This window comes from Microbacterium sp. PM5, from assembly GCF_003293595.1.
GTDB lineage: Bacteria > Actinomycetota > Actinomycetes > Actinomycetales > Microbacteriaceae > Microbacterium.
Map to the genome: position 1 here is coordinate 337,681 of NZ_CP022162.1, position 56,464 is coordinate 394,144.

The following is a 56,464-nucleotide window of genomic DNA, read 5'->3' on the forward strand; positions in this document are numbered from 1 at the left end:
ACGCGACAACACTCGGTTCTTCAATCCGCCGATCCGTCTCAGTCGGCGGCTCCGGTGTTCTCGCCGAAGTGCGATGGCTTCTGGCTCCCGGCCCCATCATGGCGTGTCGCGGTGCTGGAGATCATCACCGCCGGCACAGCGGCCGATTGTGCCAGCACCGTTGGCAGTCTCGCTCTGTCGTCTTACGACGTCCGGGGTGTCCAACACATCGAACAACAACGATGTGAGACATCGGACAACAACGATGTGAGCCTGGGCGGTAGCGACCACGCGTGACGGAGACCGCTTCCTCCGGCGGGGCGGACCGCGATGTCGGAAGCCGAGCATACGATCGATGTTATGACCAAGACCCTTCGCATGATCGACCTGTTCGCCGGTTGCGGAGGCATGACGGTCGGGTTCGCAGCAGAGGGATTCCGCTCTGTGCTCGCGGTCGAGTGGGATCGAGCGGCCGCGGCCACGTACGCGGCAAATTTCGGTGAGGAACATGTGATCGCGGGAGACATCGCGCGTGTGCCTGACGAGGCCATCCCCGAGGCCGACATCATCATCGGCGGTCCACCCTGCCAGGGATTCTCGAACCTCGGGCTCAAGGACATCAATGACCCGAGAAATCAGCTCTGGCGTGAGTACATGCGGTTCGTGAAGCGGTCGCGTCCCAAAATCTTCGTCATCGAGAACGTCGACAGGTTCGCGACGTCGCCGGAGTTCGCGATGCTGTTGGCGGAGACGGATCATGGCGCTCTGGCCGAGTACGAGCTCCAGCACGCGGTGCTCAACGCTGCTGACTACGGTGTGGCGCAACGACGTAAACGGACGATCGTCATCGGATCACGGATCGGTCGGATTGACCTGCCCGAACCCACGCACGCGAAGGAGCCTGTCGAAGGATCGGGACTGCTGCCTTGGCGGACCGTCCGTGATGTTATCTCTGCCATCCCGCCGCGCCCTGCAACGACGGAACTCCCGGACAGTAGATCTGTGGTTTTCGGCGAGTCCATGCCGGGCGTCTTCCGCGGACTCGACCTTCACATCGGACGGACGCCGACCAGCAAGAGTCTCGATCGATACAGCTTCGTCCCGCCGGGCGGAGGGCGATTCGACGTTCCGCGGGCCCTGCTGCCTAACTGCTGGGCGAACAAACCCACGGGAACGACAGACGTGATGGGCCGTCTCCGTTGGGACGCACCATCCGTGACGATCCGGACCGAGTTCTTCAAGCCGGAGAAAGGGCGATACCTTCACCCGCAATGGGAGCCCGGTGAGTGGGTGGAGGAGTACGGTCAGTACCGCAGCGACCCGGTCCGATCGGTAGACCGAGTGATCAGCCACTTCGAGGCCTCGCTGATCCAGGACTTCCCGCCCGACTACCGTTGGGTCGGCACGAAGATTCAGATCGCGCGCCAGATCGGAAATGCCGTGCCCTCCGGCCTGGCCCGAGCGATCGCCCAGCAGATCAAGCCGCACCTCCTAGCGCAGCGTGTTGCCGACGAGCAGGAGTTGGAGCTGGCGGTCGCTTAGCCCCGCCTGGGCGTCTGCAGGTCCCACTCGATTTCAAGCTGAGCCGGGGTTACGTCGACCCGGGGCTGAATTTTCGATGGACTCACCGCTACCCATCCATCATCACCCAGCTCGAATCCGAGTTCCCTCGCTCGTAGACGGTCGGCGACCCATGTGCCGACCAGTACCTCAAGCCCGGACGTCGCGCGCACTGCGTCCTTCGCCTGTCTCGCGCGGCGCATTGGGTCCTTGTTCCCGAAGCACACCGTCTCCATCGACGACCTGGGGATGACTGTGTCGGGTAGGAACCCGAAAAGTGCGGTCAGTCGTGCAGTTTGCCCTACCCTCGGCGCGAAAACTACGGCGAGTTGCTCGGGGGTGAGCTGGGCCAATGGTTCGGCGGGAAGCGGCGTCCAGTCGATCAGAGGGAGCGAGAACCGTCCGAGGGCGTCCGCAGCGATCCCACGTTTCCGGTCCTTGTTCGCTCCGTCATTCAGCCAGATCCGGTGAGCGCGCATCAGGAATGCGCGGTGACGTCGCCCGGCAGCATCAGCCTGGATGAGCACGCTGATCTCGCATTGGCCCTCAGTCGGGATCATCCAGTTCGAACGGACCGTGCCTTTTAGCTCGACCGGGATCCCAAGGATTCGCGTGTCGAGCGGTGGCTCCTTGTACAAACCCAGCTCGTTCAGAACGCGATACTGAAGTTTGGTGCCGACGGACGCTCGCTCGTCAGAGTCGACGTCGGGACTGAGTAAATCGAATCGTCCGGTCCTCGCGCCGTCGAGCACGTACTTCACCGCGTCGTCGACGGCGCGCGTGAGTAGTCCGGGCAAAGGACGCGCAACGAGCCATGACCACACCTTCCTGAGCTCAGCGTCGTCCTCCGGGCCATGCGCAATGTGCGGAACGGACGCGTGCCCGCGCCGCTCGTCCGGCACACAGACGCCGCCTGGCGGTGGGACAATCTTCTTCACGATCGTGACGCTATCGCACTCGTCGCGCAGCGTAGACACGTTAGTCGGGTAGTCCGAGTGATCTGCGCCTGCCACTGACAGCGGCCATGACGCGCGCGGCGGCGTCGGCAACCGATTCGTGTTCCCAGATGCGGACTACCGTCCAGCCGCTGGTTTCCAGGGCTTGCGTTGTCTCCATGTCGCGAAGCCGGTTCCGCTTCAGCTTCGGCACCCAGTAGTCGACGTTGGTCTTGGGCACGGTTCCATGGATCGGGCATGAGTGCCAGAAGCAACCGTCGACGAAGACCACGATGCGGAGACGTGTGAAGACGATGTCTGCGCGTCGTCGCCGATCCGGGCCTGGGGAATGGTCGACTCTGTACCTGTAACCCGCCGCATGCAGCATCCGACGCAGCGCAAGCTCGGGACTCGTGTCGCGACCGCGGTTGGATCGCATCGATTTTGAGACGCGCTCTGAGCTCGCCCACGACGCCCGCGACGACCCCTGCTCTTCCATTTCGAGACTCTAGCGCCAGCTCGTCACCGCCGTAGCAGGCTCATCGATCGTTCCTGGAGCAAGGAGGGTCTGGGCCTGCATTACTAGGTGGTGCTCGCAACTGGCGTCGGTGGGTCGACCAGCACTTCGGAAGCACCGCATTCGAGACGTGTCGGCGACGTGCGTGACAGCGCGTTACCCGACATGCTGGCTGCCGGGCGAGCACTGAAGCTCTCATGTCGCCTCGCCCGCGGTGTCAGGCGCGACTTCGAGGAGCCGCGAGATCATGCGCGCGGGACGGTTACGCGTTGAGAAGAGCCCGATCCCGGATGCGTCTGGCGTATCGAGGCTACGTGTCCATAAGGCGAATATATCTGAAAAGGAGCTTGCGGAGAAGATAGAGTTACTGTATAGTCATCCTATGACCACAAGAGACGCAGATAGTGAACGCATCGTCAAAGTGCCGTTCCCGATCTCTCTGATAAGACGGATGGACGAGACGATCGTCGCCGAGCGCGGCGGCTTTCGCACTCGTGCGGAGTTGATGCGTGAGGCAGTTGAGAACCTCCTCGACGAACTCGACTATCCGGAGGCTCCTCCTGAGCGCAATTCTCACGGGCCGCTGCTGCTCGCCGACTCGGAGGTTTCCAAGAACGAACCTGAGCAATCGGCTGGTTTCACCGAGGCGCGCACGCTTTTCGCGAACCTCCCCGCCTGGGAACGCGAGGAGCTGGCTCTGGACGACCTGACCGCGACTACCCTTACCGCGCCCGAAGCGCGCCCGTTCATTCTGGACAGGGGCGAGGCATCGGTGGCGAACGGGCCGCTCCTTGGATTACACAACCGCGACTATGTGTCTATGTGGGCGCTGCACCGGCTCGCACGGTACACGGCCGACGGTCCCATCCCCTTTGAGGACTACCTCGGCCGCATCACGAAGGCCGCCTGGTACTACGGCGCTCAACTCCATGCGCTCGAGCGAAGCAATCCCGGCCGGAAGCTCACGGTGCTGTTCCCGACAAACTCGACGAAGCAACCGTCTGCGGAGCGAGGCTTCCAGAACTTCGCAATCGGCACGCTCGCGCGTCGTGTGGGTGAGGGGATCCCAGCGTCCGGGCCGCTCTTCGCATGGCAGGCTTTGCAGGTCTCGTCCGATAACGGCCTGGGCACTGGGCTCACAACGGCGGGCTGGCGCCTGCTCAAGGAGCTGGACGGACTGTCGTTGGAGCTGCCCCACGATCCCGCGCTCATGGAGCGGTTCATGACCTACCTGGCCGAACACGCGCCCGGGGATCGCTGGGGGTTCGACCACTTGCTCGCCGCCGCCGCGGATGGACCCGACCGCCTGGCGCTCGTGAATCGTTTCCGGGAGACGCATCCCGAATGGAGTCCGGCGACGGCCAGCTCCGTAGCGCAGGGTTACGTGGCTCGCGCCCGAGAGTGGGGGCTCGTCGAGCCTCGCCTTATCGAGGGCCGCTACTGGCTAACGGATATCGGCCGGCAACTCCGGCGCGAATCCTCCCCAATCACCGCAACCAGCGAAGGAACACTCAAGTGACCAACACCAGCACCACCATCGCAAGCGTCGAGACCAAGATCATCGAGTCGGCGATCAATGCGACGACGTACGACGACGCAGTCGCGGTCGCGGCGCTCATTGAGAGTGCTGTGGGAGCGCGCTATGTGCGTCCCATCGGCGACCGATACAACAATTACGGGCTTATGGCCTCTAGCGGCTCATACGAGTACAAGGCCCTCGAGCCCGTCACCAACGAGCAGGACGGTGTGCTGGAGAGGCTCGCAGCTGCCAAGTGGGGTGATCTCAGCAAAGTCCCGTACCAGACGCCTGCCGAGGCTGCCGAGGACCTCCTTAGCGGCATGAATTACCAGCAGCGAGCCGACATGGTAACCGTCGCCTTCCGGGAGTCTGATAGCCCGACGCGCTCCTCCAAGCGGTTGACGATCGTCTACAGGGATCAAGGCTGTGGGATGGAGCCAGGGGCTATTCCTGGAACTATCTTCGCTCTCGGTTCGAGCCACAAGATCGACACTAGGTGGCACCAAGGCGCGTTCGGCATCGGTGGCGCAAGCACCTATCGGAATGCGAAGGCCGTCGTGCTGGTGACTCGACGCGCGCCCGAGATGGAGCCGGCCGACGACCGCATCGCGGTGGCGGTCGTGTTGTGGGACGCCCATGGAAAGGGCCAGACAGCCTCCTACCTCGTCACCACTGACTGGGAAACGAACTCGGCGGCGCAGCCGTGGTCGGCGCCGGCCAGCGCCTACCCTCAGTTCGAGCCCGGCACCCATCTGGCGCTGGTGTCCTACGGTGTCGAGGGTTTCCACCGTGCCCGGTCCGGTGACGAGCGCTCGTTCGACATGGTGCTCAACACGCGCCTGTTGTCGCCCATCATGCCCGTTCGTTTCACTAACGAGATTACGCGGGGGAAGAACGAGTACCTCCGCGGCCTCAGCAGACGGCTCGCCGACAACCCTAGCCCCGAGCGACTCGAGGACGACGAGGAGATGCTCTACACCTTCGGCGGCGTCAGCTACAAGCTGCCGGTGAGGTACTGCGTTTTTCCGACTGGGGACAAGGGGACTCGCCGCCGGTTCGTCGCCAAGGGCCATGCGCTCGTCTTCACGTCCAACGGTCAGGTCCACCACCATTGGACTCCGGCGGATTTCCGCCTGCGTACCTCGCTGAACAAGCTCTACGAGCGGATCTTCGTAGTCGTCGAGACCGACGACCTGCCCATCGAGCACAGGACGGCGTTGTTCACGCCGGACCGGTCACAGTTGCTGTCGAATGAGGCGGCGCTTCAACTCGAGGACCAGGTGGCGGACTTCCTGGATAACTGGCACAAGCTGCGCGAGCTCAACAACCAATTGGTCCGGGAGGCGATCTCGTCCGCGAGCGGGGGACGCTCCGCGCTCGACGTCGGCCGACGCATTGCCACGGCGCTGAAGGTCAAGGGTTTCAATCTCGGGGGATCCGGTGGATCCGCGGGAGGCGGGGCGACGGGCACCGGCGGCCCGCGGGTCCGGAAGAAGGTTGAGACCTACCCCGACCCGACCACCCTCGAGGGCCCAGACAAGCTCATCGTGGAGGACGGCAAGGTGCGCTATCTCGAGTACATGCTGAACGCCGTCGACGACTTTCTCGACAGTGGGCGCGGCGCGCTGTCGTTCACGACCGACCATCCGGACATTAAGCCCTTGAAGCACATCGTGGTCGGTCGGCTTCGCGACGGCTACGTCCGTGTGCAGTTGCAAGTGCCCGAGGGAGCCACCGAGGGCGAGTTCACCCTGACGGCTTCGCTTGACGGCTGGCACCGGGCGTCCGGCGGCATCGGATCGACGATGTCCTACACGACCGCTCTCGTAGTCGTCGACGAGATGCCTGGGAGGTCTGGCGGCGGCAACGGCCATGGCAGTGGCGGCGCCGGCGAGGGTGGTCAAGTGGCGGTGCTCTGGCAGACACCCGAGGAATACGGCAACGGCTGGAATAACTCTGTTCCCGGAGGCGTGGACGAGATCGAGGCCGCAACACTCGCGTCGGAACGGGAGGAGTACAAGGAGCTGGCTAAGCTCGGCCAGCAGCGCATCCCGACGATCGTGCTCAACAGCACTTATTCACCGTACAAGGGCTACATCCAGATGCGCGCCAAGGAGCTCACCGATACCGGCGCCCAGGAGGCGTCAGACCGCTACGCTGTCGGCACCGGTCTGGGTCTGTTGCTGCTGCATGAGGACCTCAAGGCGCGGCAGCAGAAGAGCAAGAAGCCCGTAGACCCCGAACAGGCGGCGGCTGCAAGGCAGGCGGTCGCGCGATCGGTCCTGCTCATGATGCCCGCCTTCGACACCCTCGCTCGCGCGGCGGGTATCGAGGATTAGGTGTAGATCGCGACTGAGCAGTGAGCCGCGATGAGGGGGCCCGGGCTCAAGTCCGGGCGCCCTCTCCCTGCCGCCTCGCGCAGACGAACGGGCAGCGGCGTCGCCGAACACTCAGTGCCGCCACCCGACTTACCAGGTGAATCGAGTGGCGTTTCCCGCGGCGTCACCCGTGTGGATGCTAGGCGGCGAGGCGTTGAATCGGCCCACGAGAGATTCCGCCCAGGCCGCTTCCACCATGCGATGGCGGAACGGCCACAGTACAGACCGACCGACCTAGTCGAGCCGCCCAGCAATAGAACAACCGAGGCGACTCGGTGGAAAACTGCTGGCCCACGAACAATCAAGTACAAAAGCAATGCACGCAGGCATCCATGATGGTCGGCGGCATCTAAAGCTATCCGGCTCCACTTACCTGCATCCAAGAAAAATACCTGGATAGGGGACAAATCACGGCTCGTTCGACCAGGTCACCTCGGCGCGAACGGCCGCCACCACTACCGCCAGCTGAGTGGGCTCGAGAATCGGCTTCTGCTTCTTCAACCACCGCACGAGCTGGGGCGCCGTCAGCACCGCGATGTCGTCCGGCTGCTCGCGAATGGTGATCTCTTTGGCGCCGACGATCACGATCGCGCCGCGCACAGGGACGCTCGAGCCGATCACGGCTTCGAGCAGTTTTTGGGTTCTCGCGACATCGTAGCGCGTGTTCCGCAAGTGGTCTGTCTTCTGACCACTGACGAGCAGCCGGCGACTTCCGACCCAGATGCGCGCGCCTTCGTGGAACTTCGAGTTGATGGTGAACACACCGGCCGCGCCGACGACCACGTGGTCGATGTCGCTCCCGCGCGTGCCGGCCGGCACCGGATGAAGCACCGTCTAGCCGCCGTCGAGCGACTCAAGACGCGCTGCCACGTCCAACTCACCAAGCGCGCCGAGATACCACGGACGCGAATCCTCGGAGAGCGGCGATCGGCCGAGGAACCGCGCGAATCCTGAACGCGGGAGGACGTCTGCTTGAACGCGGAGGCACTCGGCCATGACGGACGCCGCGGCGACCGACCCGAAGGCGTGCGTAGCGTCGGTGGGCAGATGAGGGGGGATTTCAGTTGTCATCGCGCTGATTCTATGGACACGCGCTTCGCATGCTCAGCTCGTATGGCGCCCGCGCGTCGGGCATCTGTGCCGGGTATGCGACACGGAGACCGGTGCGACGGGGCATCGCGCAGCCAGGTGCGGATGGTGTCGCAGAGGCCGACCGCTCACTGACGATCTCGGTAGTCGCGAAGCAAGCGATGGACGTAGCTGCGGAGACTTTGCTCGCCCGCTAAGGCTGGCAATACACCGTCGTCGTACTCAACCCCCGGCGACCCAGCGAGAAGTGCAATCGCCGAGGACTTGGCGACGGTGCAGACGAACGCTTGCGCTTTCGCGGACGAGTCTCGTCTTAGACCGAGAAACTCCCGTCCGGTGCCGAGCTTCACCGCTTTCGTCCAATACTTGGCTTCAATGACCAGGAAGGCCGCCTTGCTTTGGGGGTCGACACCGACCGTGCGACACCGGTTCGCGTCCTTCTCCGGAATGACTAATACGTCTGCTTCGTGGAGCACTCTAGACCTCCCCACGAAACGTACACCCGTGTGCACCTCTAGTGGAGGGCGGTTTCCGACTGTTAGGCGTGCGTGGGTGAAGTGGGCGCCGGGCGCACCCGTACTGAAGATCCGTCCAGGACTGCGTCGGAGGTGCAGTTGGCTGGCGGCCCCGCTGCCATCTCGTAGCTCGACGAGGTAGCCAGCTATCTTCGCTGCCTCGAGCACTAGTCCGAATAGGTAGGCCTCGTAGAGGTCGTTCCCAGGGGTAGCGGTCGCGGACATGGTTGTGGGGAATGCTTGGGGCAGTTGAGCGCGTAGCTGAGCCAGAAGTTGGCTCGGGGTGGAGGCCGTAGGGATCGCGGAGGCCATCACGAGTTTCTCCAGTTTGGTCGGGTCGAGTTGAGCCTTTCCTCTTGTGGTTCCAGCCAGTCTGCGCGCGACACCCCAGTTACCTCGCGCAGCTGTCGCAACGTGTCGAGAATTCCCTTGGCCGCGTCCATCCTGCCTGCGCTGGGCGCAGTCACGGCTCTCGGCTCGTTCTCGAATGGATGCGACCGACGAGGACTGGCTTCTTCAGCGAGGTTCGCAGGGTCGCTGCTGAACAGAATCTTCAGGGCCGCGTTCTCCGGCAGAAACTCGCGAGCCATCTCTACGGTGCGTTCTTCGACGTCGATTGTTCCGGCGACGGCCACTTCGATTAGGTCAATCAGGCCGGATAGTTGTTCCGTCACGGTGAGATGCCGGTGACGGACATCGCTCGGCAGAAGCTTTCGCGAGTCTGCCCTGCCTGACTTCTTCGGAGTGTTCTCCCCAACGTTCTCGACGACGCGACCGTTAGCTACGGCGTCGAGATGCTGTTCGACGAGCTCGTTCAACCCAATCTCTGGGGAGCGAAGGAGTTGCACGATGTCGTCGACAACCTGGCGGGCGTCTTCGTCGCGCACCGCTAACCCCCTAAAATGGCGGACCTAGAAGGTCACCTTTGCTTCTGGCACGCGAACTATTCGCTGGATTGCGATCGTCGCACAATGTCGACCGTAACGCGCGATGACACGACGGACCGGCTTGACCTATCCGCCTGCAGGTCGCGCGAGGGGACCGGCTTGCGGGCCGCTGCAAGCACCATTGACATCTCTACGCCGGAGTCAGTTCGACCAATCAAGGAGCGGGTTCGTCCCCAAGAACATGCTGGCCTTTGTGAATGGAGGATCCTGCCCGAGCAGCGGGCGGTTGGCGCGACTAGCCCGGGGGTGGGCGTTCTCGAATCGCCGGTGTCTGGTATTCGAGACTTGAACGCTGTCTGCGAGATCAACAGCGAACTCACCCCAAAGGAGCCATGCCACGCGGTCGCTCTTCGCCGCGACCAACTCCAGGACCGCGCGCGTGAAGTCCTCCCACATCGACGTGTCAGGAGTCTTCGCCCCAATGCGATGGGTCAATGCGGCATTCAGGAGGAGAACTCCACGGTCAGCCCAGGGAGACAGATCGTTGCTTAGAGGGCTCAGATTCAGATCACGACGGAGCGATCCGAAGATCTTCCCAAGAGACTGCGGTCGGCCAACGCGACCAACGGACGGCATCGAGAACGCAAGCCCGTGCGCGTGGGCCGGATCTGGATAGGGGTCCTGACCAAGGATCACGACACGCACTGAAGCGAGGGGCGTGAGATGGAATGCACGGAACACGTCCGTGCGTCGCAGTGGAGAGACTGCTCCCGGCCTGGCCGAATAGAGAGCGTCGACCACTGCATAGAGGCTATCTAGGTCGAGCGTCCGGGGCAGTGCGTCCGCCCATGACGCCGGCAATCTTGAGTAGTCCGCGACCTGCACGGCAACGCTCATCGCCTCGCGCTCCTCACCGCCTCAACCTATCTCGACGCCGACACCACGTAGCAACTCAAGGACCGACCTATGCGCCCAGATGGGGCCGGCCCGATCGTTCATGTCGGAAACCTGCACTCCCATCTAGTGCCCCGCCGGGACGGACGGTTGCGCCAGCGGCCGGAGCATCAAGGAGGATTGAGCGGAAAAGCCGTGAGAGATTCTACGGGGTGAGGCTTACCAACGATATCGACGTCCCAAACGACCCGTTGGCAGCCGCACGTAACGTCCGACTGGTCTTGTTCGTCGGTGCGGGCGTATCTATCAACGCACCGTCTAGCCTGCCGCTCTACGACGGCCTGGCTCGCACAATCGCTCAAACTCTCGGCGAGGAGTACGACGCTACTCTCACCCCGGACCGGTTCCTGGGTCAGCTAATGCAGGCGCATCCGCTCGTCAAGGATCAGGTGCGCGCGATCACCGGGAGTGCTCAGTCGCTTCTCAACGCCAATCACCGAGCACTCGCTCGCCTCGCGACCGCAGCCGGTGCGCCGATCGTTACGACGAACTACGACCTACACATTGAAGCCGCAGCCTCCGAGACAGCCCTGAGTCTCGGCGAAGAGTACTCCGGGCCTGCTCTGCCACTGGGGAGAGAGGTTCGGGGGCTCGTCCACCTACATGGCTCCGCGTCTCGTCCAGCGTCGGAGCTCGTGGTCACCGACGACGACTTCGGGCGGGGCTATCTCACCGACGGGTGGGCTCGACGATTCGTGCAGGATCTCTTCGAGCACTGGACAGTGCTCTTCGTCGGCTACAGCCACAGCGATGTAGCCATGACGTACTTGGCCCGTGGGCTTCCGCCGAGCGCGCAGCCTCGGTTCGTGCTCACCGACGAGCCGAGCAGCCCCCGGTGGGAGAACCTCCGGATCACACCGGTGGCATATCCAAGCGACGACGAACACGCGGCCCTTCCCCTGGCGTTGGACGCATGGGCGTCGTTGATGAACATGGGTGTCTTGGACCACCACGCGCGCGCGAAGGAACTCGCGGCCGGGGCTCCTCCGTCAGTGCCGGAGGAAGCGGACTACCTCGCCGATGTGCTGAACACACCGTCGGGGGCACGGGGCTTTGTAGCCGCGGCGACGGGCTACGAGTGGCTCCGGTGGGCTGAGGAACAACCGGCATTCGCGGTGCTTTTCAGTATGGGACGAGTCGAGAACGAGGCGTCTCGGGTTCTGGCAGGGTGGTTCGTCGATGAGTACGTCTCGGTTCCCGAGCGTTCGGCGCTCGCGCTTGGCATTGCCGCTCGGCTCGGACCGGTCATATCGACCGAACTCCAGTGGGAGATATCCCGCGCCGCGCGCGCGTTGCGAGCCACGGCGCCCGAAGATGCGCGTCGCTGGATGACCATTCTGATCGCCGCGTTGCGAACAGACCCCGCAGAGTCAGGCCTGACCTGGTTCGTTGGCTAGGGCAACCCGCTATCGGGAGTCGATGCGCTCCCGTTGCTTCGCCGCGCGCTTGTACCCCGCCTCGTGCTGAAGGAAGACCACCCATGGTTCCCAACCGACGAAGACGAGACGCAGCCGCGTCGCGTATCGGCAGCGATCGAGTGGGCGACCTCAGACAAAATCCTGAAGAAGTTGTGGGAGCAGATCGCCGAGGAAGCGGATGAGAGCGCTGACCGGGTGCTTCAGATCGCGGAACAGGCACTGACGGACGCCTATGAACTGTTGCGTGCGTTCGATCCGGAGCGCACTTTCGATCCTTGGTCCTTTCGCCGCTCCGCAATCGAACCGCATGAACAGGACCGGTTCGGCGATGAGGAGAGCACCGTCATTGACATGCTCCGCGACAGCGCCGCGCTCACCACGTCGAACAGCGCTGACCTATCGGCCAGATGGCTCACGAGTCCCCACGCTCTCTTCCGAAGGCTCGGACTGCACCTGGCCATCGAGTCTCCACACCTGAGCGGCGACGAGAAGTGCGTGACCGTGCTCGGCGGTCTACTTTACGACCCTGAAGCGAAGCACGAACTCTTCCGTCTACTTCAGGTCGTCGCACCTGACCTGAGCCCTGACTCCCGGCAACAGTTACTCGCAGCCGTTCTCGCTGGCCCCCCGCGTGATGACCCGGTGGAGGGGGTCGAATCACGATTCCGCCGCAGAGCGATCTTCGACCGAGCCGAGTGGCTCAGCAGGTACGCCACGCCCTGGCCGGAACTGGACGCCGCCATCTCTGAGATCCGCGAAGAAGAGCCAGAGATGGGGATTCGTCCTCACCCGGACCTCGATCACTACATGACATCGGGCACGTGGGGCGGAAAGATGCCGCACACCGTCGATGACTTTCTTGCGCGCGTATGTGAGAACGGGGCACGCTTCAGCGTCCAGTCGCTGCTCGACCTCGACTATTCGGAACGAAACTTCGACGAACCAACGTGGGATGACACCTGCAAACTCATACTAGAGGCCGCGGCGGCGCAGCCCGCAATCGGTCTTGAGCTGCTGCCGGAAGTCGCGCTCGGGCCCGTCGCGCAGCACCATGATCTCCTCGGGGCGATTCTGCACGGATGGAGCCAAAGCGCGCTCCTCGTGGAGCGGATCGACGACCTCGTCGGCGCGTTAGGAATGCTGAGCGCCAGACCCGAGCTCACTCGAGCCGTGAGTGAGGTGCTGAAGTCAGTCTCGAAACCATCGGAGGGTGCAGTAGATCCTCCAGTGCTGGAACGGCTCGACACGATTGCGTCCGAGCTGTGGGTGAAGAACGCGCCTGGGTTCGATCCCGGGAAATGGAGCGATTCCCTCATGCGCGGCTTGAACGCGTGGCCTGGCATCGTGGCGCAGTATTGGCTGAATCGCATCGCGTCAAGGTGGCAGGCGGCACCTGAACGATGGGCGGGACTTGATGCGGCCGAAGCCACCGCGCTGAAATCTATGCTGTACTCGCCAACGCCCGCACAGTCCGCTGCCGCCAGCCTGCTGACCGGGAAGCTCCATTTCCTGTTCGCCGCTGCCTCGGTGTTCACCGCAGCGCACGTGTTCCCGCTGTTCGACCCGGACCCGTCTGAGTTTGCACCTGACGCTTGGTTCAGCTTCCTCCACGAGCCGAGAACTCCACCAGATCTCCTCGACGCGGGCTTCTGGCAGCTCCTTCTTCGTTCCGCGGATGCCGGCACGAGCCGTGAAGGCCATATGTCCAACCGATACTGGAGGACAATGGCGTCCGTCGCGACGTTCTCCGCCGCGACATCCGTGGATCGCCCCGCCTTGATCGATCTTCTGGCGGCGCCGGAGCGCGCGGGCCAACTCACGGAGTTCATCCGAGCGCTAAGCGAAACCGTGGGTGAGCTCGACGACGCTGGCCGTGAGGCGCTTTGGTCATCCTGGCTGAAGAAGGCGATCGAGACGCGCCAAGCCGCTGCTCCAGGCGTCCAACCCTCGACGGAGAAGACGGCCTGGGGGGGACCTCGCCCTCGAACTCGGAACCGCCGACGCACTGACGCTCACGGCGGCGTGCCCCGGTGCCATGGGCGACCGCACGAGATTCCATCACCTTGAGGCACCGGTCGCGCAGCCGATCGGGGACTTGCTGGTCAGGATCGCCACCACTCGATTGCGCTTGACGGAAAGTATCGACTGGCACTTGAGATACGAGTTGGAGGAGCTCGCTGAGCGCGTGAAGCCTGCCGCTAACTCCGCGTCACTTCGTGCGCTCGCCGAACTCGCCGTCGCACGCGGCGTTCACGAAGCTCTCTCCTGGATCAGTTCCTCGGTCCGGCGGCGATCAGACCCGCACCGACCACTAGGCGTAACCATCGTCAACCCGCTCGAAAGTGCGATTGGGCGGTGACCCCGAACTGTACGCCCACTCTCACTGAGCCAGCGCTGCGCGAAGAGAACGCCGATGAGTGAGGCGACACCCACCGCCGCAATCGCAAGAACCAGGCCTCGCCTTCGGTAACCGCGCCATCCGAAGATCAATAGCACGCCGAGACCGATGAGGTGAGCTAGGACAAGCGGAAGCCCTCCGACGACTTCGGCGAACCCCGCCATAGAGGTCTCCGCCGCGACCGCCTTGCCCTGCTCGCTCTGCGCTTCCTCCTGCGCCAGGCCGTACCAGGCCCATGCGATCGCTGAGGCGACCACGCCGAAACCAGCGATCACCCAGAAGGCGATGCGGGCGCCCTCGGGTTCGGACAGTGGCTGTGGTTCCACTCATTGAGCCTACGAGCATGTGGCTCGCGGGGCGGGTGATCACAGACTTCGACAACCGCACTCGAATCACATCTCCGCGACGACGTGGGTGGCCCAGATCGCACCACCCTGCACCGGCCGTCCGACGCTAGGTTCGGTCTCGTGAGTGATAACCGCCGTGTGCCCATTTCGCCGCAGAGTGTCGATGCTCCGCTGACGACGTCGGCGGTCTTCCTGGTCATGACGGTGGGCGACGACGCCGACGAGATCGCCACCGCGCGCTCGGTGTTGGGGGACCTCTCGGGACTGCTCAAGACCGTCGGCATCCGAGACCTCGATGCCGCGCTCGCCTGCACGGTCGGCATCGGCGCGCGTGTCTGGTCGGCGCTCACCGGACGCTCGATGCCGGCAGAGCTCCACCCCTTCCGGCCTATCGACGGCGCGGTGCATCGCGCCCCGAGCACGCCGGGAGATCTGCTCTTCCACATCCGCGCGAACCGCCGCGACCTGTGTTTCGAGTTCGAGAGGCTGTTGCTCGAAGCGCTGGGCTCGAGCGCTGTCGTCGTCGACGAGACCGAGGGCTTCCGCTATTTCGACATCCGCGACCTGCTCGGTTTCATCGACGGCACGGCCAACCCGGTGGGCGCCGACCTGCCCGAGTCCACCCTCGTCGGCGACGAGGACCCCGCCGGACGCGGCGGAAGCTACGTCGTCGTGCAGAAGTACGTGCACCCGCTCGACCGGTGGAACGCGCTCTCCGCAGAGCAGCAGGAAGCAGTCATCGGGCGACGCAAGTTCGACGGCGTCGAACTGGACGATGCGGAGTCGGGCCAGAAGGCGCACAAGACCCTCGCGACCATCGTCGACGACGATGGCGTCGAGCACGACATCCTCCGCGACAACATGCCGTTCGGCAGCCCGGCGACCCAGTTCGGCACTTACTTCATCGGCTACTCGCGTCGACTCTGGGTGATCGAGAAGATGCTGGAGCGGATGTTCATCGGTGACCCTCCGGGACTCCACGACCGACTGCTCGACTTCTCCACTCCGCTCACCGGCTCCACCTTCTTCGTACCGTCGGCCGACGTCCTCGATGGCCTGGGCGACTCCGCCTAGGCCCGCTCGGAACTCCGCGGCTCAGCGATCAGTGTCTCGATCGTGGCGAGGCGCTCTGCGGGCGATCCCGTGACCTCCGTCACCGTCAGCTTCGCCGGGATGACGTCAGAGTCGTCCAGAAGGTCCAGCAGCACGTCGTTCATGGCCTCGCGCAGCGCGGCATCCTCGTCGTCGCCGACGTTGATCGGATGAGCAGCCGTCAGCGGGAGCACCACGAGGTGATCGACTGTCTCCAGCGCCGCGCGCGTGCGGACAATCGCACTCGAGAGCGTCGAGCGGTCGAGCGCCGTGCGCCCGAGCTCATCCAGTGCCAGCAGATAGGCCAAGAAGTCGAGCGGGCCGCGCTCGGCGATGAGGTTCTCACCCGATTCTCGCTCGATCAGCCGGCCCGCTGCGAGTCGCAGCTGCGAGGCGAACATCGCCGCGGCCGGTCGATCGTCCGACTCGTCGATGAGCTCGAACGGGTCGGCGAACACGGCGTACTCCGGATGCCGCCGCGCAAAGTCGGCGATGAGCGTGCTCTTGCCACTGGCATGAGTTCCCGAGACGACGATGCGCACGAGCTGACACTACGCGACGAGCTGAAACCGCCGGGCCGGCACCTCAGCCGCCGAACTCCGCCTTGAGGAAGTACGGCGTCTGGTTCGCATTGCACGCGGCGCCGATCTGCGCCACATCATCCGCAATGCCCGCCTGTGCGGTGCCGGGCTCGGTGGCCGTCGACACCGTGTGCGACATCGATGTGAGCGGCCCCTTCAGGCTCGACGTGGAGGCGGCTGCGAGGGCAGCGAGCTGGGATGATGCCGCGGTGACCCGCGCCGTCCAGGTCGCGGCATCGAACGCCTTGTACTGGGAGTACCCCTGATCGGCGTTGATGAGGGCGCTGTAGATGTCGACGAAGGCGGCGCAGTCCGCGGTCACCGCGGCATCCCGAACGAACTCCGCGGTGGAGAACAGCGGCGTTGCCGTCCACGCGACGTCGTCGTCCACCGTCACCGCGATGGAGGGTTGGGTCTTCGCATCCACCGGCCACGCGAGCGTCGCCGGCGCGCCGCACGTTCCGCTGATCGGGGACGTGTTCTCCGCCATCGCATCTCCGAACTCGACGACGTAGTGCCCGATGCCCTCGCAGGTGAAGTCGATCGACACCGAGCGGGCGCCCGCGGGAACGGGGGAGTTCAGCCCCGGCCATCCCGTCGCACCGGTTCCCGTCACGGTGGCACCCGCCGTCGATGTGGCTGTGGCCTCGTCGCTGGCGGAAGAGCTCGGTGACGGTGCTGCGCCGATCGTTGTCGCGCAGCCCGACAGGACGATGGTCGCAGCGACGAGAGCGGCGAGGAACGTAGTCGTGTGGGTCGTCGTTCGCGAGGGCGTCATCTCTGATGTCTATCAGCGGCGGTCGCGGAACGCACGGGAGACGCCGCGCCACCGCATTCGCGAAGCGCAGTAAGTCCGAGAAGAAATTCTGAACACTGGCACCTCGTTCACGAATATGAACTAGAGTCGCGGTATGAGTGACGCCGTGGTCAAGTCAGCCGATCGGGCGCTCGTTGTCCTCGAGTTCGTCGCCGAGCGCAGTGCCGCGACCTTCAGCGAGATCGCCGGCGGTCTCGCCCTTCCGCGCTCCAGTGCACACGGGCTGCTCAACACCCTCGCCTCGAGCGGCTGGCTCGTGTTCGACCCCGCGACCAAGCTCTACTCGCTCGGGCTCCGCGCATGGCAGGTGGGTCAGCGTTACGAGGGTCACCGCGACATCGTCGCGGCCGCGCAGCCGCGCATGGATGCCCTCGCGGCTCAGCTGGGGGAGACCGTCCAGCTCGCGCGACTCGACGGCCTCGAGAACGTCTACATCGCCATCAGCGATTCGCCGAATCCCATGCGGCTGGCCTCGTCGGTCGGCATGCGCCTGCCTTCCTATGCCACGGGAATCGGGAAGGCCCTGCTGTCCATGCTCGATCCGGCCGACGCGGGCCATCGCCTGCGCGCCATCGAACGGCGCGCGTATACGGCGCACACGGTGACCGGCGCCGACGAGCTGCTCGCGGTACTGGGTGCGGCGCGAGCGCAGCGCTTCGCCGTCGACGATGAGGAATTCACCGAAGGATGCCGCTGCGTCGCCGTGCCGCTGACGCGGATGGACGCCGCCGGCCTCTACACCGCGATGTCGGTCACCATGCCCACCTTCCGCACCACCGAGGCGTGGCCCCGCGACGTTCTCGGGCCTCTTCGCGACACCGCCGCGGCCATCCAGGACAGCCTCGGGATCGCTGCGCCCTGAGGGTCAACTCTTGCTTGACAAGCGGGTTATTCACGCCCACTATGTTCATATACGTACATCAAGGTTCACGTATATGAACACAAAGGAGTGATCGTGAGCTGGAAGAAGAGGCTGGTCGCGCTGGGGGCGACCGCTGTGATTGCGAGCCTGGCGTTGTCCGGGTGCAGCAAGGCAGGAGACTCCGCGGGCGCCGCAACGGCGAGCGCGGGGCAGAAGATCACCATCGGCGTGGTGATCACGGGTATCTCGATGTACCCCTACTACCAGGCCCAGGCCGCCGGCATCGAAGCCGCCGCGAAGGCCGAAGGCAGCGACGTCGACGTCGTCGTGCTCGACAGCCAGGCGAGTGACCAGACCGAGCAGTCGAACGTCGAGCAGATGATCAACCGCAAGGTCAACGCGCTGATCTTCACGCCCGGCTCCGCCGAGGCCGGCGCGGCCCTCGCCACCCAGGCCAAGAACGCCGGCATCCCCGTCGTCGCCGTCGACCGCAAGGCAGGCGACGACACGGCCGCCTACGTCGGCTACGACAACGTCAAGCTCGGCGAGGCCATGGCCACCTATGCCGTGAAGCAGCTGGGTGGCAAGGGCAACATCGGCGGAGAGATCGGTGTCGCCGGTGTCGTCAACGTCATCAACCGGGCCAAGGGCTGGCAGAACGTGATCTCCCAGAACCCCGGCATCACGTATGTCGGCGAGGTCGAGACCGGGTTCGACCCCGCACAGGCCTACACCGTGACGCAGAACCTGCTCACCGGTCACCCCGAGACGCAGTACCTGCTCGTCATGGACGACAACACCGCACTCGGCACCATCCGCGCCGTCAAGGAGTCCGGCAAGGACGTGAAGGTCGTAGGCCTCGGCGCGCAGACTGCGGGCCTGAAGGCCGTGCAGGACGGTGACATGGCCGCAACGGTGCTCATGAAGCCCTACGAGCTCGGCTACGTCGGCCTGCAGACCGCCGTGAAGATCGCGCGCGGCGAGAAATACGACCCGGCACCCACCTTCGACAACCCCGTCATCACGAAGGACAACGTCGCCGACTTCATCGGCAAGGAGGGCGTGGGCTGGTGAACACCCCCACGGCAGCCGCCGCCTCCGGCACTCCGGTGCTGGAGGCGCGCGGCCTCACCAAGAGCTTCGGCACCGCTCGCGTGGTCGACGGCATCCACCTGAGCCTGCTGCCCGGACGCGTGCACGCGCTCGTCGGCGAGAACGGCGCCGGCAAGTCGACGATCATCAAGATGCTGTGCGGGGTGGAGCAGCCTGACGAGGGCGAGTTGCTGCTCGACGGCGAGGCCATCACTCTGCACGCACCGGCGGATGCCGCGTCGGCGCGCATCGCGACCGTCTACCAGGAGCTCGACGTCATCGACGAGCTGACCGTCGCCCAGAACGTCATGCTGGGGCGCGAAGTGCGCCGGGGTCCGTTCCTCGACGACCGCGCCTCGGCGCGCCTCGCCGCCGCCGCGCTGGCCCGAGCCGGCTCGACCGTCGACACGCAGGCCTACCCGCGCGACCTGTCGCTCGCGCAGCAGCAGCGCATCGTCATCGCCCGCTGCCTGCTCGCCGAAGCGCGCGTGCTGATCCTCGATGAGCCCACGGCTGCCCTCGGCCCCCACGAGGTCGACGACCTCGCCGTGCTCGTGCGGGAGCTCACCGCCTCCGGCGTGAGCGTGCTGTTCGTCTCCCACCGTCTCGAGGAGGTCATGGAGATAGCCGACGAGGTCACCGTGCTCCGCGACGGTCGCGTCGTGTCGCACCGGCCGGTGGCCGAGACCGACCCCGCCCGGATCATCCAGGAGATGACCGGCCGTGAACTCGACCTCACGGCCGTGCGCTCGCCGGCCGCCGCGGCCGCATCGGCCGAACGGCCCGTCGTGCTCGAACTGCGGGGCCTGCCGATGCGTGAGAGCACGCTCGACCTTGCGGTGCACGCCGGGGAGATCGTCGGCATCGCCGGGCTCGCCGGCTCTGGACGCACGCGTCTCATCTCGCACATCATCGGCGATCCCTGGCACGGGGGACAGGTGATCATCGACGGCACCGACGTCGGACGACTCGATCCCGCCCGAGCGCTCGCCGCCGGCATCGCGTTCCTGCCCGAAGACCGCAAGCGCGACGGCCTCGTGCTCGAACAGTCCGCGCCCTTCAACGTGTCGCTGTCGGGGCTCATCCGCGCCGGCCGGCGATGGACGAGCCGCCGCGACGACACCCGCCGTTTCGACGACGCGATGCAGCGGATGTCGCTGCGCGGCAACCCGCGCGGACCCGTCGGGCGCCTCTCCGGCGGCAACCAGCAGAAGGTGCTCCTCGCACGCCTGCTGGCGACCGATCCGCGAGTGATCATCCTCGACGAGCCCACGCGCGGCGTCGACATCGGCGCCAAGAAGGAGATCTGGGAGCTGCTGGAGGCGCTGGCCGACAGCGGACTGGCCATCGTCATGGTCTCGTCCGAGCTTCCCGAGATCCTCCGCCTCAGCGACCGCATCCTCGTCGTCGCCGAGGGTCAGGTGACGGGCGAGTTCCCGGCATCCACACCTCAGCACGTGCTGCTGCGCGCCGCCCTGCCGGCGCGCGAGCGCGTGGCCTGATCCGTCTTCCACAGAAAGGTCCACGTCGTCGTGACCACCACTCTGCCCGCCACCGCCGCGGAACCGCGCCCGACCGGCTCGCGCCGCCGTCTCACGCTCTCGACGCTGCGGGGAAGCACCCTCCTGCTCGTGCTCGCCGCCCTCGTCGTCGTCTTCTCGCTGCAGTCGCCGCTGTTCTTCACCTACGGCAACTTCGTCTCGATCCTGCAGGCCTGTGTCGTCGTCGGCCTGCTCGCGCTCGGGCTGACCGTCGTCGTGCTCACCGGAGGCATCGATCTCTCGTTCGCCTCGGTGATGGCACTGACGAGCGTGACCGCGGGAGCCATCAACGTCTCGCTCGGCATGCCCGCGGTCGTTGCCGTCATCGTCGCCCTCGTCGTCGGGGCCGCCTTCGGCGCGCTCAACGGGCTGCTCGTTGCCATCACACGGCTGCAGCCGTTCGTCGTGACCCTCGGGACGTACTCGATCGCGCTGTCGCTCTCGCTCGCCGTCTCCGGTGGCGGCCCCATCCAGGGCCTGAGCGAGGACTTCACCGACCTCACCGCGTTCCGTGTCGCCGGCATCCCGACCGCCGTGTTCGTCTTGGCGCTCATCGTCGCGGTGCTGTGGGTCGCGACCCGCAAGACCCGGTGGGGACGCTTCGTGTACGCGACGGGCGGCAACGAGAGCGCTGCGCGCCTGGCCGGCGTGCGCATCAAGCGCATCAAGTTCAGCGCCTACGTCCTCTGCGGACTGACCGCCGCCGTCGCCGGCGTGCTCAACACCAGCACCCTTCAGGTCGCCCAGCCCCAGCCCGGGTTCAACCTGCTGCTGACCGGCGTCGCCGCCGTCGTCGTCGGGGGCGCCTCGCTGACCGGCGGTGTCGGCAGCATCGGCGGCACGGTCGTCGGCGTCGTCCTGCTCGCCGTGCTGTCCAACGGGCTCAACGTGCTGACCGTGGCACCCTTCTGGCAGAACCTGGTGCTCGGCGTCGTCATCATCGGCGCGGTGCTCCTGAACGAGACGGTGCGCGCCCGCTCGGCGGAGTCGGGCTCGTGATCGACGTCGTCGACGCGCACCACCACCTCTGGGTGCTCGGCACGCCCGGCCAGCGCTACGCGTGGCTCGAAGACGCGCCGGTCGAGCGCTTCCACGGGCCCGACGCGCCGCTGCGCACCGACTACGAGCTCGACGACTTCCGCGCCGACGCAGAGGGGCTCCGCGAGATCGGCATGCGTCTGGTCGGCTCGGTGCACGTCGATGCGGGCGCGTCCGACGGCGTCGCCGAGGCGCGCTGGATCTCGCAGCTGCGCGAGTCGGAGGGGATGCCGCAGGCCATCGTCGCCGGCGCCGATCTCCTCGCCGCCGACGCCGAGGAGCGTCTCCGCGCGCTCACCGGCATCCCGGGTGTCGTCGGCGTGCGCCACATCCTCAACTGGCACCCCGATCCGCGCTTCACCTACACCGCACGCGCCGACATCATCAGCGACCCCGTGTGGCTCGCGAACTTCGCCGCGCTCGTACAGGCGGACCTGTCGTTCGACGCGCAGGTCTACCCGGATCAGTACGCCGACCTCGCGCGGCTCGCACGGCAGCATCCCGAGGCGCAGATCATCCTCAACCACACCGGCATGCCGATCGGACGCAGCGACGACGACATCGCGCACTGGCGGGTGCAGCTGCGCGCTCTCGCCGCCGAACCGAACGTGTCGATCAAGATCTCCGGCCTCGGCATGGTCGATCACCGGTGGGATGCCGCGTCGCTCCGTCCCTTCGTCCGTGAGGCGATCGAGGCCTTCGGCGCCGAGCGCGCCATGTTCGCCAGCAATTTCCCGGTCGACAAGCTCTACTCCTCCTACGCACAGCTCTACACGGCGTTCGACGAGCTGACCCGCGATGCCTCGGCATCCGAGCGGGGCGCCCTTTTCGGGCTGACGGCCCGACGCATCTACCGCATGGGTCCCCTCGGCCCGTCCAGACAGGAGACGACACGATGAAGGCGCTGACTCTGCAGGAGTTCGGCCGTATGGCGGTCGTCGAGCATCCCGACCCGCGCGCTGAGGACGGGACTGTCGTCATCGCGGTCATCGCGACCGGCATCTGCGGCTCGGACATCCACGGTTACACGGGGGAGAACGGCCGGCGCTTCCCGGGGCAGATCATGGGTCATGAGACGGTCGGACGCATCATCGAGGTCGGTGGAGGTGTCGACGGCCTCGCGGTGGGCGACCTCGTCACCGTGAACCCGGTCGTCATCCCGGCCACCGATGCGGATGAGTACCGGGGACGCGAACAGCACCACCCCGATCGATACGTCATCGGTGTGCGCGCGGATCTGCCCGCCGCCTTCGCCGAGCGGCTGTGCGTTCCGGCGCGCAATGTCGTCCGCCTTGCCGACGACCTGCCTCCCGACTACGGCGCGCTGATCGAGCCGCTCGCGGTCGCCGTGCACGCCGTGCGCCGGGTCGGCATCGCACCCGGACACAAGGTGCTCGTGCTCGGCGGCGGACCGATCGGGCAGTCCGTCGTGCTCGCGCTCATCATGGCCGGGGTCACCGACATCGTCGTGAGCGAACTGGATGCCGGGCGGCGCGACCTCATCTCTCGCCTCGGCGCGACAGCGGTCGACCCGACGAGCTCCCCGCTGGTCGCGTCGGTCGAAGGCGTGTTCGGTTCGCTCGCCGACGTCACGATCGATGCGGTGGGCATCAGCCGCACGCTCGAGCAGGCGCTCACCGCAACGCGGTTCGGCGGTTCGATCTCCCTCGTCGGGATGGGGGCGCCGACGGTGGAGCTCTCGGCGTTCCGAGTGAGCACCGAGGAGCGCACGATCGTCGGCAGCTTCACGTATTCGTCGGAGGACTTCGACGACGCGGCGCACTGGATGTCGACGGCGCCCGCCGCGGCTTCCGCCCTCATCAGCGAGGTGGTGTCGCTCGATGACGCCCCCGCGGCATTCGCGCGCCTCGCGCACTCCACGACCACGCCGGGCAAGGTGCTCGTGCGCTTCAACGAAGGGAACGGCGATGTCTGAGCTGCGGATCGCGCAGGTGCGCGCCTACACGCTGCGCGGCGGCGGGGCCGATTATCACGACCAGCCGGAAGGGCACTGGATCGACGACCACATCGCCACGCCGATGTCGGTTTATCCGGAGTTCCGGCAGTCGCGGCAGAGCTTCGGCATCAACGTCCTCGGAACTCTCGTCGTCGAGATCGAAGCCGAAGACGGCACGGTGGGCTTCTCGGTCACGACCGCCGGTGAAGTGGGCGCGTTCATCGTCGAGCGCCACCTCGCGCGGTTCGGCGAAGGTGCACGCGTCACCGACATCGAGCGCATCTGGGACCAGATGTACAAGTCGACGCTGTTCTACGGCCGTCGCGGTGTCGTGCTGAACGCCATCAGCGGCGTCGATCTGGCGCTGTACGACCTGCTCGGCAAGATCCGTCAGGAGCCGGTGTTCGCGCTTCTGGGCGGCGCCGTCCGCGACGAGCTGGTCTTCTACGCCACCGGTGCGCGACCCGATCGGGCGAAGGAGCTCGGCTTCATCGGCGGCAAGATGCCGCTGCACCACGGGCCGGCCGAAGGTGAAGAGGGCATGCGCAAGAACCTCGAGATGATCCGCGACATGCGTGAGCGCGTCGGCGACGACTTCTGGCTGATGCTCGACTGCTGGATGTCACTCGACCTCGACTACGCCACCCGGCTGGCGCACGGAGCCGCCGAATACGGCCTGAAGTGGATCGAGGAGGCGCTGCCACCGGACGACTACTGGGGTTATGCGCAGCTGCGTGCCCAGGTTCCGCCCACGATGCTCGTTACGACCGGTGAGCACGAAGCGACGCGCTGGGGCTTCCGTCACCTGCTGGAGATGAAAGCGGCCGACATCATCCAGCCCGACGTGGGGTGGTGCGGAGGAATCACCGAGCTGGCCAAGATCTCCGCCCTCGCCGACGCGCACGGCGTCATGGTCGTGCCGCACGGCTCGTCGGTGTACTCGTACCACTTCGTCGTCACCCGGACCAACAGCCCGTTCGCCGAGTTCCTGATGATGCACCCCACTGCGGAGGAAGTGGTTCCCATGTTCTCGCCGATCCTCGACGGTGAGCCGGTGCCCGTCAACGGACGACTGAAGGTGCCCGAGACGCCGGGATTCGGCGTGTCGCTGAACCCCGACATCCCGACATTCCGTCCCTACACCCACTGATCCGGCATCCAGAGATCCGGCATCCACTGATCTCGCCGACGGCGAGGAGAGAGAGCACATCATGAAGCTGCGTCGACTCGGGCCCCAGGGCACGGAGATCCCCGTGGTGGAAGACGGCGGTCGCTACCTGCGCATCGACGCGCTGACCGCCGACATCGACGGCGTGTTTTTCGCCGGTGGTGGCCTGGAGCGCGTGCGCGCCGCGCTCGCCGCCGGAACGCTGCCCGAACTCGACGGTGCGGCGCAGTTGCGTGTCGGAGCACCGATCGCTCGGCCGACCGCGGTGCTGTGCATCGGGCAGAACTACGCTGCACACGCCGCCGAGTCCGGCGATGCGCCGCCAACGGTGCCGATCCTGTTCTACAAGCACCCGAACACGGTCGTCGGCCCCTTCGACGACGTCGCCATTCCCCCCGGTGCGGTCAAGGTCGACTGGGAGGTGGAGCTGGGTGTGGTCATCGGGCGCCGCGCGCGCTATCTCTCTTCGCCCGCAGAGGCCTTGGACTACGTCGCGGGCTACGTCGTCAGCAACGACGTCTCCGAACGCGCGTATCAGGTCGAACACTCGGGCGGGCAGTGGTCGAAGGGCAAGAGCGCCGAGACGTTCAATCCGCTCGGGCCGGCGCTCGTCACAGCCGACGAGGTCGGCGACCCGCAGAACCTGCGGCTGTGGTCGCTCGTGAACGGGCAGCCTCGACAGGACTCCCACACCGGCGACATGATCTTCTCCGTCGCCGAGATCGTCCACCACCTCAGCCAGTACGTCGTGCTCGAGCCGGGCGATCTCATCAACACGGGCACGCCGCAGGGTGTCGCGCTTTCGGGACGCTTTCCCTATCTCTCGGAGGGCGACGTCATGGAGGTCGGCATCGAAAGGCTCGGCGCCGCACAGCAGCGACTGGTGGCCGCGTCGGTGCCCGCCTGAATGGCTACCGCTCACCCGTCGCACTGAGCACGGAAATCAACTGTGTCAGGACATGGGGCATTGTCCTCAACGTCCTGACGATGCTGCTGATGATCCTGCTGTTGTTCTGGATCCCGATATACGGATAGGGCTCGCTCAGCCGCCCTGCGCCGCGAGCGATCCGATGATGACGGGCGCTCTATTCTCCTCGCACGCATCTGTGATGGCGCGCACGGCTTGACGGAACGTCTCGCTGGCGGGCATCTCTCCGGCATCTTCCAACGACTCGACGGCGCGGATCGTGGGGGTCACCGGCGAGGCGCCGCGGGGAATCACCGACCACACCTGCTGCAGTGCGACTTGGCGTGCGTCGTCGTCGGCCTGGTCGATCGTCCCTTTGGATAGCAGCGCTCTGTCGCCACGCACTACTGGTCGTCGCGATCACCGCGGATGCATGGTGCAGAGGGGGCGCTGCGCGGCTACTGCGGCGCGCGCACCGAGCTGAAACGCGTGCGGCGACGCAGCGCGAAGCCGAGACGCTCGTAGGCGGCGATCGCGCCGGTGTTGGATGCCGCGGCATGCATCAGCGCCCGGTCGCCGCGCTGCTGGATGTGGAAGGCCACATCCAGCACGAGCCGCGAAGCGAACCCCTGACGGCGGTGGTCCTCATCGACCGCGACGGCGCTGATCTCGGTCCAGCCTGCGGGATGCAGGCGCTCGCCCGCCATCGCCACGAGGCGCCCGCCCCGGCGGATGCCGACGTAGCGCCCGAGTTCGTGGGTGCGCGGGCGGAACGGACCGGGTTGGTTGCGGGCAACGATCGCGAGCATGTCCTCCACATCGTCGGCACCGAGCTCCACAGCCTCTTCGTCCGGGCGCGTCGATAACGCTGGCGTCTCGATCAGCTGCACACCGTCGCCGCCGCCGACGAACTCCCACCCGTCCGGCAGCTCGCCGTCGAAGCCCGACAGACCGAACTGCTCCCCGGCATCCACGATCTCGCGCAGCGCGTCCCAGACCGCGGGGTCGTCCCACGTGCGCACGGCGACGAAGGGCGCGACATCGTCCGGGTAGCGGCGGGCGAGCTCGCCGCCGATGGCGAACGCGGCGTGCGGCCCCGTCAGCGACGACCACGCCGCGTTGTCGAGCACGGCGTTCCGCGCAGCGGCGTCGTCGGAGAGGGTGGAAGCGAGAAGATCGATCGAGACATCGGGCACCACACCACTGTCCGCCGCAACGCGCGAACACGCAAACCGACGCGATACCGCCACCACGCCGAGGCGCCGTCCACGCACGCGCAAGCCTGCAAGACTGGCCATCGTGCCGGGATTTCATCACGTCGAGCTGTGGGTCGCCGACCTGTCAGAGGCTCGCCTCGAGTGGGGCTGGCTGCTTGCGCAACTCGGCTTCGAACGCGACAGCTCGTGGTCCGAGGGGGAGTCGTGGAGCGCCGGAGGGGCGTACTTTACGCTCACGACGTCGCCGAACCTCTCCCGCGCCGCGCACGATCGCCGGGCGCCTGGCGTGAACCACCTGGCCTTCCACGGAGGAACCCGCACGCGCGTCGACGCCATCATGGCCGCCGCGCCCGCGCAGGGGTGGACGCCGCTGTACCACGACCGCTATCCACACGCGGGCGGTCCGGATCACTACGCCGGCTGGCTGGAGAACTCGGCGGGCGCCAAAGCCGAGATCGTCGCCGACGGCTCCTGATCGCGCGCGGCTGCGAGGATCGACGCATGGCGAGCTCCTTCACGGTCACCACCCGCGCGCGCGTCCCCGGTGAGCGGCTGTTCGATCTGTCGCTCGACATCGATTCGCATCTGGCGTCGATGTCGGCATCCGAGGAGCGCGCGATCGATGGCGTGACCGCCGGCGGGATCGGGCTGGGGGAGACGGTCACCTGGCGGGCTCGCCACGTCGGCATCTGGTTCACGATGACCGTACGCATCGCGGAGCTCGACCGACCCCGGCGGTTCGTCGACGAGCAGACCCACGGCCCGTTCCGGTCGTTCCGGCACGAGCACGTGTTCGACGACGACGGCGACGGTGGCACGATCATGACGGACACGATCACGCTCTCCTCGCCCATCTTCGGGGCGCTCGCAGAGCGGCTGATCCTCGTGCCCTACCTGCGGAGGGTGATCGTCGAGCGCAACCGGCACCTCGTCGACGCGCTCGACGCGCGGTGAGCGGCCGCCCTCGTCAGAGCACGGCGAGAACGAGCCAGGCAAACAGGATGCCGATGATCAGCGCTCCCGCCCACGACATCGCGGCGGCGGCGTACCAGTTCTGCCGCAGCTGCAGGTCGAGGTAGCGAGGGTCTTCGCGGGGAGTGCGGCCGAGCGCGCGGCCGGTGACCAGCATCGCGGGAAGGAGCAGCACGACGCCCAGCACGAATGCCACCAGCTGCAGGAGAGCGGCCGACGAGGCGTACCCCGGGGCGGCGACGTTGCGCAGCGATGAGAGGGCGCCGGCGATGTCCTGCGGACCGCAGATCGCGATCAGCGCCACCGTGCCGATCACGCGCACGACTACCCGCGCCGCGGCATCCATCGGTGTCGGACGCCTCTGGGGCAGAGGTTCGCCATGCTCGGCCCGCCACGACTCGCGCGCGGTGCGCCGCTGCAGCAGCGGCCACAGGACCAGCGCGACCATGCCGGCGAGAATCCAGGCGAACACCTGGTTGGCCGAGACGGCGATGCCGAGCTCGCGCGCCCCGAGGATGCCGCCGATCCACAAGGCGATGACGAGAGGCACCGACAGACAGATCACGGCGATCACGACGACCGTGCGGACGACGCCGCGGCGACGAGTCGGGCCAGCGGGCGGCGCCGTCTCACCAGACGACGGCGGAGCACTCACACGGTCAGTTTACGAGCGGAGCCGTGCTCATGCCGCCGCGAGATCGCCGCGGACGATCGCCCACACCTGCTTGTCGTGGAAGACGCCGCCGTTGAGCCACGCTCCGCGCAGCGTGCCATCGAGGGTCATCCCCAGTCGGCGGGCGACGGCGGCGCTGCGCTCGTTGTCGGCCCGGCAGCGCCATTCAGCCCGGTTCAGGCCGCGCTCGCGGAGGGCATAGTCGACGAGCATCCGGGATGCCGAGGTCACCAGCCCCCGCCCCTCGGCGGCCGGTTCGAGCCAGCATCCGATCTCGCACTGGCCCGCGGCGGCGCTGAAGCTCACGAACATCACGCCGCCGACCAGCTGACCGTCGTTCCAGATGCCGAAGAGGCGCCCTCCGTCGTCGGCCGCGCTCTGCGCGTACCGCTGCAGCGTGGCGCGGGCGCCGTCGACGGTGTCGGTGACGAAGGAGGCACCGACCCACGGACGGATGTGCTCACGCGCCCGGTCGAGGTGTGCGGCGAACTCGTCGGCATGCCAGACCTCGAGCGGTCGCAGCGTGGAGGTGGGGGAGAGGTCTCGGTGGAACATGGCACCTTCCATAACGATCGTTATGTGAGGCAGTCTAGACCCATGTCCCCCTCCGAGCGCTCGCGCAGCGACCGTCAGGCCGAGGTGGCCGAGGCGGTGTGGCGCGTGCTCGACCGCGACGGCTTCGTCGGGCTGTCGCTCCGTGTCGTCGCGGCCGAGATGGGCGCGACCACCGGAACGGTCACGCACTACTTCCGTTCCAAGGCCGCACTGGTTGGCTACGCGCTCGAGTTGCTCGCGCAGCGGCGCGATGAGGGAGAGCGCGCCGCGCCGGACGAACCCGTCGAGGCCCTGCGGGCAGCGCTTCTCGGGATGCTGCCACTCGACCCGACATCGCGATCGGCGACGCGCATCTGGGTGAGCTCGTGGGACGCGGCGCTGCCCAGCGCCGACCGTTCCGCCGATCACGCAGGTCGCTATCGGCGCAGTCGCGACACGCTTGCCGGCATCGTCGCGGCCGCTCTCAGTGGTGCTCAGAAGGAGGCTGATGCGATCGTGATCGCCGAGCAGCTGCAGGCGACGATGCTCGGTCTTGCGACGCAAGCCGTTCTCGATCCCGACGCGTATCCCGCCGACGTCCTGAGCCGGCTGGTCGATGCGGCCATCGCCAGGTGGATCGGACCGAGACTCGTCAGGGCATGACGGGAAGCGTCGCGGACACGCTCTTGCTCAGGGCGCGCACGCCGGCTTCGAAGGACTTCTCGCTGCCCGGCGGCAGCGCGCTGAGCAGCTGGCGCTCGATGTTTCGCGCGTGAATCGCCGAGGCCTCCAGGAGTACGCGGGTCCCCGCCGGCGTCAGGCGCACGAGTTGCACGCGCCCGTCGACGGTGGAGGCGCGTCTGTCGACGAGCCCCTGCTCCACAGCGCGGCTGACCAGGCGCGTCGCGCCACCGGAGGTGACCACCTTCGCCTGCGCGATGTCCTTCACCGAGACGCCGTCCTCGCCCGCGCGAGCGACGATCAGCAGCATCTCGAACAGCGAGTGGCTGAGCCCCGTGCTGTCCTCGAGTTCCTGCGACAGGAGGTACTCGAACCCCTTGGCGGCGGCCAGGAGGCGGCCGAAGATGAGGATGCGGTGGTCGTAGGCGGCCTCTGCCGGTGACGTGAAGGTGGGCTCGTGGGCCATGCGTCACACAGTAGGGCAGGGAAGGCGAACTTCTTTGCGGTACACGGGAATAGCTGACTAGTCAGCTAAGTTGACGTCAGTGTGCCGCGCGGGCGGCCGTCGCTCAGAGGGTCTGAGCTTTCGCAGGAAGGAAACACATCATGGCTCTGGATTTCATGGTTCTCGATCTCGACTTTCCGGTCGGCTCGAAGAACAAGACCGCCACACTGGTGACGGGCGACACGGAGGCTGTTCTCGTCGACGCGGGCTTCACGCGTGCCGACGGTCATCGTCTCGTCGCCGCGGTGCTGGATGCGGGCAAGACTCTCACGACGGTCGTCGTCAGCCACGCCGACCCCGACTTCTACTTCGGACTCGAGGTCGTCGCCGATGCGTTCCCCGACGCGAAGATCGTCGCGACGCCGATCGTGATCGAGCACATCCGCGCCTCGTTCGAAGGCAAGCTGAAGGCGTGGAGCACGCTGGGCGCGAACCTGCCGACGCGCCTGGTCGAGATCTCGCCGCTGACGGCGGACGCCGTGACGGTCGACGGTGAGCGTCTGGAGCTGCGCGGCGGCTCGGCGACCCTGCCCGACCGTCAGTACCTGTGGAACGAGTCGCACCGGGCCGTGCTGGGTGGGGTGCTCGTCTTCCAGCAGGAGCACGTCTGGACCGCCGACACGGCGACCCCCGAGCAGCGGCAGGCCTGGATCGCCCTCCTGGACGAGATGCAGGCGCTGCAGCCCCAGCTCGTCGTCCCCGGACACCGACTGCCCGGCACGGCAACCGACGTGACGGCGATCGAGTACACGCGCAGCTACCTGCAGACGTTCGAGGAGATTCTCGCCTCGTCCGCCGACGGCGCTGCCGTGACTGCGGCTCTCACCGAGCGCTACCCGACCTCCGGCATGCTCATCGCCGCGCAGATCGGTCCGAAGGTCGCGAAGGGAGAGATGTCATGGGGCTGAACGACGCCACCGTCTCCAACGCGCCGCGCGACGTGGTCCGGCGCCAGTACCTCGCCTCCGCAGCCGGTGATCTTGACGCGCTGCGTGCCACGCTCGCCCCAGACGTCGAGTGGACCGAGATGGCGGGCTTCCCTCTTGCCGGCACCTACCGGACCCCTGAGGGAGTGACCTCCCACGTGATGGAGCGCCTCGGCCAGGACTGGGACGGCTGGACCGCCCACGACGACACCTACGTCGTCGACGGCGAGAACGTCGTCGTGCTGGCCCGCTACACAGCGACCCACCGCGCGACGGGCAACGCCCTCGACGTGCGGGTGGCCCACCACTTCGTCGTCCGCGGCGGCCTGATCGTCCGCTTCGAGCAGTTCGTCGACACGGCGAAGGTCCGCGACGCGAGCGTCTGAGCGGCATCCGCCCACCCCTCGTCAGAGCGCGGCGAGGATGACAAACTACGGTCGAGCGCGACGCTCGCCGGAGAACACGAGAGAGAAGAGATCGATGTCCACCACCGACAACACCCAGTTGGTCGTCTCGTTCTACGAGCAGGCATTCAACGCGGGTCAACCCGAAGAGGCCGCCGCCCGTGCCCTCGGCGAGAACTACACGCAGCACAACCCCGAGGCGCAGGACGGACCGGCCGCGTTCATCGGCTACACCCACTGGCTGCGGGGAATGTTCCCCGAGCTGCACCTCGACATCAAGCGCACCATCGCCGAGGGCGACCTCGTGGTCACCCACAGCAACCTCCATCTCACGCCCGGCGACCGCGGTAAGGCCGTCGCCGACTTCTGGCGCGTGGTCGACGGCAAGATCGTCGAGCACTGGGATGTCATCCAGGACGTGCCCGAGAAGGCGTCCAACGACAACACGATGTTCTGACCCTCCACAGCGAGGGCCACGCCGCGGTTCGGGGTGGCCCTCGCGTTATCGGGCGCCTCTGCTGCCGTCCGGCTCAGGCGAGCGGTTCGTAGACCTCCGTGACCAGCTCGTCGGCGCTGACGTCGGCGGGCGTGTTGAGGTAGATGTTGAAGGCACGCGCGGCGACCGTGTCGTCGCTGCGCACGTGCAGTCCATCCTTCGCGATCCGCTCATTGATCAGGTCGTGGGCCGCGGTGATCTGGTCGTACGGCCCGACGACGCGTGCGACGAGGCAATCGCGTTCGGGAAGCTCGACGATCTCGAGGGGAGCGTCGACGGTGGTACCAGGCGCGACCGGAACGAAGATCGACAGGTCGACGTCACGTTCGGTGTACTGATCATCGTGCTCGATGACGCCGCAGGGGCCGATCGGCGTGATCGACTGGGCGCTGAGCGCGGGCATCATCCGTCCCCAGAGCTGACCCTCGTCGGCGTAGGTGGGGACGATGCCGCGGAGGCTGGCGAGGGTCATCGCGGGGACGGTCGTGCGGCTGACGGTGATGGACATGGTGGCTTCTCCTTGGTCGAGCAGTCGGTTGATGAGAGAGACACGTCCCTGGGCCGCGCGCTGTTCCTCAAGCAGGGTCTCGCGCTGCAGGCGCAGGGCGCGGGTCCACTCGCGGGTGTGGCGGGCGGCGAGGAGGATGCCGATGGCGGAGACGCCGAATCCGATGTCGCGCAGGTTGCGGATGTCCGCGGCATCCTGCAGCTGTCGCGCCGCATACCGCCGATACCCGCTCGCGGGCTCGACGTGTGCGGGGACGAGAACCCCGTGGAGGTCGTAGTGGCGCAGCATGCGCACGGACAGGCGGCTCAGCGAGCTGAACTGTCCGATCGTCATGAGATCCGTGGTCTCGGTCATGGATGTCATCGTGGCGTCTGACACGGTGTGAGAGTCAAGGCCGGGGATAAGTCGGGATGCTGCAGATCGTCGGCGCCGTCACGGACAGGCCCGAGCACGCGCATTCTCGGTGACCCCAAAGAAGGAGCCCGCCTCGACAGCAGTCGGGGCGGGCTCTTTCGTGACTCTGGATCAGAGGGCGCGGATGTTCGCAGCCTGCATGCCCTTGGGGCCACGCTCGGCGTCGAATTCGACCTTCTGGTCTTCGCGCAGCTCCTTGAAGCCGTCGCTGACGATTGCGGAGAAGTGCGCGAACAGGTCGGCTGAGCCGTCATCCGGCGCGATGAAGCCGTAGCCCTTCTCGGAGTTGAACCATTTCACGGTGCCAGTGGCCATCGTGTCTTTCCTTCTGTTTTTCGGGCCGCCGGAGCGACCGGGTGTGCCGCGTCGACGAATGCGACGCGGACGTGTGTGGGTCGATGCGGAGGCGGCGAGCGCTGCGGTGACAGCTGCGCGCGCGGCATCCAGGTCGACGTGGATGCCGAGGTCTTGCCCCTGAGCGCCGCAGGCGCGCGCGCCGGCATCCGTCTCGTGGACGAACCCGGCGTACTCGCCGAGAACCGTCGCGACGTACACGTCGTGATCGGCCTGGCGCCAAGTGACCTCGTGTGAGGTGAGGAGAATCATCAATCGTTTCTGTGCACGTCGTCACAGGACGTGCAGGCGGCGAACAGATACCGCGGGTAGAAGGTGGTGGTCCGAGTGGTGAGCTCTCGACGTCGAGAGGGGTGGGACGGACCCGCGCCCGAGATGCGGACACACCAGCCTAGCACGTGCCCCCGCTCGTCGCTGGGCTCCGCCTCGCATCGACGGAGGGAGGGGTATAACTGCAGGAATGCGTCGTCCTTTTCCCGCGCCCTTCGTGACGGCGCTGTTGTGGGGCACGTCGCTGAACCCCCTCAACTCCTCGATCATTGCGACCTCGCTCGTCGCGATCGCCGCCGCCTTCCAGGTCGGCGCGGGACAGACGGCCGCTCTCGTCGCTGCGGTGTACGTCGCCAGCGCCGTCGGGCAGCCCGCCATGGGGCGCCTCGCGGGCGAGTTCGGACCACGTCGCATGCTCGTCGTCGGGTTGGGCATCGTGACGCTGGCCGGCATCATCGGCGTCCTCGCCCCCACCTTCGCCTGGCTCGTCGTCTCACGGGCGCTCGTGGGCATCGGCACCGCTGCCGGGTACCCCTGTGCCATGGCGATCATCCGCACCCGTGCGGACGCGGCGCGCACCGGCATCCCCGGATCGGTGCTCGGAGGCATCTCCATCGCCAGTCAGGTGACGGCCGCGCTGGGTCTGCCGGTCGGCGGCTGGCTCACGGCGGCGTGGGGGTGGCCCGCGGTGTTCGCCGTGAACGTGCCGCTCGGCCTCATCGGTGTCGGCCTCGTGCTGCGGTGGGTGCCTCGAGATCCGCCGCGCACCACGAGTGGCGGGGGCTCGCTCGCACAGGCGCTGGACCCGGCGGGTATGGCCTTGTTCGCCGCCGCCGTGATTTCGCTCATCGCCGCGATCTCCGACATCCGGCACGTGTCGTGGATCGCGCTCGTCGTCTTCGTGTTGTCGACGACGGCCCTCGTCGTGTGGGAGCTTCGCGCGTTCGCTCCGTTCATCGATGTGCGGATGCTGCGACGCAACGGACCGCTCGTGCGGACGTACGTGAGGCAGGCTCTCGCGTTGATGGCGGCATACGCCGTGCTGTACGGATACGTGCAGTGGCTCGAGCAGGGGCGTGGTCTGGATGCGACCGCGAGCGGCCTGATCATGCTGCCGATGAGTGCCGTGGCGGCGGTCGGCGCCGCCGTCATCTCGCGCGACGCCCTCATCCGCGCTCCGCTCGTCATCAGCGGTGTGGCCATGCTGGTCGGCGGTGTCGGCATCGTTCTGCTCAACGCGACAACGGACGTCATCGCCCTCGTTGCACTCAGCATCGTGTTCGGGGTGGTTCTGGGGATGACCACCACGAGCAACCAGGCCGCGCTGTACACCCAGACGACCGCCGATCAGATCGCCGTCGCGTCGGGCCTCGCACGCACCGCGGGGTATCTCGGCGCCATCTTCGCTTCGGCGCTGATCGCGCTGGCCTTCCCGCAGGCCGCTTCGGATGCCGGCATGCACACGATCGGCTGGGTCATCGTGGGCACGGCCGTCGCCGTCCTTCTTCTCGTCCTCGCCGATCCTCGCGTGCCGCGGCGGGGGTAGCGGCGGACGGTCCGGACGCAGCGACGACGGCTGTCATAGGCTCGACGCATGCGACGATCTCTGCCTGCCGCTCTGACGCTCGCCGTTCTCGCCTCCACGATGGCTCTGACGTCGTGCGCCGCGGGCGGGCCTGCGCCCGCTGCCTCGACGACGGCCGCCGTCGCGAGCCCCACGCCGTCCGCGGCGACGAACGGGCCCGCCACCATCGCCGCGCCGAGCGTCTGCGACGCCGTCGATCTGACGGCGGATGCCGCTGTCGCAGGCGCCGACCTCGCCGCCTGCGTCGTGGGCTTTTCGAAGGCGGCGGGCAGCGGCCATGAGACCTTCTCGGCAACCGACGGCACGACGGGGACGGCGGACTTCGTCTTCGGCGATGCTCCTGCCCTGTCCGGAACGGTCACGAGCAGCGGCGGCACGACGTCGTTCGTGCTCACCCCTGATGCCTCCTGGGTCACGATCGACGGCGCCTGGGTGCAGGGAGACGCGACCAGCTCGGATCCGAAGAAGATGCTGGCGGGCACCATCGGGCAGGCCTACCGGGCGTTCGCCGACCCGTCGGCCACCGCATCGCTCATCTCGTCCGCGCCGACCTGGACGGTGCAGAAGGACCAGGATGTCGTCGACCTCCCCGACGGCACCCAGGCGCGCGCCTGGCGTGTGCAGGCCGACGCGCCTTTCAGCGCCGTCGGCGCCGACGTGCAGGAGATGACGCTCTGGCTGACCTCCGGGCACGTGCCCGCCGGTGTTCAGGCCACGGTGTCGGTGGCCGGCACGCAGACGACGACCACGCAGCACTTCTCGGGCTGGGGGATGCCGGTCAGCATCGCCACGCCGCAGCCGTGAACGTCGCGGACGGCGCCGCCGCCCCCCTCGTGCTCGAACCCTGCGGGGCGGATGCCGTGGCCGATCTCACCGCGTTCCTCCGCGAGGTCGACCTGACTCTCAGCGGGCTCGACGAGCCGGACGTGCGCCTGTGGATCGAGCGCGACGCCGAGGGCCGGATCGTCGGGAGCACGGGCTACGAGTTGAACGCCGCCGGGGATGCCGTTCTCGTCCGCAGCGTCGCCGTCCACCCGCGCCAGCGCGCCGCCGGTCGCGGAACGGCTCTCGCCCGCTTTGCCCTGGCCCGTGCGGCCGACGAGGGGGCCACGACGGCGTGGCTGTTCAGCCGCCGATCCGGCGGGTTCTGGCAGACGCTCGGCTTCGCGCCCGCAGACCGCGACGAACTCGCCGCGCTGTTCGCCGAGACCCACCAGGTGCGGATGTTCCAAGAGAGCGGTCGGCTGAGCATCGAGGTGGCCTGGTCGATGCCCCTGGCGTGAGTCGACGCCGCGGCGTCCTGCGCGCTCACCAGGGGATGGGCTCGCCGTGGCGGTCGAGGTACCGCAGTCCCGGGATGCCGCGCTGATGCTCCACGGTCGCGACGAGTGCGGGGATGCTCTCGCTCACGTTCAGCGGGGCGCCGGTGCCGCCCATGTCCGTCTGCACCCAACCCGGCGCCATCAGCAACAGGGGCCGGTCGGCGCCGCGCCGAGCGGCATAGCTGCGCGTGAGCTGGTTGAGCGCGGCCTTGCTTGCCCGGTAGACCTCGAAACCGCCGGTCTCGTTGCGACCGATGCTTCCCTGGCCGGAGGACATCACCGCGATCGTCGCGTCGGGACCGACGAGATCGTCGAGGCCCTCGATGACGCGCAGCGGCGCGATCGCGTTCGTGAGCATCGTCGTGACGATATCGGTATCCGACATGTCGATCGCCCGCGCCTCCTGCGGGGCGAGCGACACCCCGGCGACCACGAACAGCACGTCGATCGTGCGGCCTCGCAGCTGCGCAGCGAGACGGTCGTGCAGCGCCGCGATCTCGCCGGTCGACGTCACGTCGACGCGCTCGATGTGGAGGGCATCGCTCCCGGCTTCGCGGAGGTCGTGAAGCGGTGTGTGAGCGTCGCTACGTACGGTGCCGTACACCTCGTAGCCGAGGCGGAGGTACTCCGTCGCGACCGCGAAGCCGAGGCCGCGGGAGGCACCGACGATCAGCGCGATCGGTCGGTCGGGGGTGGAGTTCTTCATCGTCTACGTCCTTTCGCTCAACGGTTGTTGAGTCGAGGCTATCACTTCGCTCAACGTGTGTAGAGTGAAAACATGAATGAGCAGCGATCGCGCGCCGACCAGCGTGCCGAGACGAGTGCGCGCATCGTGGCCGCTGCCCAGGAGGAGTTCGCGGCGGGCGGATGGGCCAAGGCGACGATCCGCGGCATTGCGCGCCGCGCCGGAGTCGACCCCGCGCTCGTCATGCAGCGTTACGGCTCGAAGGAGAAGCTGTTCGCGGCGGCGGTCCTGCCGGCCGTTGCGCTCGATGATGCGGATACGACGGGCCACCTGGCCGAGGTTCTCGAGGCCCGGATGCGTGCGTTGTCGCCGGCGACCGAGGCGCTGTTGCGATCCGCTCCTGCCGCGCCGGAGGCCGCCGACGCCCTCCGCGAATATCTGTCTGAACGTGCCGACGGTCTCGTGCGGGCGTGGCGCGACGATGCGGAGGGGCCGGAGAACGCGGACGATGAGCTGCGCGCAGCCATGATCGTCTCCAGCATCCTCGGCATGACGATCGCGCGGCACCTCCTCGGACTCGATGCGCTGGCGCGACTCGATCGGGACGCGGTGGACCGGATCGCCGCGCCCTGGTTTGCGGCGCTCACGCCTCCCGACGCGGTGACGACGCCGGCGTCCGGGCCCGGTCAGACCGACGCGGAGCCGCCCCGCCGCAGCCGCAGCGCCCGATAGCCGACGCCGACGCCCGCGACCACGATGCCCCCGATGATCGAGGGCCACGGCAGGGTCGCGACCAGTGCCACGCAGCCGATCATGCCCACGAGCTGCAGCGCGCGGGGGAAGCGGCGGTCCGCGGCATCCTGTCGGAACGCCGCGATGTTGGCGATCAGGTAGTACAGCAGCACGCCGAACGACGAGAATCCGATCGCGGATCGCAGGTCGGTCGTTACGATCAGAAGACTCACGATGACCGCGAGCACCAGCTCCGCACGGTGGGGAACGGCGTAGCGCGGGTGCACCGCCGAGAGCCAGTGGGGCAGATCTCCCGCGCGGGCCATGGCGAGGCTCGTGCGGCCGATGCCGGCGACGAGAGCCAGCAGCGCCCCGAGGGATGCCGCCGCCGCGCCGACCCGCACCACCGGCGCGGTCCACGTCCACCCGCCCGCCGCCGCCACGTCGGCTAGCGGTGCCGACGAGGCCGCGAGTCGGTCAGGGCCGAGGGTGGCGAGCGCGGCGAGGGCGATCGCGACGTAGACGATGAGGGCGAGGCTCAGCGCGAGGACGATCGCGCGGGGGATCGTGCGGCGCGGATCGCGCACCTCCTCGCCCATCGTGGCGATGCGGGCGTACCCCGCGAAGGCGAAGAACAGCAGCCCGGCCGACTGGAGCACGCCGTACCAGCCGTGAGGGCCGGCGGAGATGGCCAGGTTGTCGGCGGAGCCGGCGCCGGATGCCGAGGCGGCCACGACGACGAGCGCGAGCGCGGCGAGCACGACCACCACGATCACCTTCGTGAGGGCCGCGGTACGGGTGACCCCGACCGTGTTGACCGCCGCGAGCACCAGCACCGCGATGACGGCGACGGGCTTCTCCCACCCCGCGGGGGCGGCGTACGAGGCGAACGTCAACGCCATGGCCGCGCAGCTGGCGGTCTTGCCGATGACGAACGACCACCCGGCGAAGAACCCCGACCACGGGCCGATCATCTCCCGGCCGTAGACGTACGTCCCCCCGGACGTCGGAAGCTGCGCCGCCAGCTGCGCGGACGACGTCGCATTGGCGTAGGCGACGACGGCGGCGATCGCGAGGCCGATCAACAGTCCCGAGCCGGCCGCCGCGGCAGCGGGCGCGAACGCCGCGAACACGCCGGCGCCGATCATCGAGCCCACGCCGATCGCGATCGCATCGACGAGGCCCAGCCGGCGGGCCAGCGCCGCGGGGGCGCTCATCGCTCTCGCGACGACGTACGAGGAGGAATCACGCCGCGATTGTAGTGCGCGCCCCGAACGCGTCGGTGAACGGGCCGCGGCCCGCTCTCACGGCCGGTGACGAATCCAGATGCTCTTCTCGCGCGTCCACTGCTCGAAGGCGCGCAACGACTTCTCCACACCGCCGAAACCGGACTGCTTCCATCCGCCGAAGGGCACCGCGAGGTCGCCCTCGCTGTACGTCCCGACCGAGACCAGCCCCGCCTCCACGCCGCGAGCGAGCGCCAGAGCGTCATCGAGCCGCGTCGTCCACACCGAGGCTGCGAGCCCGTAGGGAATGTCGTTCGCGAGAGCGATCGCCTCGTCGCGCGTGTCGAACGCCTGCACGGTGACGATCGGTCCGAACAGCTCCTGGCGGGTGATGTCCGATCCGGCGGCGACGCCGGTCACCACCGTCGGTGCGACGTAGTGGCCACCGGGCACGACGTCGATCTCGGTGCCGCCGGTGACGATCGTCGCCCCCTCGCGATGCGCCTGCGCCACGGCATCCGTCATCCGTCGCGCCGCGGCCGCGGTGAGAACGGGACCGAGCTGCGTCGCGGGGTCGGCGGGGTGGCCGAGGCGCAGCGCCGCTGCCGCGGCGGCGAACCGGGTCACCACCTCGTCGTGGATCGAGCGGTGCACGAGGATGCGCGAGCCGGCTGTGCAGTTCTGCCCCGAGGTGAGAAAAGCAGCCTCGACCATCCCCTCGATCAGCTCGTCGCCGAAGGAGAGCGCGTCGTCCATCAGGATCTGTGGGCTCTTGCCGCCCATCTCCAGACTCACGCGCTTGAGGTTGCTCGCGGCGGCAGCGGCGAGGATCGTGCGGCCCGTCGCGGTCGAGCCGGTGAAGGAGAGCGCACCGATGATGGGGTCATCGGCCAGCGCCGCCCCGGTCGTCGGCCCGTCGCCGGGCAGCACCTGCAGCACGCCGTCGGGAAGGCCGGCCTCGGACGCCAGGGCGGCGAGGTGCTGCACCGAACGCGGCGTCGCGTCGGCGGGCTTGAGGATGAGGCTGTTGCCCGCCGCGAGCGCCGGGCCCACCTTCCACGCGGCCATCGCGAGGGGGTAGTTCCAGGGAAGGATCGCCGCGACCACACCGAACGGCTCGCGTTCGGTGAAGGCGAGAACGTCGGGTCCGGATGCCGTCGTCGTGCCGTGCTGCTTGTCGACGGCTTCGGCGAACCATCTGATGGACTCGATCGCCGACGGCACATCGTTCTCGCGACACTCGGTGATCGGCTTTCCCGCGTCTTCGCAGTCGAGGCGGGCCAGCGTCTCGGCGTCGCGCACCATGAGATCGGCGAGGCGCAGCAGTACGGTGGCGCGCTCTCGCGGCGTTCGCCCCGACCACACCCGTGAGCGGAAGACCTCGTCGGCGCGACGGGCCGCGGCGTGCACCTCGGCCGCCGAGGTGATCGGCGTCTCGCCGAGGACGGTCCCGTCGGCGGGGGAGCGGAGGGTAAGGGTGGCGGTCACGCGGTCTCCTTCAGAACGAGCTCGTCGCCGTCACGCACGACGTGGCCGTCGCGCTCCAGCTGTGCGAGGTAGCGGGCCATGCCGCGCTCGCCGCGACGACGGAAGCCGCGCATCAGCTGCGGCAGGGCGTTGGGTACGAGCATGGCGAGGCGGATCAGCACCGACTCCGACGGCTTCGGGTAGATCTCCAGACGCGGCCGGTCGAGCATGCGCATCATGGCGCGGGCGACCGCCGCGGGCGGCTGCGGCGGATCCTGGAACTGCAGGGAGTTGCCGCCGTCGATCGCCTCCTGCCGCAACATGCGGGTGTCGGTCGCCGACGGCAGCACGGAGCCGGCGATGATCCCCTTCTGACGCAGATCGAGCCCGATCGAGAGCATCGCACCGCGCAACCCGAATTTCGACGCCGTGTAGATCGGCGTCTCCCCGAGAGGGAAGATGCCCCCGAGCGAGACGGTCGTGATCACGCGTGGGTCGCGCGAGCGGTGCAGCAACGGCAGGGCCAGGCGCGTGAGCACCAGCGGCGACAGGAGGTTCACCTCGGTTTCGAGTCGGATGCTCGCCACCGACCGGGCGTCGAAGCGCTCCGCGCTCGTCATGCCGACGTTGTTGATGAGCACGTCGATGCGGCCGTAGGCGGCTCCGATCTCGCCGAGCACACGGTCCACCTGCTCGTCGTCGGTGAGGTCACCGGCGAACCCTCGATGGCCCTCACCGGGCAGCGCGGCAGCCGCGCGTTTTGCGGCCTCGGTGCGGATGTCGACCAGAGCGAGGATCGCGCCGCGTGCGGCGGCCTCGCCCGCGAACGCACGCGCGATGCCCCCGGCGCCGCCCGTGACGACGATCACCTTGTCGCGGTAGTCGAAGCTCATGCCGCGACCTCCGCTGCCCGCGCGGTGCGGCGCGACGCGGCATCCGGAGCCTGGCCCTCCAGCGCCCAGCCGAGGCGGCGAGCCAGCTTCTTCACGTACTTCACATACGCATCGGCGTCGACGTAGCCGCGATGGCGCGGCGAGGAGTCGAAGTGCAGGCCGCCGGACAGGTCGGGCGCGTCGGCGATGCGCAGGCGCCCGAACTCGGCCGCTGCCGGGTCGCCGGTCCGGGCGCCGGCGATGAACGACGCCAGCAGGTGGGCCTGCTGGTCGAACAGTCCGTACGCGCCGCTGTTGGTCTCGATGAAGCCGACGCCGTAGAGGCCGGCGTGGTCGCGGGAGACGCAGTTGAGGTAGAGGTCGGGGTGCTGTTCGTCGCCGAAGTAGCGCTGCGCGACCGGCACGCGGTGCCGGTACCCGGTGGCCATGAGGATGAGGTCGAACTCCTCCCGTGTGCCGTCGGTGAACTCCACCGACAGCTCGTCGGCGCGGCGGATGCCGGGACGCGCGACGATGTCGCCGTGCTGGAGGTAGTGGAACAGCTGCGAGTTGAGCACCGGGTGGGTCTCGAACAGCTTGTGGTCGGGCTTCTGCAGGCCGAGCCGCGTGGGGTCTCCCGTGAGCAGCTTCAGCACCGGCTGCAGGATCGCCCGCTCCAGCGGCTTCGGCAGGAACGACCCCTTGCCGCCGACGATGTCGGACGGAAGCCCGAACACGTGCTTCGGGATGAACCAGTAGCCGCGGCGCATGCTGATCGCGGCGCGCTGGGCCGAGCGGGCCGCATCGCACGCGATGTCGCAGGCCGAGTTGCCGCCGCCGACGATCAGCACCCGCTTGCCGGCGAACTCCGAGGGCGAACGGTACTCGAGGCTGTGGCGCACCTCGCCGGCGTATGACCCCGGGATCTCGGGAACGAAGGGATGCCACTGGCTGCCGGTGCAGACGATGACGCGCTCGTGCTCGGTCGCAGTGCCGTCGGCGAGGGTGACACGCCAACGCGGGGCGCCCGATGTCGACGAGGAGAGGTCGTCGACCGCGGTGACGGTGGAGTCGAAGCGGATGCGGGGCGTGAGGCCGTAGGCGTCGGCGAACGATCGCAGGTAGGCGAGGATCTGCGCGTGACCCGGGTAGTCGGGGTAGTCCTCGGGCATGGGGAAGCCGGAGAAACCCGACACGGTGCGGCTGGAGATGAAGTGCGCCGACTCGTACATCGGGGTGCCCGGGTTCTCGATGTCCCACAGACCTCCCGCCTGCGAGTGGCGTTCGAGGTGCGTGTAGTCGATGCCCTTCTCGCTGAGTGCGCGAGCGACGGCGAGCCCGGCGGGGCCGGCGCCGATGACGCAGACCGTGGAGTCGACGGGGCGGGCAGCAGTGGGCGACGTGTTCATCAGCGCTCCTTCGTGCGGGTGAGGTGATCACGGTACGGCGGAGCACACGGCGGACAGCGGACTCGCGGCATCCAGGAATCGGACATGATCGGCCACACAACATGACCTGATCCATCCCTGGCGCGATCAGTGGACGATCGGCGGGCGTCGCGCCTCGGCGTGCAGCGCCGCGGGGGAGGCGCCGAACCACCGCAGGGTGCTGCGCCGCAGCGAGCGGTCGTCGCCATAGCCGAGGCGGAAGGCGATCTCGGCCGTCGTCAGCACGGGGGAGGCGAACAGCTCGGCGGCGAGGCGCTTGCGCACGTCGTCGAGCACGCCCGAGTAGCTCGCTCCCACCTCGATCAGTCGCCGCCGGAGCGTCCGCTCGCTCGTCGCGAGTGCACGAGCGTGCGCCGCGAGCGGGAGCACGTCGGGCAGGGCGTCTTCGACCTGCGTCGCGAGCACGGCGACGAGTTCCTGGCGCTCGATGATGCTCTCGGTCTGCGTCTCCAGCAGTGCGACCGTCTCGCGGTGCGTCCAGGCGTCGGCGCTGGGAAGCGCGGCGTGCGCGGCGGCGAGGGGCACATGCCAGGCGTTGCGCGCCGCGGAGAACCGCACGGCGCCGCCGAAGTAGTCGCGGTACACCGCCGGCTCGGCGCCGGCCGCGTGTGCCAGCTCGACCAGCTGGGGCGCCGCGAGACCGGCGACGTCGCGAGCCATCCTCGTGATGTTCGCAAACCCCTCTTCGACGAGGAACGTGCCCACCGCTGAGGCCTGTTCCTGCAGCGCGGCGGTCACCACCAGTCCGCCGGCCTCCTCCGCTGAACTCCAGCGCACCATCGAGCCCGCGAGATTCTGAAACCGCAGACCGACCCGCACGGCATCGCGCAAGGTCGCGCTCGACATCATCGCGAGACCGAGCAGCCCCGAGGCCGTGATCGGCTGGCGGCGGCCCACCTCGAGCCCGAGCGCCGGCACGGGCAGCAGCAGGAGCGCCCGTTCGATGATCACGCGCCCCTGCCGGTACGACACGCGCAGAGCGGGGGAGTCGATCGCGCTCCGGGTCAGGGATGCCGCGCGCAGGGCGCGCTCGAGGGAGACGCCGTGCTCATCGGCCACCTGCAACAGGTAGCGGATGATGTTCGGGGTGATGACGGCCGAAGACGGCGTGACGGCGCGGCGCTCGGACATGCGCGCCATTGTATTTGGCCGATGATGTCCGCGCGCTGGCGGAGACGGACCGTGACAAAGTCCCGTCGGTCGCTATCGTCGAGCGCATCCCGTCCCGACGGGCCCACCGCTCGCCCGCGAATCGTCGATGCCGCCGACCCCGAGGAGCCACCATGCCCGACACTCCTGCCGCCTCCGAACGCGTGATGCGCGCGGTCATCCGCACCCTCGGCGCGCTTCCCGAGCCGATCCAACGGGTCATCGCCGGTCGGCCCGTCGTCGTGGACGGCCAGCGCCTCGCCACCGAGGTGCAGATGGCGCTGCGGCTGCTCAATGCACTGCCCGGCTCCGACTTCTCCGACCTGCCGTTGGATCGCGCGCGGGCCCAGATCGATGCCGAAGCCCGCATCTTCGGCGGCTCGCTGCCTGTCGCGAGCGTCGAGGACATCGAGATCCCGACGCGTGCGGGGGCTGCTCCGGCGCGCCGCTATCAGAACGTGCCCGAGGCCGAAGGCACCGTCGTGTACTTCCACGGCGGCGGGTGGGTGGTCGGCAGCCTCGATTCGGCCGACTCGGTGTGCCGGTTCATCGCCGCCACCAGTGGCCTGGAAGTCATCTCGGTCGACTACCGCCTGGCACCCGAGCACCCGTTCCCCGCGGGCGTCGAGGACGCGATCGACAGCTACCGCTGGGTGCGCGAGCACCGGCCCGGCCGCCCGATCGCGGTCGCGGGCGACAGCGCCGGCGGCAATCTGAGCGCGGTGGTGAGCCTTGCCACCGTGGGAGATGCGGCAGGCGCGCCCGACTTCCAGCTGCTGTTCTTCCCGGTCACGGATCTGTCCGGCAAGCACCGCTCCTACCGACTGTTCTCCGACGGCTACTTCCTCACGGAGAAGCAGATGGACTGGTACCGCGGGCACTACCTGCCGACGCCCGCGCATGCGCTCGAGCCGTTCGCCTCGCCGCTACGGGCCGAGGCGTCCGCGCTCACGAAGCTGCCGCCCGCGCACGTGGCCGTCTCGGGCTTCGACGTGCTGCGTGACGAGGGCATCGCCTACGCCGAAAGACTGAGGGATGCCGGGGTGCCGACGACGCTGCAGGTCGTCGAGGGGCACATCCACGCGTTCGTCAATGCCACCGGCGTGGGCCGGCTGAGCTCCCGCGCGCTCGCCGAGTCGGTCGGCGTGCTCGTTCGCGGACTCGGCGGGCGCACCGGCGTCACCGACGCAGACGCGTCCGCACCGTCGGAGCGATGAGGTCCTTCCGCTAGCCTGGGGGTCCGACCGCGGCTGAGAGGGAGGACCGCCGATGACCGACGCGTTCGTCCTCGTGCTGCGCGCGATCGGCGTCGCCGTCGGCGTCGTGCCCGCGGGAGCCTCACCGCTCACCTCGCTGGCGGTCGTCGCCGCGGGCATCGCGGCGGCTGCCGCCGCGGCCGTGGTCATGGCCGCGGTGTCGGCGACCGCGCGCGAGCGCACCTCCCGCGATCGCATTCGGTCGGCGCGCAGCGACGTGCGGCGCGCCCCCGTGGCCCAGAGCGATCCCGACGCACCCGGTCACATCCTCCGCAGAGGTCCGAGCGCGGCTCTCCCGGCCGCGTAGTCACCCCGTCCGGACGCCACTCACGGCATCCCTTCGCGGCCGAACAGCTCACCCTGATCGCCTCGTCGGAATGGACAACTCGTGGACCTCTTCACCCTGCCGCCCCTGGCGGCTCTGCTCGACCTCTCGGCACGCGGGCTCATGGCCCTCACCGCCCTTCTCGCCCCCGTCGCCGGCCCGGCGGCCGCCGCCGCGGCCGTCGTGCTCGTCACCCTCCTCGTGCGGACGGCGCTCGTCCCGGCCGGTGTCGCCCAGGCGAAAGCCGATCAGGCGCGCTCGCGCCTGGCGCCGCGGCTGCGCGCCCTGCAGCAGCGGTGGCGCGCGCACCCCGAGCGGCTGCAGCGCGAGACCCTCGCGCTCTACCGCGCCGAAGGCGTCTCGCCGGCGGCCGGGTGTCTTCCGCTTCTGATTCAGGCGCCGATCGTCGGGCTCGTGTACGCCGTCTTCCTGCACGGATCGATCGCCGGGCACGCGAATCCGCTGCTGGCCGAACACCTCTTCGGTGTGTCGCTGGGTCAGAGCGCCGTCGCCGCGGTGTCGAGCGGCGTCGTTCCGGCGGCCGCTGCGGTGTTCGGTGTCATCGTGCTGCTCATCGCGTTCGTCGGTGAACTCACGCGGCGTCTGCTGCGACCGACAGCCGCGGCGACGCTGCCGGCATGGCAGCGCACGCTGACCGCGTCGGCGCCGTTCCTCACTGCCGTCGCGGCCCTGTTCGTTCCCCTCGCGGCAGCGGTCTACCTGCTGACGACCGTCACCTGGACCCTCGGCCAGCGACTCGTGCTGCGACGGCTGTACCCGCCGCAGCAGGCGTCATGACGGTGCGCCACCGCTACCGGAGGTCGGCACGGCCCGCGACGCGCGAGCGATCAGGGCCGCGCCGACGATGCTCGCCGCCAGCGCGACGACAGCCATGCCGACCATCAGTGCGCCAAACCCGTCGCGGTAGGCGGCCACCGCGGCATCGAACACCTGCGCGTCGGGGCGCGTGCCGTCCTTCGCGTAGGTGCCGACGCCGACAAGAGCGGTGTGCACCGCGGCATCCGTCAGTCCCGCCGCCGACAGGCGGGCGGTGATCCCCGAGATCGTGAGCTGGGTGATCACGGCGGTCGACAGTGCGGTACCGAGGGAGGAGAAGAGCTGCCCGAAGGTCGTGCGCGAACTGGTCACCGGTCCGTAGAAGTCGGCCGGAGCCTCACTGAGCACGAGCGTCCCGTACGGAAGCGCCGCGGCGGTGATACCGAAGGCGATGAGGATGCCGGCGGGTACGAACGCCAGCGGCGTGGAGGCGTCTCGGGCGAGGAAGGCCGCCCCGAAGCCCGCGGCGGAGAGGATGCCGCCGACCAGCAGGGAGGTCTGCGGGCTCATGCCGCGGGTCATCAGGCGCCCCAGCACGATCGCCCCGACGATCGAGGCGAGCGACACCGGCAGCTGCCACACCGCGACGCTGCTGGGGGTCAGAGCCAGCACGTACTGCCACACGTTCGACAGCTGCAAGAAGGCGACGGCGCCGCCGGCGTTGAAGACGAAGCCTGCGCAGAGCGCCGCGAGGAAAAGGGGTCGGCGAAAGAGCGCGACCGGGAAGAACGGGTTCGCGACCCGCGTCTGCGACCAGACGAAGACGCCGAGAAGCACGACGCCGAGCGCCATGGCTCCCCACGTCAGCGGGCTGGTCAGCGACGAGGCGAGCTGTGAGACGCCGAACAGGAACACGACCATGCCGGTGATGAGCGCAACCTGTCCGCCCACGTCGCGCTTCTCCGTGACGGTGGGGGCGACCGACGGCAGAAGCACGAGGACGGCGGGGACGCACAGTGCCGACAGCACGGGAACGAGCACGAACGCGAGGCGCCAGTCGACTCCGGCGAGCAGGCCCCCCGAGAAGGTGAACAGCACTCCGGCCGCGCCCGAACACGCAGCGAACGTCGCGACGGCCGCAGGGAGCCGGCCCGGCGCGGCCAGCACCTGGATGTAGGCGAACGAGGCGGCGTACACGGCGCCCAGGCCGACGCCCGTCACCGCCTGACCGAGGATGTAGACGAGCGCCATCGGCGCGGCGGCCACGATCAGCTGGCCGACGAGACCTGTCACGAGGGCGGCGACGAGCATGCGGCGGCGGCCGATCCGGTCGGCGAGCAGGCCTGTGGTGATGACCGAGGCGGCGATCGCGAGGGTTTGCATGGATGCCGCGAGCGCCTGATCGCCGCCGACCATGTCGAGGCCGCGGCTCGCGCCCACGAGTGCGGTGGCGGCGATGTTCGGGGCGGAGCCCTGAACTGCGGCGAGCACGCCGAGCAGGGGGATCGCGAGGGTGTGCGCGGAGCGCACGACGGATGTCGGTGGTGTCGTTGTCATGGGGGCTTTCGAGTGAGAGAGACGTGCGGAGAATCGTTCAGGCGGTGAAGGCGGGGACGCCGTCGATGTAGGTGGCGTTCACGGCGATGCGATCCCAGCTCTCGGGATCGCTCGTCCACGGATCGGCGTCGACGACCGCGAAGTCGGCGCGGCGTCCGGCCGTGAGCGTGCCGCGATCGTCGGCGTGGATCTGCCAGGCGGCATCCGCGGTGATCGCCGACAGCGCCTCGGCCGCGCTGACGCGCTCGTCCGGCGCGAGCACCGTGCCGTCGGCCTCCAGACGGCGCAGCACCGCGGTGCGGGCGCTGCGCAACGGCTGCACCGTCGTCACGTTGTAGTCGGAGTGCAGACTGGGGCGCAGCCCCGCGCGGAGGGCCGACGCGACGCGGTCCAGTCGCGCGGCGCGCGCGGGGCCGAGGATCGTGTCGCGGAACGCCGCACCCCAGTAGTAGACGTGGTCCATCAGGAAGCTCGGCGACACTCCCACCGCGGCCATCCGCGCGAGCTGGTCGTCGGTGGTCACTGAGGCGTGCTCGAAGCGGTGCCGGAGAGCGTCGCGCCCCGGCAGCAGCTCTTCGGCGGCCTGGAGGGCGAACTCGACCGCCGCGTCGCCGTTCGTGTGGATCATCAGCTGCCAACCGTCGTCGAGACCGGCGCGCATCACTTCGCGCAGGCTCTCCGGCGTCCAGTTCGCGTGGCCTCCCGAGGTCTCGCCGAGATACGGCTGCAGGAAGTATCCGGAACGACCCTGGTTCGAGCCGTCCGCCACGATCTTCCACGCGTCGGCGCGCACCATCGCATCTCCGCTGAACGGCGTGACGCCGGCCGCCTTCCACGCCTGGGCGACCTCGGCGGGCGTCGCGCACCCCGCCAGGGAGGAGAACTGCGCCGTCGACACTCGCACCGGCAAGCGTTCGGCCCCGTTGAGCTGGTGCAGCATCGCGATCTCGCTCACGCCGGCCAGCGTGCCGGTCATCGCTTCGCGCATCGAGGTCACGCCGGCACCAGCGAACTCGTTCAACACGTGACGGATGCCGCGGCCCACCTCCGCCGCTGTCGGACGCGGCAGGTGCGCGAGCAGCATCGTCACCGCGGGCGACTCGCCGACCACGCCGGTGAGCCTGCCTTCGCGCTTCTCCAGCGTGCCCCCGCTCGGCTGCGGTGTGGCGTCGGTGATGCCGGCGGCATCCAGGGCTGCGCTGTTGGCGTAGGCGAAGTGCATCGACGCATTCAGCACGACCACGGGACGGTCGGTCGCGACCCGGTCGAGGATGTCGCGGGTGAGGGCCGGCTCACCGGGGTACAGGCTCGGGTCGAACAGCTTCGCCAGCACGTACTGACCGGCGGGTGTCGCGTGCGCAGCCGTCTTCAGGACGGCGATGACGTCGTCGAAGCGCGGACAGGTGGCGTGCGAGACGTCGACCCACTCGAGTGTGAGCAGCGACACCCAGATGTGCGCGTGCGGCTCGATGAGACCGGGGATCACCACGCCGTCGGGGGACAGGATCTTCGTCGCCGGGCCGGTCAGCCCGTCCAGCTCCGCCGCCGATCCCAGTGCGACGATGCGGCCGTCGCGCACCGCCATCGCCTCCGCGCTCGGAGCCGCGGGGTCGCCGGTCGCGATCCGGCCGACGACCAGGAGGTCCGCTGTGGCGGTCGGGGCGCTCCGCTCGCCCGATTCTGCGGGCGCGCCGTAGTGCGCGGGGCTGACGGTGGCGCCGGCCGCGGCGATGGCGGGCGCGAGGCGGTCGCGGCTGAGGGGAGTCGCGGCGCTGCAGGTGTCGGACATGAGGAGCTCCTTCGAAAGCGTGTGACGGCCGCGTGGGTTCAGTGGAAGTCGAGGACCTGATCGCCCCACGCAGCGCGCAGAGCCGCATCCAGGTCATCGACGACGGTGTCGTGGCGCTCGATGACCAGGGTCGCGCGGGTGGCGGCGGGGTCGTAGGCCGGCCAGTGCGGAGCGCCGGCGACGCCGTCCGCATCGGGTGTGCGCCCGTGCGCGAAGGCGGCCCACCGCTCCTGCATGCGGGCGGAGATCACCTCGCCCGCGCGCTTGCCGCCGAGGCGGAACGTGGGGTCCTTGGGGCCGCTCGCGAAGACGCCCCACAGGTAGGCCAGCTCGCTGCCGTGCGTCGCGCCGAGACCGATCAATCGCAGGAAGGGTGTCGCGTGATCGAAGCGGTACAGCCACACCGGGGCCGCCGCGGCGTGCCCCTCGGCGATCCACACGGTGGGCATGCGGAAGCCGATGTCGCGGGCGACCCCGAGCCCCACCGCGTTCTTGCGCACGTTCTCGTACGCCGTCTGCACCTGGGCGACCGAGGGCAGCTCGACAGTGGGGTTATCGGCGGCCATGTCGGAGAACATCGCCATGATGCGCTCTTCGGTGATCGGGATGAGGGGCGACTTCATGAACTTGAACAGCGACGCCTCATCCTTGTTGGTGCCGATCATGAGGGGAACCGGTAGTCCGCGACCCTCGTGCAGCACCGTGGCCGGTGCCTCCGGCAGCAGGTCGCCGTCGACGATCGGCGCGAACGCCAACGTTCCGGGTGCCTCGTCGGGCACCTGCGCGTACACCGTCATCCCGGCGGTCACGAGCTCGTCGGCGGATGCCGCGCGCAGCGCCGCGGCGGTGGACGCGGCATCCGTCTGGTCGATGCCGAGCTCGCGCACGAAGCGCTCCGCGACGTCGCGCGCCCGATCGATGCCGTACATGCTCGACGCGGGGGAGGACTGCGCGATCGCGCGGTGGAAGAGCCCCTCGGCCGACGGCGTCGCCAGCAGCGTCGTGACCAGGCCGCCGCCGGCGGACTCGCCGAACACGGTCACCCGGTCGGGGTCGCCGCCGAACGCGGCGATGTTCTCCCGTACCCAACGCAGGGCGAGCAGCACGTCCTTCAGCGCCAGGTTGCGATCGAAGCCGCCGTCGGGCAGAAGACCCGACAGATCGAGGAAGCCGAAAGCGGCCAGGCGATAGTTGATGGTCACCACGACCACGTCGCCCCGTGTGACCAGCGAGGTCGCATCGTACGTGCGCTGGCTGGACGCCCCGAAGGTGTACGCGCCGCCGTGCAGCCACACCATCACCGGTCGTGCGCCCGCCGCAGCGTCGGCGCCGGGTGCCCAGACGTTGAGCATCAGGCAGTCCTCGTCGAGCACGGCGTCCTCGCCCAGGGCGATCGCGGGCGTGCGCACCTGGGGACAGGCCGGCCCGAACGCGGTGGCGTCGACCTCTCCGGTCGCGGCGGCTGCCGGCACCGGGTCGCGCCAGCGGCGCTCGCCGACCGGGGCTTCGGCGTAGCGGATGCCGCGCCACGAACGGACGTCGTTGCGGACGGCGCCGCGGAAGGTGCCCGCCGGGGCGGTGACGATGCAGGGGGTCAGGGTGTCAGGGGTCTGGGTGGTGTTCGACATGTGAGGTCCTTTCGGAACGAGAGGCGGAGAAGGCGAGGTGGGGCGCTCAGGCGGCCAGGCGATGGATGACCTGTGCCAGCTCGTTCGCCGCGAGGATCGCGAACAGTACCGTCATCATGGCGGCGTTGTGCATGATCAGCTGCGATTTCAGCGCCTGCAGGGCGGAGTGCACGCGGGCCGTGCCGGTCAGCTGGACGAGGGCCGGAATCACGAGCAGCAGTGAACCGGCCAGCGCGATGGCAAGGCACAGCCCGACGGCGGCGAGCGGCGCGAGGTGCGCTTCGCCGATGAGCGCGCCGGCCTTGAGCTCGAGGGGGATGTTCTTGGTGTTGGTCGCCGCCATCACGAGTCCGAGGCCGGCGGCCGAGAGCGGGGTGACGCTGTCGATCGCCGCGAGCCACTTCGGCGCCGTCGCGGGCGTGCCGTTCTTCGGACGCGACATCCAGCTGGCGACGGCGAACACGGTGAAGCCGAGGGCGAGGACGATCGCCAGGATCAGTGAGACCGTCTGCGCTGCGGGGCTGCTCGATGCCGACGCGCGGGCCGCGCCGAGTGCGCCCAGCCCCGTGACGGCGAACGCGACGAGCGTGTAGACCGCGGTGTAGGCGGGAGCGCACGAGCGTCCACGCGGGGCGAGCACGATCGCCACGATCGCCACGATGGGCAGCGGGGACAGCAGCATGCCCACCGCGAGGGGAAGAAGGTTGTGCAGGTCGTTCACGTCGGTTCCGTTTCATCGCTGTCCCCGGGCCGGGTGTCCGGGGGTGCGATGACGACGTTATGACGGGGGTGCGGCCTGGTTTTCGGGATGTTCGGCTGACACGACAGCAGCGCCGGTCGGCAGCGTGAAGCTCGCCTCGAGCACCGTGTCGCGACCGTCCGCATGCAGTCGCGCGCCGAGGTCGCGCACGTGCGATGCCGGCCGCAGCTCGGCATCCGGCGTCGTTCGTCCTCGCGACCGTACGCGTGCGCGCAGTCGGCTGCCCGCCCCCGTCGCGACGATATCGAGGGCCACGTCCGCGCGCTTCTCGTCGCTGTGCTTGACGGCGTTCAGCAGCCCCTCGGCGATGACGTCGTACACATCGCGGGCGAGCCGGGGGTGCGCATCGAGCGCGTCCAGCGCCCGCGGGTCGAGCGTCGTGCGCAGCGCGATCACCCGCCCCCATGTCGCCAGCAGCGCCCGTAACGCCGCGGCATCGGCGCCGGGGTCGGCATCGGTATAGGTCGAAGCAAGACGATGTACGAGAGCGATCAAGTCGTCGCGCAGCGCGGCGGACTCGGCGGCGGACGGCTGCGGGTGGGTGAGTGCGAACTGCACGCACGCTCCCTGCCCGTCGCGGTGCAGCAGTTCGGCCGTGCGACGCAGGCCCTCCCTGACGGGGCCGATGCCCTCGCGGGACGCGCGCTGGGCGCGGGTGATCGTGCCCGAGAGTCGTCGCTGTTCTCGTCGCAGTCTCTGCACGGCGCCGGCGCACAGCCCGGCCGCGAGTGCGAAGGCGACGTAGTCGACGGCCGGCAGAAGCGTGATGAGACCGCGATGTCCGGAGATCGTCGTCAGCGCCGACAACGCGACTCCGCCGATCGCCGCGCCCAGGAGATAGACCGTGGCGGCGCGGCGGGCGCTGCGCGCGAACGCTCGGCGGCGCGCGACATGGTCGACAAGGCCGGTCACGACGACGACGGCGACGAGGCCCGCGATCAGTGCGCCGGGGCCTGTCGTCCGCAGCGCGTAGGGAAGTGTGCAGGCGATGTAGACGATCGCGACCGCACCGCGTGGCGGGAGACGGAAGGGCGGCAGCGTCAGGGAGTGACGGCGGGTCGGGATGCCAGCGGTGGTGGCAGTCACCTGCGGCGCCGGGCTCGTCGGCGCATCATCGGCCATCCGCTGCAGGCGGTGGCTCCACGTGCGGAAGTCCTCCGCACCGAGCGCGCGCACGCCGCCCGGCCCCGCCGCGGGATCCCATCGTTCGATCGCTCGGCCGAGAGCGGATGCCGCGGCATCCACCTCGCGGCGCGCATACCGGTCGATGACGACGGCGCGGTCGGGTGCGGCGGCCAACTCTGCCGCCACCTCGCGCAGCAGCGCGTTGGTGCGACGGAGTGTGTGCACGGCGTTCTCGAGCACGGCGATCATCGCGAGGACGACCGGCCAGACGACGACATTCGTCGCGATACGAAACGGTAGTTGCGCCGCCGCAGGAACCGGCAGCGACCATAGCGCGGCCCATCCGTCCTGCACGAGCGGACGCAGTGCAGCGCACGCGACGACGCCGACGACCACCACCACGGCTCGCACGAGCGGGGCGGTCAGACGCCGCTCGAGCAGCGCGAGGGCCCCGAGTGCGAGGACGAAGCATGCCGTCGTGGCGAGCGTTGCCGGAACCAGCGCCGCGACATCCACGCCCGCGCCCACGGGCGCCATGATGGTCATCGACAACGGGAACGTCGCCGCGAGCGACCACGGGCTCAGAAACCGGCCGTCGGCCACGACACGGCCGATCGACGCGGAGAACCGTCTCACGCGCGAACCCTCACCGGGCGGGGCCGAACGCGGCGAGGTACATCGCCGCAGCGGCGACACGGGGGCTGACGGTCGGGTCGCCCGTGACGTCCAAACGGTCGAACAGGCGGCTGATCGAGCGTTCCACGGCGCGCACGCTGGACGCGGTCTCTTCCGCGATGCGCTCGTTCGACCAGCCGCGGGCGACCATCGCCAGGATCTCGAGCTGATGGCGCGTCAGGGCTCCGAGCCCGTCGCGTGCGTCGGGTGCGGGCGGCGTCGTCGCCGCCGGGGCCCGCCGCGTCGACAGTGCCTGCTCCAGCGCCGACACGAGGCCGTCCGCGGAGTCGAGGTCCTGCTTGGAGACGAAGACCGCGTGGGCGATGCCCATCGCCGTCGCGCCGGCCGCTGCGCGCGGATAACTGCTCAGGAAGACGATCGCCAGATGTGGTGCGAGCTCGGACAGCATGGCGGCCAGCTCGGCGCCGGAGGGGCGACTGCCGAGGTCGATGTCGGTGAGGAGCGCGTCGGGGTCGAACTCGGTGAACAGGCGCGTCGCCGTCGCCGCGTCCCCCGCGGCGGCCGTCTCGAACCCGTGACGCTCGAGCAGCTCGCACACGAGCATGCGCAGCGCGGCCTGGTCTTCGACCACGAGCACGCGACGGGTCCAGTCCGAGGCCACGAGATCACCCTAGCGCTCGCGCGGCTGGCGCCGTGATGGCGCCGACGAGCGTCGGCGTGGGTGCCGCGGGCCGTCAGTGCGCGGCGTCGTAGGCCTCGAGGACCGAGGCGGGGACGCGTCCGCGCTCCGACACCGTGAAACCGTTCTTGGCGGCCCACTCGCGGATGGGACCGTAATCGCGCTGCTGAGAGCGGCGCTGTCCGCGGGCGCCGGCGCGGCGCGGCGCGGCCGCGCGCGACGAGACGCTGCGCGCCGCGGCGACGTAGGGCGCCAGCGCGTCGCGAAGCGCGGCGGCGTTGTCGGTCGTGAGGTCGATCTCATACGCGGTGCCGTCCAGCGAGAACAGGACGGTCTCACCGTCACCGACTTCGAGAACGGTGCCGTCCAGGTCATCGACGAGCTGGTGAACGATTTTGCGGGCCATGGGCAGAGCCTACTGATACCGACGGCTGATCAGGGGAGCAATCCCGCGCGTCGCGCCCGTGTCACCGCGGCGTGGCGCGTGCCCGTGTCGAGTTTGGCCATCGCCGACTGCAGATACGACTTGACGGTGCCCTCCCGCAAGCCGAGTGCGACAGCGATCTCGGCGTTGGTCTGGCCCAGTGCCGCGCACGCGAGCACATCGATCTCACGCGGCGACAGCTTCACGTCGAGCGTCTCCGTGCTCGCACCGTCGTCGCGGGTCAGATCGGCGAGGCGCTGTTCGATCTCGGCGAGACGGCGCCGGATGGCGGCATCGGGAACGTCGGCGGCGATGCGACGCAACTGTGCGTACGTGTCGCGCAGGTGCTCGCGCAGCACGGGGTCGACACCGGGCGTGGATGCCGGGGCGACGGCGAGCCGGCGCTGCACCTCTTCTCTGACCCGCAACTCCGTCGCCAGATCGCTCGCGACCTGGAGCGCCATGCGCGCGGTGGCCTCCCCGAAAGGTGACGGCGACCAGGAACCGCAGTAGAGCACGCCGCGTGCGCGCCCGGCGACGAGCACGGGCACAGCGAACAGCGTCGAGATCCCCTCGCCGAGGATCGCGCGATCGTAATCGTGGGTGATGTTGCGCGAGGACCGGTAGTCGAGAGCGAGTCGCGGGCGCCGCTCGACGAGGGCGCGTCCGCCGAGCCCACGGCTGGCGTGCACGACCAGCCCCGACAGGTGGGGCGTGCGGTTTCCGACGATCGAGGTGACCTCGACCGCGTTCGCTCTCTCGAAACCGCCGAAGGCGACGGGAAGGCCTGTCCGCGTGGCCAGATCCTCGACGGCATGGGCCAGCAGATCACTGTCAGTGAGCGGGGTCGGCGTCGCCATCTCGCCTCCCTGACATCGAGGGCGACGACCGCGTCACCCGTGGGCTCGAGAATATCACCGGCCGCTGTCACCGGCTCCGTCGGGCTCCCACTCGGCGCTGTGGGAGCCCGCGCCGCGACCGGCCTACACGGCGGCGGACCGAGGGAAGCCGTCGCGGACGACGCGGGCTTCGAGATCGAGGAGAAACCGTTTGCGTTCGGGGTGTCCGCCGTACTCGCCGATGGACCCATCGGCGCGCACGACGCGATGCGCCGGGATCACGATCGAGATGGGGGTGCGGGCGCACGCCGATCCCGCCGCGCGGTGGGCTCCCGGGGAGCCGGCGAGGATGGCCAGCTCGCCGTACGACGCCGTCTCGCCGTAGGGGATCTCGTCCATCGCCTCGAGCGCGCGGCGCGCGAAACCATCGACTCCGCGCAGGTCGAGATCGAGAGTGAAGCGTCGACGCGTGCCCGCGAAGTATTCGTCGAGCTGGGCGGCCACGTCGGCGGTGGCCACGGCATCCGGCACGATGGCGCCGTTGCGGCGAGCGCTGATCGCTTCGAGGTGGCGGTCGGCCGCGGTCAGCGACACGTCCAGCACGTCGAGGGCGACGAGGCCCCCATCGGCGACGACGATGAGGGCCTCGCCGATCGGTGTCGGGTGCACCGAGTATGC

58 protein-coding genes (2 of these 58 running past the window's edge) are annotated in these 56,464 nt (G+C 68.5%); 28 read left to right on the forward strand and 30 right to left on the reverse strand.

Annotation, left to right across the window (positions count from 1 at the left end; genetic code table 11):
- Positions 1-276, forward strand: the 3' portion of a protein-coding gene (locus tag CEP17_RS01615) for a hypothetical protein (protein WP_112931009.1). Its footprint begins 42 nt before the window's first position; the window shows 276 of its 318 coding nt (coding positions 43-318); its start codon lies off the left edge, out of view; it ends in the stop codon at positions 274-276.
- Positions 277-339: 63 nt separating this feature from the next.
- Positions 340-1,521 (forward strand): DNA cytosine methyltransferase, encoded by a 1,182-nt coding sequence (locus tag CEP17_RS01620; protein ID WP_112931010.1) that lies wholly within the window; start codon positions 340-342, stop codon positions 1,519-1,521.
- Here the strand turns inward: CEP17_RS01620 and CEP17_RS01625 are convergent.
- Complete coding sequence (locus CEP17_RS01625) at positions 1,518-2,477, reverse strand: NaeI family type II restriction endonuclease (RefSeq protein ID WP_162722381.1); 960 nt, start codon at positions 2,475-2,477, stop codon at positions 1,518-1,520. The two genes, CEP17_RS01620 and CEP17_RS01625, sit on opposite strands and share 4 nt — an antisense overlap.
- A gap of 40 nt (positions 2,478-2,517) precedes the next feature.
- Positions 2,518-2,973 (reverse strand): very short patch repair endonuclease, encoded by a 456-nt coding sequence (locus CEP17_RS01630; protein ID WP_112931012.1) that lies wholly within the window; start codon positions 2,971-2,973, stop codon positions 2,518-2,520.
- Between the two features lie 400 nt (positions 2,974-3,373).
- On the opposite strand from CEP17_RS01630, the gene CEP17_RS01635 reads away from it, so the two are divergent.
- Positions 3,374-4,510: a ribbon-helix-helix domain-containing protein gene (locus CEP17_RS01635; RefSeq protein ID WP_162722382.1), complete on the forward strand. Its 1,137-nt coding sequence runs from the start codon at positions 3,374-3,376 to the stop codon at positions 4,508-4,510.
- Positions 4,507-6,849, forward strand: coding sequence for a hypothetical protein (locus CEP17_RS01640; RefSeq protein WP_112931014.1), 2,343 nt, complete (start codon positions 4,507-4,509; stop codon positions 6,847-6,849). Before CEP17_RS01635 ends, CEP17_RS01640 begins: the two co-directional genes overlap by 4 nt.
- A 447-nt stretch (positions 6,850-7,296) precedes the next feature.
- Here CEP17_RS01640 and CEP17_RS01645 read toward each other — a convergent pair whose 3' ends face one another.
- From CEP17_RS01645 to CEP17_RS15045, 3 genes are all read right to left on the reverse strand, one after another.
- On the reverse strand, positions 7,297-7,719 hold the full coding sequence (locus CEP17_RS01645) for a nuclease-related domain-containing protein (RefSeq protein WP_112931015.1): 423 nt from the start codon (positions 7,717-7,719) through the stop codon (positions 7,297-7,299).
- A 386-nt stretch (positions 7,720-8,105) separates the two neighbouring features.
- The gene (locus CEP17_RS15040; RefSeq protein WP_162722383.1) at positions 8,106-8,453 is read right to left on the reverse strand and encodes a hypothetical protein; all 348 of its coding nucleotides are present in this window, start codon (positions 8,451-8,453) and stop codon (positions 8,106-8,108) included.
- Between the two features lie 350 nt (positions 8,454-8,803).
- Positions 8,804-9,379, reverse strand: a complete 576-nt coding sequence (locus CEP17_RS15045) for a hypothetical protein (RefSeq protein WP_162722384.1) — start codon at positions 9,377-9,379, stop codon at positions 8,804-8,806.
- Positions 9,380-10,485: 1,106 nt separating this feature from the next.
- On the opposite strand from CEP17_RS15045, the gene CEP17_RS01660 reads away from it, so the two are divergent.
- Both CEP17_RS01660 and CEP17_RS01665 read left to right on the forward strand, forming a co-directional pair.
- Entirely contained in the window at positions 10,486-11,730 is a 1,245-nt protein-coding gene (locus tag CEP17_RS01660) for an SIR2 family protein (RefSeq protein ID WP_162722385.1), read from the forward strand.
- Positions 11,731-11,793: 63 nt separating this feature from the next.
- Positions 11,794-13,818, forward strand: a complete 2,025-nt coding sequence (locus tag CEP17_RS01665; RefSeq protein WP_162722386.1) for a hypothetical protein — start codon at positions 11,794-11,796, stop codon at positions 13,816-13,818.
- Positions 13,819-14,001: 183 nt separating this feature from the next.
- Here the strand turns inward: CEP17_RS01665 and CEP17_RS01670 are convergent, their stop codons facing one another.
- Complete coding sequence (locus CEP17_RS01670; protein WP_204359849.1) at positions 14,002-14,475, reverse strand: hypothetical protein; 474 nt, start codon at positions 14,473-14,475, stop codon at positions 14,002-14,004.
- Positions 14,476-14,616: 141 nt separating this feature from the next.
- Between CEP17_RS01670 and CEP17_RS01675 the strand changes: the two genes are divergently transcribed.
- Complete coding sequence (locus tag CEP17_RS01675) at positions 14,617-15,570, forward strand: Dyp-type peroxidase (RefSeq protein WP_112931019.1); 954 nt, start codon at positions 14,617-14,619, stop codon at positions 15,568-15,570.
- Here the strand turns inward: CEP17_RS01675 and CEP17_RS01680 are convergent.
- The gene (locus CEP17_RS01680; protein ID WP_112931020.1) at positions 15,567-16,130 is read right to left on the reverse strand and encodes an AAA family ATPase; all 564 of its coding nucleotides are present in this window, start codon (positions 16,128-16,130) and stop codon (positions 15,567-15,569) included. The two genes, CEP17_RS01675 and CEP17_RS01680, sit on opposite strands and share 4 nt — an antisense overlap.
- Before the next feature lie 43 nt (positions 16,131-16,173).
- Positions 16,174-16,947 (reverse strand): hypothetical protein, encoded by a 774-nt coding sequence (locus CEP17_RS01685; RefSeq protein WP_239498562.1) that lies wholly within the window; start codon positions 16,945-16,947, stop codon positions 16,174-16,176.
- 133 nt (positions 16,948-17,080) lie between these two features.
- On the opposite strand from CEP17_RS01685, the gene CEP17_RS01690 reads away from it, so the two are divergent.
- The 8 genes from CEP17_RS01690 (at position 17,081) to CEP17_RS01725 (ending at position 25,551) form a co-directional block, all read left to right on the forward strand.
- Positions 17,081-17,848: an IclR family transcriptional regulator gene (locus CEP17_RS01690; protein ID WP_112931021.1), complete on the forward strand. Its 768-nt coding sequence runs from the start codon at positions 17,081-17,083 to the stop codon at positions 17,846-17,848.
- 93 nt (positions 17,849-17,941) lie between these two features.
- Entirely contained in the window at positions 17,942-18,922 is a 981-nt protein-coding gene (locus CEP17_RS01695; protein WP_135950105.1) for a sugar ABC transporter substrate-binding protein, read from the forward strand.
- Positions 18,919-20,442 carry a sugar ABC transporter ATP-binding protein gene (locus CEP17_RS01700; RefSeq protein ID WP_112931023.1) on the forward strand — a complete coding sequence of 508 codons (1,524 nt, stop codon included), beginning with the start codon at positions 18,919-18,921 and terminating at the stop codon, positions 20,440-20,442. The genes CEP17_RS01695 and CEP17_RS01700 overlap by 4 nt, the downstream gene beginning before the upstream one ends.
- A gap of 30 nt (positions 20,443-20,472) precedes the next feature.
- Positions 20,473-21,480, forward strand: a complete 1,008-nt coding sequence (locus tag CEP17_RS01705) for an ABC transporter permease (RefSeq protein ID WP_112931024.1) — start codon at positions 20,473-20,475, stop codon at positions 21,478-21,480.
- Positions 21,477-22,418 carry an amidohydrolase family protein gene (locus CEP17_RS01710; protein WP_162722387.1) on the forward strand — a complete coding sequence of 314 codons (942 nt, stop codon included), beginning with the start codon at positions 21,477-21,479 and terminating at the stop codon, positions 22,416-22,418. The genes CEP17_RS01705 and CEP17_RS01710 overlap by 4 nt, the downstream gene beginning before the upstream one ends.
- Positions 22,415-23,455 carry an alcohol dehydrogenase catalytic domain-containing protein gene (locus tag CEP17_RS01715; RefSeq protein ID WP_112931025.1) on the forward strand — a complete coding sequence of 347 codons (1,041 nt, stop codon included), beginning with the start codon at positions 22,415-22,417 and terminating at the stop codon, positions 23,453-23,455. Before CEP17_RS01710 ends, CEP17_RS01715 begins: the two co-directional genes overlap by 4 nt.
- Positions 23,448-24,626, forward strand: coding sequence for an L-rhamnonate dehydratase (rhmD, locus tag CEP17_RS01720; RefSeq protein WP_112931026.1), 1,179 nt, complete (start codon positions 23,448-23,450; stop codon positions 24,624-24,626). The genes CEP17_RS01715 and rhmD overlap by 8 nt, the downstream gene beginning before the upstream one ends.
- 61 nt (positions 24,627-24,687) lie before the next feature.
- Positions 24,688-25,551, forward strand: a complete 864-nt coding sequence (locus CEP17_RS01725) for a fumarylacetoacetate hydrolase family protein (protein WP_112931027.1) — start codon at positions 24,688-24,690, stop codon at positions 25,549-25,551.
- 135 nt (positions 25,552-25,686) lie between these two features.
- On the opposite strand, the gene CEP17_RS01730 is transcribed toward CEP17_RS01725, so the two are convergent.
- A complete protein-coding gene (locus CEP17_RS01730) occupies positions 25,687-25,956 on the reverse strand; it encodes a hypothetical protein (RefSeq protein WP_112931028.1) in 270 nt (89 codons plus the stop codon).
- Positions 25,957-26,009: 53 nt separating this feature from the next.
- Positions 26,010-26,747: a GNAT family N-acetyltransferase gene (locus CEP17_RS01735; RefSeq protein ID WP_112931029.1), complete on the reverse strand. Its 738-nt coding sequence runs from the start codon at positions 26,745-26,747 to the stop codon at positions 26,010-26,012.
- Positions 26,748-26,850: 103 nt separating this feature from the next.
- Here CEP17_RS01735 and CEP17_RS01740 point away from each other — a divergent pair, with 103 nt between their 5' ends.
- The gene (locus CEP17_RS01740) at positions 26,851-27,243 is read left to right on the forward strand and encodes a VOC family protein (protein ID WP_112931030.1); all 393 of its coding nucleotides are present in this window, start codon (positions 26,851-26,853) and stop codon (positions 27,241-27,243) included.
- A gap of 26 nt (positions 27,244-27,269) precedes the next feature.
- Positions 27,270-27,722 carry an SRPBCC family protein gene (locus CEP17_RS01745; protein ID WP_112931031.1) on the forward strand — a complete coding sequence of 151 codons (453 nt, stop codon included), beginning with the start codon at positions 27,270-27,272 and terminating at the stop codon, positions 27,720-27,722.
- A gap of 13 nt (positions 27,723-27,735) precedes the next feature.
- Here the strand turns inward: CEP17_RS01745 and CEP17_RS01750 are convergent, their stop codons facing one another.
- Together CEP17_RS01750 and CEP17_RS01755 are read right to left on the reverse strand one after the other, a co-directional pair.
- The gene (locus CEP17_RS01750; protein ID WP_162722388.1) at positions 27,736-28,395 is read right to left on the reverse strand and encodes a hypothetical protein; all 660 of its coding nucleotides are present in this window, start codon (positions 28,393-28,395) and stop codon (positions 27,736-27,738) included.
- 27 nt (positions 28,396-28,422) lie between these two features.
- The gene (locus CEP17_RS01755) at positions 28,423-28,968 is read right to left on the reverse strand and encodes a GNAT family protein (protein WP_112932837.1); all 546 of its coding nucleotides are present in this window, start codon (positions 28,966-28,968) and stop codon (positions 28,423-28,425) included.
- 42 nt (positions 28,969-29,010) lie between these two features.
- On the opposite strand from CEP17_RS01755, the gene CEP17_RS01760 reads away from it, so the two are divergent.
- Positions 29,011-29,610, forward strand: coding sequence for a TetR/AcrR family transcriptional regulator (locus tag CEP17_RS01760; RefSeq protein WP_162722389.1), 600 nt, complete (start codon positions 29,011-29,013; stop codon positions 29,608-29,610).
- Here the strand turns inward: CEP17_RS01760 and CEP17_RS01765 are convergent.
- Positions 29,600-30,094 (reverse strand): MarR family transcriptional regulator, encoded by a 495-nt coding sequence (locus CEP17_RS01765; RefSeq protein WP_112931033.1) that lies wholly within the window; start codon positions 30,092-30,094, stop codon positions 29,600-29,602. The genes CEP17_RS01760 and CEP17_RS01765 overlap by 11 nt on opposite strands.
- Before the next feature lie 140 nt (positions 30,095-30,234).
- Here CEP17_RS01765 and CEP17_RS01770 point away from each other — a divergent pair, with 140 nt between their 5' ends.
- From CEP17_RS01770 to CEP17_RS01780, 3 genes are all read left to right on the forward strand, one after another.
- Positions 30,235-31,041, forward strand: coding sequence for an MBL fold metallo-hydrolase (locus CEP17_RS01770; protein ID WP_239498563.1), 807 nt, complete (start codon positions 30,235-30,237; stop codon positions 31,039-31,041).
- Complete coding sequence (locus CEP17_RS01775) at positions 31,032-31,445, forward strand: nuclear transport factor 2 family protein (RefSeq protein ID WP_112931035.1); 414 nt, start codon at positions 31,032-31,034, stop codon at positions 31,443-31,445. Before CEP17_RS01770 ends, CEP17_RS01775 begins: the two co-directional genes overlap by 10 nt.
- Before the next feature lie 94 nt (positions 31,446-31,539).
- On the forward strand, positions 31,540-31,920 hold the full coding sequence (locus CEP17_RS01780; RefSeq protein ID WP_112931036.1) for a nuclear transport factor 2 family protein: 381 nt from the start codon (positions 31,540-31,542) through the stop codon (positions 31,918-31,920).
- 73 nt (positions 31,921-31,993) lie between these two features.
- On the opposite strand, the gene CEP17_RS01785 is transcribed toward CEP17_RS01780, so the two are convergent.
- Positions 31,994-32,821 carry a MerR family transcriptional regulator gene (locus CEP17_RS01785; RefSeq protein WP_112931037.1) on the reverse strand — a complete coding sequence of 276 codons (828 nt, stop codon included), beginning with the start codon at positions 32,819-32,821 and terminating at the stop codon, positions 31,994-31,996.
- A 171-nt stretch (positions 32,822-32,992) separates the two neighbouring features.
- Positions 32,993-33,196 (reverse strand): cold-shock protein, encoded by a 204-nt coding sequence (locus CEP17_RS01790; protein WP_036283106.1) that lies wholly within the window; start codon positions 33,194-33,196, stop codon positions 32,993-32,995.
- 499 nt (positions 33,197-33,695) lie between these two features.
- Here CEP17_RS01790 and CEP17_RS01795 point away from each other — a divergent pair, with 499 nt between their 5' ends.
- Genes CEP17_RS01795 through CEP17_RS01805 form a run of 3 tightly spaced genes read left to right on the forward strand, consistent with a single transcriptional unit; the run spans position 33,696 to position 36,373 of the window.
- The gene (locus CEP17_RS01795) at positions 33,696-35,051 is read left to right on the forward strand and encodes an MFS transporter (protein WP_112931038.1); all 1,356 of its coding nucleotides are present in this window, start codon (positions 33,696-33,698) and stop codon (positions 35,049-35,051) included.
- Positions 35,052-35,099: 48 nt separating this feature from the next.
- The gene (locus CEP17_RS01800; RefSeq protein WP_112931039.1) at positions 35,100-35,894 is read left to right on the forward strand and encodes a hypothetical protein; all 795 of its coding nucleotides are present in this window, start codon (positions 35,100-35,102) and stop codon (positions 35,892-35,894) included.
- A complete protein-coding gene (locus CEP17_RS01805; RefSeq protein WP_239498564.1) occupies positions 35,891-36,373 on the forward strand; it encodes a GNAT family N-acetyltransferase in 483 nt (160 codons plus the stop codon). The genes CEP17_RS01800 and CEP17_RS01805 overlap by 4 nt, the downstream gene beginning before the upstream one ends.
- Before the next feature lie 25 nt (positions 36,374-36,398).
- Here the strand turns inward: CEP17_RS01805 and CEP17_RS01810 are convergent, their stop codons facing one another.
- A complete protein-coding gene (locus CEP17_RS01810; RefSeq protein ID WP_112931040.1) occupies positions 36,399-37,118 on the reverse strand; it encodes an SDR family NAD(P)-dependent oxidoreductase in 720 nt (239 codons plus the stop codon).
- Positions 37,119-37,190: 72 nt separating this feature from the next.
- Between CEP17_RS01810 and CEP17_RS01815 the strand changes: the two genes are divergently transcribed.
- Positions 37,191-37,829 carry a TetR/AcrR family transcriptional regulator gene (locus tag CEP17_RS01815; protein ID WP_112931041.1) on the forward strand — a complete coding sequence of 213 codons (639 nt, stop codon included), beginning with the start codon at positions 37,191-37,193 and terminating at the stop codon, positions 37,827-37,829.
- Here the strand turns inward: CEP17_RS01815 and CEP17_RS01820 are convergent.
- The 5 genes from CEP17_RS01820 to CEP17_RS01840 all read right to left on the reverse strand — a co-directional run bounded on the left by CEP17_RS01820 (position 37,784) and on the right by CEP17_RS01840 (position 43,973).
- Positions 37,784-39,046, reverse strand: a complete 1,263-nt coding sequence (locus CEP17_RS01820) for an APC family permease (RefSeq protein ID WP_112931042.1) — start codon at positions 39,044-39,046, stop codon at positions 37,784-37,786. The two genes, CEP17_RS01815 and CEP17_RS01820, sit on opposite strands and share 46 nt — an antisense overlap.
- 87 nt (positions 39,047-39,133) lie before the next feature.
- The gene (locus tag CEP17_RS01825; protein WP_112931043.1) at positions 39,134-40,543 is read right to left on the reverse strand and encodes an aldehyde dehydrogenase family protein; all 1,410 of its coding nucleotides are present in this window, start codon (positions 40,541-40,543) and stop codon (positions 39,134-39,136) included.
- A complete protein-coding gene (locus tag CEP17_RS01830; RefSeq protein ID WP_112931044.1) occupies positions 40,540-41,415 on the reverse strand; it encodes an SDR family NAD(P)-dependent oxidoreductase in 876 nt (291 codons plus the stop codon). The genes CEP17_RS01825 and CEP17_RS01830 overlap by 4 nt, the downstream gene beginning before the upstream one ends.
- On the reverse strand, positions 41,412-42,803 hold the full coding sequence (locus tag CEP17_RS01835; RefSeq protein ID WP_112931045.1) for an NAD(P)-binding domain-containing protein: 1,392 nt from the start codon (positions 42,801-42,803) through the stop codon (positions 41,412-41,414). Before CEP17_RS01835 ends, CEP17_RS01830 begins: the two co-directional genes overlap by 4 nt.
- 126 nt (positions 42,804-42,929) lie before the next feature.
- The gene (locus tag CEP17_RS01840; RefSeq protein ID WP_239498565.1) at positions 42,930-43,973 is read right to left on the reverse strand and encodes an AraC family transcriptional regulator; all 1,044 of its coding nucleotides are present in this window, start codon (positions 43,971-43,973) and stop codon (positions 42,930-42,932) included.
- A gap of 152 nt (positions 43,974-44,125) precedes the next feature.
- Here CEP17_RS01840 and CEP17_RS01845 point away from each other — a divergent pair, with 152 nt between their 5' ends.
- The 3 genes from CEP17_RS01845 (at position 44,126) to yidC (ending at position 46,370) form a co-directional block, all read left to right on the forward strand.
- Positions 44,126-45,208: an alpha/beta hydrolase gene (locus tag CEP17_RS01845; RefSeq protein ID WP_112931047.1), complete on the forward strand. Its 1,083-nt coding sequence runs from the start codon at positions 44,126-44,128 to the stop codon at positions 45,206-45,208.
- Positions 45,209-45,260: 52 nt separating this feature from the next.
- Positions 45,261-45,554, forward strand: a complete 294-nt coding sequence (locus tag CEP17_RS01850; protein WP_112931048.1) for a hypothetical protein — start codon at positions 45,261-45,263, stop codon at positions 45,552-45,554.
- An 81-nt stretch (positions 45,555-45,635) separates the two neighbouring features.
- Positions 45,636-46,370 (forward strand): membrane protein insertase YidC, encoded by a 735-nt coding sequence (gene yidC / locus CEP17_RS01855; protein ID WP_112931049.1) that lies wholly within the window; start codon positions 45,636-45,638, stop codon positions 46,368-46,370.
- Here yidC and CEP17_RS01860 read toward each other — a convergent pair.
- The 9 genes from CEP17_RS01860 to CEP17_RS01900 form a co-directional block, all read right to left on the reverse strand.
- Positions 46,365-47,906, reverse strand: coding sequence for an MFS transporter (locus CEP17_RS01860; protein WP_112931050.1), 1,542 nt, complete (start codon positions 47,904-47,906; stop codon positions 46,365-46,367). The genes yidC and CEP17_RS01860 overlap by 6 nt on opposite strands.
- Positions 47,907-47,943: 37 nt before the next feature.
- The gene (locus CEP17_RS01865) at positions 47,944-49,695 is read right to left on the reverse strand and encodes an amidohydrolase (RefSeq protein ID WP_112931051.1); all 1,752 of its coding nucleotides are present in this window, start codon (positions 49,693-49,695) and stop codon (positions 47,944-47,946) included.
- Between the two features lie 38 nt (positions 49,696-49,733).
- Positions 49,734-51,323 carry a carboxylesterase/lipase family protein gene (locus CEP17_RS01870; protein WP_112931052.1) on the reverse strand — a complete coding sequence of 530 codons (1,590 nt, stop codon included), beginning with the start codon at positions 51,321-51,323 and terminating at the stop codon, positions 49,734-49,736.
- Between the two features lie 46 nt (positions 51,324-51,369).
- Positions 51,370-52,044: a GAP family protein gene (locus CEP17_RS01875; protein ID WP_112931053.1), complete on the reverse strand. Its 675-nt coding sequence runs from the start codon at positions 52,042-52,044 to the stop codon at positions 51,370-51,372.
- A gap of 57 nt (positions 52,045-52,101) precedes the next feature.
- Entirely contained in the window at positions 52,102-53,844 is a 1,743-nt protein-coding gene (locus CEP17_RS01880; protein WP_112931054.1) for a hypothetical protein, read from the reverse strand.
- Between the two features lie 10 nt (positions 53,845-53,854).
- Positions 53,855-54,505, reverse strand: coding sequence for a response regulator (locus CEP17_RS01885; protein ID WP_112931055.1), 651 nt, complete (start codon positions 54,503-54,505; stop codon positions 53,855-53,857).
- 73 nt (positions 54,506-54,578) lie between these two features.
- Complete coding sequence (locus CEP17_RS01890) at positions 54,579-54,929, reverse strand: Lsr2 family protein (protein ID WP_036318047.1); 351 nt, start codon at positions 54,927-54,929, stop codon at positions 54,579-54,581.
- A 29-nt stretch (positions 54,930-54,958) separates the two neighbouring features.
- Entirely contained in the window at positions 54,959-55,807 is an 849-nt protein-coding gene (locus CEP17_RS01895; RefSeq protein ID WP_112931056.1) for a LuxR C-terminal-related transcriptional regulator, read from the reverse strand.
- Positions 55,808-55,930: 123 nt separating this feature from the next.
- Positions 55,931-56,464, reverse strand: the 3' portion of a protein-coding gene (locus tag CEP17_RS01900; RefSeq protein WP_112931057.1) for a methylated-DNA--[protein]-cysteine S-methyltransferase. 15 nt of this gene lie beyond the right edge of the window; only the last 534 of its 549 coding nucleotides appear in the window; the start codon falls outside the window, past its right edge; it ends in the stop codon at positions 55,931-55,933.

Coding starts and splice junctions, on each gene's coding strand:
- CEP17_RS01760 (WP_162722389.1), top strand. CDS start 29,011: ATGTCCCCCTCCGAGCGCTCGCGCAGCGACCGTCAGGCCGAGGTGGCC.
- CEP17_RS01765 (WP_112931033.1), bottom strand. CDS start 30,094: ATGGCCCACGAGCCCACCTTCACGTCACCGGCAGAGGCCGCCTACGAC.
- CEP17_RS01820 (WP_112931042.1), bottom strand. CDS start 39,046: ATGAGCGCCCCCGCGGCGCTGGCCCGCCGGCTGGGCCTCGTCGATGCG.
- CEP17_RS01795 (WP_112931038.1), top strand. CDS start 33,696: ATGCGTCGTCCTTTTCCCGCGCCCTTCGTGACGGCGCTGTTGTGGGGC.
- CEP17_RS01865 (WP_112931051.1), bottom strand. CDS start 49,695: ATGTCCGACACCTGCAGCGCCGCGACTCCCCTCAGCCGCGACCGCCTC.
- CEP17_RS01755 (WP_112932837.1), bottom strand. CDS start 28,968: ATGTTCCACCGAGACCTCTCCCCCACCTCCACGCTGCGACCGCTCGAG.
- CEP17_RS01630 (WP_112931012.1), bottom strand. CDS start 2,973: ATGGAAGAGCAGGGGTCGTCGCGGGCGTCGTGGGCGAGCTCAGAGCGC.
- CEP17_RS01780 (WP_112931036.1), top strand. CDS start 31,540: ATGTCCACCACCGACAACACCCAGTTGGTCGTCTCGTTCTACGAGCAG.
- CEP17_RS01620 (WP_112931010.1), top strand. CDS start 340: ATGACCAAGACCCTTCGCATGATCGACCTGTTCGCCGGTTGCGGAGGC.
- CEP17_RS01890 (WP_036318047.1), bottom strand. CDS start 54,929: ATGGCCCGCAAAATCGTTCACCAGCTCGTCGATGACCTGGACGGCACC.
- CEP17_RS01830 (WP_112931044.1), bottom strand. CDS start 41,415: ATGAGCTTCGACTACCGCGACAAGGTGATCGTCGTCACGGGCGGCGCC.
- CEP17_RS01860 (WP_112931050.1), bottom strand. CDS start 47,906: ATGACAACGACACCACCGACATCCGTCGTGCGCTCCGCGCACACCCTC.
- CEP17_RS01790 (WP_036283106.1), bottom strand. CDS start 33,196: ATGGCCACTGGCACCGTGAAATGGTTCAACTCCGAGAAGGGCTACGGC.
- CEP17_RS01775 (WP_112931035.1), top strand. CDS start 31,032: ATGGGGCTGAACGACGCCACCGTCTCCAACGCGCCGCGCGACGTGGTC.
- CEP17_RS01685 (WP_239498562.1), bottom strand. CDS start 16,947: ATGACGCCCTCGCGAACGACGACCCACACGACTACGTTCCTCGCCGCT.
- CEP17_RS01635 (WP_162722382.1), top strand. CDS start 3,374: ATGACCACAAGAGACGCAGATAGTGAACGCATCGTCAAAGTGCCGTTC.
- CEP17_RS01800 (WP_112931039.1), top strand. CDS start 35,100: ATGCGACGATCTCTGCCTGCCGCTCTGACGCTCGCCGTTCTCGCCTCC.
- CEP17_RS01845 (WP_112931047.1), top strand. CDS start 44,126: ATGCCCGACACTCCTGCCGCCTCCGAACGCGTGATGCGCGCGGTCATC.
- CEP17_RS01815 (WP_112931041.1), top strand. CDS start 37,191: ATGAATGAGCAGCGATCGCGCGCCGACCAGCGTGCCGAGACGAGTGCG.
- CEP17_RS01850 (WP_112931048.1), top strand. CDS start 45,261: ATGACCGACGCGTTCGTCCTCGTGCTGCGCGCGATCGGCGTCGCCGTC.
- CEP17_RS01810 (WP_112931040.1), bottom strand. CDS start 37,118: ATGAAGAACTCCACCCCCGACCGACCGATCGCGCTGATCGTCGGTGCC.
- CEP17_RS01870 (WP_112931052.1), bottom strand. CDS start 51,323: ATGTCGAACACCACCCAGACCCCTGACACCCTGACCCCCTGCATCGTC.
- CEP17_RS01770 (WP_239498563.1), top strand. CDS start 30,235: ATGGCTCTGGATTTCATGGTTCTCGATCTCGACTTTCCGGTCGGCTCG.
- CEP17_RS01785 (WP_112931037.1), bottom strand. CDS start 32,821: ATGACCGAGACCACGGATCTCATGACGATCGGACAGTTCAGCTCGCTG.
- rhmD (WP_112931026.1), top strand. CDS start 23,448: ATGTCTGAGCTGCGGATCGCGCAGGTGCGCGCCTACACGCTGCGCGGC.
- CEP17_RS01745 (WP_112931031.1), top strand. CDS start 27,270: ATGGCGAGCTCCTTCACGGTCACCACCCGCGCGCGCGTCCCCGGTGAG.
- CEP17_RS01840 (WP_239498565.1), bottom strand. CDS start 43,973: ATGTCCGAGCGCCGCGCCGTCACGCCGTCTTCGGCCGTCATCACCCCG.
- CEP17_RS01690 (WP_112931021.1), top strand. CDS start 17,081: ATGAGTGACGCCGTGGTCAAGTCAGCCGATCGGGCGCTCGTTGTCCTC.
- CEP17_RS01725 (WP_112931027.1), top strand. CDS start 24,688: ATGAAGCTGCGTCGACTCGGGCCCCAGGGCACGGAGATCCCCGTGGTG.
- CEP17_RS01715 (WP_112931025.1), top strand. CDS start 22,415: ATGAAGGCGCTGACTCTGCAGGAGTTCGGCCGTATGGCGGTCGTCGAG.
- CEP17_RS01895 (WP_112931056.1), bottom strand. CDS start 55,807: ATGGCGACGCCGACCCCGCTCACTGACAGTGATCTGCTGGCCCATGCC.
- CEP17_RS01835 (WP_112931045.1), bottom strand. CDS start 42,803: ATGAACACGTCGCCCACTGCTGCCCGCCCCGTCGACTCCACGGTCTGC.